The organism is Myxosarcina sp. GI1(2024) (assembly GCF_053543375.1).
Window position 1 is genome coordinate 29,734 of sequence record NZ_JBKGTY010000013.1, and the last position, 46,951, is coordinate 76,684.

Sequence of the window (46,951 nt, forward strand, 5' to 3'; positions counted from 1 at the left end):
TGAGCAGCTAACCTATGCACAATTAAATGCGAGAGCCAATCAACTGGCACATTATCTTCAGCAGTTAGGAGTCAAACCAGAAGTTAAGGTCGGAATTTGTGTCGAACGCTCTTTTGAGATGGTCATCGGACTGCTAGCCATTCTCAAAGCAGGTGGTGCTTATATTCCTTTAGATCCTAGTTATCCCGCAGAACGCACTGCATTTATCTTAGAACAAACTCAAGCCTCAGTATTACTGACTCTAACTTCATTAGTGGCGGAAATACCGCAACATCAAGCTCAAGTAGTTTGTTTAGATAGTGATTGGCAGAAGATTTCTCAACCAAGCCAGAATAATTTATTTTCTCAAGTCACTCCTGACAACCTTGCTTACGTTATCTATACCTCTGGTTCTACTGGCAAACCCAAAGGTGTAATGATTAAACACGCTAGCACTGTAGCAATGTTGAATTGGGCAAACAAAACCTTCAACATTGAAGCAAAGGCAGGAGTTTTGGCATCCACTTCGATTTGCTTTGATCTCTCAGTTTTTGAGCTGTTTGTACCTCTAAGTTGTGGAGGCAAAGCCATTTTAATTGAAAATGCTCTTCTCTTACCGACTTTGCCAACGACTTCAGAAGTAACTTTAATTAATACTGTTCCTAGTATCATTTCCCAGTTACTTGAAAATGACAGTATTCCCATTTCAGTCAAAACGGTAAATATAGCAGGAGAACCGCTTCAAAATCATCTGGTACAACAACTTTACCAGCAAGATAACATTCAACAGGTATTTAATCTGTATGGTCCTTCTGAAGATACGACTTATTCAACTTATTCCTGGATACAAAAGGGTGATAACAACAAACCACCCATTGGTAGTCCAATTGACAATACCCAAATTTATTTACTAGACCGAAATATACAGCCAGTTCCTGTAGGTGTAGCAGGGATGTTGTATATTAATGGTTCAGGTTTGGCTCGTGGTTATCTCAATCGACCTAAAATTACCGCCGATAAATTTATTCCCAACCCCTTCGCTGACTTACCAGGAAAAAGGTTGTATAAGACAGGAGACTTGGCACGCTATTTACCCAGTGGAGAAATAGAATACATTGGTCGCATTGATAACCAAGTAAAAGTCAGAGGATTCCGCATCGAACTGGGAGAAATTGAAGCACAAATAACTCAACACTCAGCCGTTCGGGAATCTGTGGTTGTGGTTAGAGAAGATATACCTGAAGAGAAAAGATTAATAGCCTATGTAGTTTCTGAACAGGAATCAACTCCTAAAGCTAGCGAATTGAGGAGCTTGTTATCAGAAAAACTACCTAACTATATGATACCTTCTGTTTTTATACCAATGATGACGCTACCATTAACACCTAATGGTAAAGTTGACCGTAAAGCTCTACCCGCACCAGACGGTTCTTATTTAAAGCTTGAGACAGCTTATATTAAACCAAGCAGCAATCTAGAAAAATCTATTGCCAATATTTGGCAGCAAGTTCTTAAGCTAGAAAAGGTTGGCATTCATGATAACTTCTTTGAGCTTGGCGCACATTCATTATTGTTAGTTCGGGTTCATAGCCAACTACATGAAATATTTCAAACAAACTTATCAGTACTAGATCTATTTAGATATCCAACTATCAGTTCTTTAGCTGAGTTTATCAATCGAGCAAATAACAATAAATCATCTTATTCCGAGCGAGCTGAAGCACGAACTCAACAGCTAAATGATGGCAAAGCTCGAATCAAACAATTTTTAAAAATGAGCAAGAGAGTTAAATAAAATGAATGATTCAGTATCTTTCGAGCGAACTGGTTTAGAAATAGCCATTATTGGCATGGTAGGGCGTTTTCCTGGTGCCAAAAATATTGAGGAGTTTTGGCGCAACTTGCAAGATGGTGTAGAGTCAATAACGTCCTTTACAGATGAAGAACTCAAATCTTCAGGAATAGATATTGATACCCTCAATAATCCTAATTATGTAAAAGCAGGGGCTATATTGGAAAACGTAGAATTATTTGATGCTTCATTCTTTGGTTTTAATCCCAGGGAAGCAGAAACTCTCGATCCTCAACAACGCCTTTTCTTGGAGTGTGCTTGGTCAGCCTTAGAAAATTCGGGTTACGATCCTGAGCAGTACAAAGGCTTGATTGGGGTCTATGCTGGAGCAGGTATGAACAGTTATATGTACAATCTGTACTCTAATCGAGGCATTAGAAACTCTGTTGATGATTATCAACTTTTTATTGCAAGTGATAAAGATTTTTTAACCACGCGGGTTTCTTACAAATTAGACATTGAAGGACCGTCTGTTGGAATTCAAACCGCTTGCTCGACTTCCTTGGTTGCAGTTCATTTAGCGTGTAGAAGTTTGTTGGGTGGTGAATGCGATATTGCTCTAGCTGGCGGTGTTTCAGTCAGTTCCTCCTCAGAGAAAGCAGGATATTTATATAAAGAAGGAGCAATTTTATCGCCCGATGGACACTGCCGTGCCTTTGATGCTAAGGCACAGGGAACTGTCGGTGGCAATGGCGTAGGTATTGTTGTGTTGAAGCGATTAGAAGAGGCGATCGCCGATGGCGATACCATTCATGCTGTTATCAAGGGGTCGGCTATTAATAATGATGGCGCTCTAAAAGTCAGCTACACAGCACCCCGTATCGATACTCAAGCAAAAGTAATTAAAAATGCTCAAACGCTCGCTGAAGTTGACCCAGAGACAATCTCATATATTGAAGCCCATGGAACGGGAACTTCTTTGGGTGATCCTATTGAAATCGCAGCACTAACTCAAGCTTTTAATGCAGATTCGCAAAACAAAAATTACTACGCTATTGGCTCAGTAAAAACGAATATTGGGCATTTGAACACCGCTGCTGGTGTTACGGGTCTAATCAAAACAGTCCTAGCCCTCAAACACCAACAAATACCGCCCAGCTTACATTTTGAGCAGCCCAATCCTCAGATTGACTTTGATAACAGTCCCTTCTACGTCAATACTCAACTTTCCCCGTGGGAGAAAAACGGCACTCCTCGTCGCGCTGGCGTTAGTTCTTTTGGCATTGGTGGCACCAATGCTCACGTAATTTTAGAAGAAGCTCCATTAAGTCAACCCTCTAGTTCGTCTCGTCCCTGGCAGTTATTATTGCTTTCTGCCAAAACCGAGTCGGCATTAGAAACTGCGACCAAAAATCTAGTTACTCATCTCAAGCAGCATTTAGACTTAAATTTAGCTGATGTTGCATATACCCTACAGGTTGGTCGTCGAGCTTTTGACCATCGTCGAATGCTTTTATGTCAGAATTCTGAAGATGCGATTTCAGTCCTAGAAAATCTAGACCCACAGAGAACATTTACCCATTTTCAAGAACCGTGCAATCGTCAGGTTACGTTCATGTTCCCTGGACAAGGTTCGCAGTACGTCAATATGGGTAAAGAATTATATGACACTGAATCAGCATTCAAAAACCATATAGATGAGTGCTGTGAAATACTTGAACCTCATCTCGAGCTTGACTTACGTACCATTTTATACCCCGATGACGAACATACAGAAGTTGCGACACAGCAACTGCAACAAACTCAAATAACTCAGCCTGCACTGTTTACTATAGAATATGCTTTAGCTCAGTTATGGATCTCATGGGGTATATCTCCCGTAGCAGCGATCGGTCATAGCATCGGGGAATATGTAGCTGCTTGCTTGGCTGGTGTTTTTTCACTAGAAGATGCTTTAAAGCTAGTGGCTATTCGTGGACGGCTGATGCAGCAACTGCCAAAAGGTGCGATGCTTTCCGTCGCACTTACCGAAGAGGCAATACAATCTTATCTAAACGAGGAGCTTTCTCTAGCTGTAACTAACGCACCGACAAACTGCGTCGTATCGGGTACAGAATCGGCAATAGAGGAATTACAACAAGAACTAGAACGTTCGGATGTAAATTGCAGACGTTTGCATACTTCCCATGCTTTTCATTCGGCGATGATGGATTCTATCTTGGAAGTATTTAAGGAAGAAGTTGAAAAAGTTAATCTAAATCCTCCCGAACTTCCTTTTATCTCTAACCTTACGGGAACCTGGATTACGACATCTGAAGCAACCGCTCCTGACTATTGGACAAAACATTTACGGCATACAGTGCGCTTTAATACGGGTATTGCTGAGTTAATCGAAGATTCAGAACGAGTATTATTAGAAGTAGGTCCAGGTAGAACCTTAAATACACTTGCCAAACAACAGACAAAAGATTCAATTATTTTAAGTTCCATGCGCCATCCGAAAGACGAACAGTCGGATGTGGTATTTTTACTGAATACTTTGGGGAGACTTTGGTTAGTAGGAGCGCAAGTAAATTGGGACAGTTTTTATGCAGAAGAACAACGACAACGTATTCCTTTGCCTACGTATCCCTTTGAACGCCAGCGTTATTGGATTGAGCCACAATCAGAAGATACCCTAGTTAAAACGACTTCAAAACCATTAACTAGAAAACCAAATATTGCTGATTGGTTTTATCTTCCTAGCTGGAAGCAAATTAACTTACTCGAACCCTTTGAAGCAAACAAAACAGAAGAGTCGCAACTGTGTTATCTAGTTTTTGTAGATTCATGTGATGTTGGGTTACAAATTGCTCGACAATTAGAACAAAAAGGTCGGGAAGTTATTACCGTAACTGCGGGAGAGAAATTTATCCAATTGAGCGATCGCGCTTATGCGATCGCTCCAGAACGAGAAGATGACTATCATCTTTTATTTCAAACATTAAGCGAAATAGATAAAGTACCACAAACTATTGCCCATTTTTGGAGTGTTACAACCCATATCCAAGCCTTAAATCAAAATACTGATTCTGAAGAGATACAATCGGTAATATCAAACTTCAAACAGTATCAAAATACTGGCTTTTACAGTACGCTATTCATCGCTAAAGCATTATCCAAACGAAATATCACCAACCCTCTGGAACTAATAGTCGTTACCAACAACGTTCACGATGCAAATGGAGAAGAAGAATTAATTCCCGAAAAAGGAACAGTTTTAGGAACGTGTAAAGTAATTCCCCAAGAGTATCCTAATCTTACTTGCCGAAACATTGATATCATTGTTTCTCAATCAAAGAATTCTCTGGAAACACAAGCGATCGATCAAATAATGGCAGAGCTAACAACTCAGCCATCTGACTTAGTTGTTGCCTATCGTGGTAGTCGTCGATGGGTACAAACCACTGAGCCAAAGCAATTAAAACCAGTTGAAGAAGCAACTAGACTTAAAAAAGAAGGAATTTATTTAATTGCAGGAAATTTGATCAGTAGTCTCGGTTTAGTTTTTGCAGAACACTTAGCTCAGTCATTACAAGCCAAGCTCATTTTTATTGGCAATACAGGGCTTCCTCAACGGTCTGAATGGTCTCAATGGCTAACAAATCATGCCGAACAAGATACTGTCAGTCAGTATATCAAGAAGCTGCTTGCCATAGAAGAGTCAGGCAGCGAGTTACTCATGATTGAAGCTGACCCTGCAAATCTCGAACAAATGCAGACAGGACTCGATCGAGCTTACAAATCTTTTGATAGGATTGACGGGGTATTTTATATCACACCTATGAGTGATGAAAAGTCGAGTTTCTCAATTCAAGAAATTGGTCGAGAAGAGAGCGAGTATCAATTTAACTCCAAAGTTTATGGACTTTATGTACTAGAAAAACTTTTACAAGACAAGAAATTAGATTTTTGTCTATTGCAGTCTTCTTTTTCATCTATTGTAGGAGGTCTTGGTCTGGTTGCTTATTCAGCAGCTAATCTGTTTATCGATCGCTTTCTTGTTAAGATAAATCAAAAAAGTAATGTTCCATGGTTTGGTATCAACTGGGATGCGGTAAGATACCAGCAAGAAGAAACAGAGAAGAATGCGCTCGGAAAAATAATAGCTAGCTTAGCAATGACTCCCAATGAGGTATGGGACGTATGTCAGCGTGTTTTAGCAACAGCTTCAGCAAATCAATTTATCATTTCGCCAGGAGATTTACAAGCTAGAATTAGCACCTGGCTCGAGCGCACGCCTTCACACGAGAGCAATAATTCTCAAAAAGATTTACTTTCGCAACACTCCAGACCGAATTTACAAACAGCTTACATAGCTCCTAGCAACGAAATCGAACAAAAAATAGCAGAAATCTGGCAAGAAATTCTTGGTATCGAACAGATTGGTGTTAACGATAATTTCTTTGAACTGGGAGGACACTCCTTGCTAGCTGTTCAAGTCACCTCCCGTTTGCGGAAGATTTTTGAAGTAGAATTACCTCTTCAAGCTATTCTTTTTGATGCTCCTACTGTAGCGGGAATTGCTAACGTAATTGCCAACAAGCAAATAAATAAAGAAGATGAAGAAATGCAAGAAACTGCTGCTTTATTAGAAGAAGTTAGAAATCTCTCATCAGAAGAAATTCAACAAGAACTAGCAACAGATTCTGAGTCGTTACAAGAAGGTACTACAAGTTGAAATAATTTTATTAGTTACCGAATTTTGCTAGTAGTGTTAACTGTTTATAAATTATTCAAATCACATTGCAAACTGAGTGATTTTTCCTTACAAATTATGGAGTTAAGACATGGAATTTAGTCTATTTTATTTTTCAGGAAATGGTTCGAGAAACAACGCAGATAAGTACAATTTATTGATAGAGAGTGCCAAATTTGCCGACCGAAATAATTTTTCAGCTATTTGGACTCCAGAAAGACACTTTCACCCGTTTGGAGGACTTTATCCCAACCCATCCTTGACTTCTATGGCATTGGCTATGATTACCAACCGAGTTCAACTACGGGCTGGTAGTGTTGTGATGCCACTTCATAACCCCGCACGAGTAGCTGAAGAATGGTCTATGGTTGACAATTTTTCTAATGGCAGAGTAGGTCTTGCTTTTGCATCAGGTTGGACGATAGATGACTTTGTACTTTCTCGCCAAAGCCATGCCAACCGCAAAGAAACCATGTGGCAGGGAATTGAGGAAGTTCAACAGCTTTGGCAAGGGCAAGAGATAGAACTCAAAGATGCTACTGGCAGAGCTTTTAACATTAGAACTTTTCCCCGACCGATACAATCGAAATTACCAACTTGGATTGTCTGTCAGTCTTCAGCAACCTATATCGAAGCTGGTAAACTTGGTGCTAATGTTCTGACTTCTCTACTGGGAGGAACTCTAGAAGAAGTTGCTCCACAAATATCCCTGTACCGCAAATCTTTAGAACAAAATGGTTACGATTCCAAAGTAGGAAAAGTAGCAATAATGATACACACATTCGTAGGAGAAAATTATGATGCGACGAAAGAAGCAGCGAGACAACCCTTTTATAACTATCTGAAAACCCATATTAATTTATTGGAAAGTTTAGCAAAAGATGCTGGAGTCGAAGTAGATTTAGAGAAATTTACCGAAGCAGATCTCAATAGTCTGTTACAGTTTGCCTATGAAGGCTGGCTAAATGGGAGAACCTTAATCGGATCCCAAAAAACATGTATGCAAATGGTCGAGCGTTTGAAAAAAGCTGGTGTCGATGAAGTGGCTTGCTTAATTGACTTTAATGATAATTTTGATGCTGTAATGGCAAGTTTACCTCATCTTAAAGACTTAAAAAATATGTGTAATCTAAAAAAAGAAGCAGCATTTTCGAGCTAAGTAGTTGCACAAAATTAAATTCCCGTTTGAGATCGGGAAAAGGTAAAAGGAGAAGGGGAAACGGGAAATCCCAATGTGTAATTAATTATGTTTAGGCACTTAGTTGCGATCGATCGAATTGTTTAATTTTAAATTTTAGTCGTTGTAGATATATTCTCATGGATAATTTTTCCGAACAGATAGCTGCTTTGTCTCCAGAGCAACGGATGATATTTGAGAAGCGTCGTAAGCAAAACAGAGTGAGTAAAGTAAGAACCCAAGAAATATCTGAAATAAAAATTACCAAAAGACAAGATTATTCCGAACTACCTTTATCTTTTGCCCAACAAAGACTATGGTTTTTTCAGCAATTGAACCCCGACAACAGTGCATACAATGTTTTCAATGCTTTGCGTCTTGAAGGTCAAATAAACATAGCACTGTTAGAAAAGGTATTTACTGAAATTGTCAGGAGACATGAAAGTTTACGAACAACTTTTACTACCAATTCGCAGGGACTACCGATTCAGATAATTGCTCCAAGTCAGCCATTTAAAATATTAATCGAAGATTTGCAAGGCGTTCCCGAACAAGAGAAAGAGGTTCAAAGGTTGGCTATTGAAGAAGCTCAAAAACCTTTTGACCTTACTAAACCATTATTAAGAATAACTCTTTTAAAGTTGGCAGAAACAGATCGTGTGCTGTTATTAACAATGCATCACATTATATCTGACCGTTGGTCTTTGGGTATATTTGTTCGAGAAATGAAAGTCCTTTACGAGGCTCTCTCAAAGCAATCTGGCTTTTACGAAAAATCTAGGCAAACATCACTTCCCGAACTACCAATTCAATATGCAGACTGGGCAGTCTGGCAACGACAGTATCTACAAGGAAAAGTATTGGAAGTTCAGACCAATTATTGGAAAAACCAGCTTGCTAATCTTCCTATTTTAAAACTTCCTACCGACCGACCTCGACCAGCTATTGCAACCTATAGAGGAGCCAAACAGTCTTTTGAATTATCTAAGACTCTCTCAGATGCCCTTAAAAGTTTAAGTGTAAATAAAGGGGTGACTTTATTTACCTTATTATTAACTGCATTTAAAGTTTTACTACATAAGTACACTAACCAAGACGATCTTGTAGTTGGAACCAGTATTGCTAACCGCAATCGAGTTGAAACTGAAGGATTAATTGGTTTTTTAGTTAACACTTTTGTACTTCATACTGATTTATCTGGAAATCCTACTTTTACTCAGTTGCTAAATCGAGTACGTGAAACCACTCTCAAGGCTTATGAACATCAAGATTTGCCATTCGATAAGCTGGTAGATATTTTGAAACCAGAGCGAGACCTTAGTGAATTGGTACCACTATTTCAGGTCAAATTCGATTTGCAACTAGCACATGTCGAACCAGTAGAGTTTTCAGATTTAACTGTGAGTCCCTTAAGCTTTGATAACGGTACCGCAAAGTATGAGCTGCGTTTTAACCTATCGGAAAGCGACAAAGGAATATCAGGATTAGTAGAATATAGTATTGATATTTTCGATAATAGTACTATTGCTCGCATGGTAGAACATTATCGAAATTTACTCGAAGCAATTGTAGCAAATCCCCAACAGCGTTTATCCGAGTTATCATTATTAACTGAATCAGAGCAACAACAGTTATTAGTCGAGTGGAATGATACAGATGCAGAATATCCTCAAGACCAGTGCATCCATCAACTATTTGAAGCACAAGTAGAAAAAACCCCCGATGCAATAGCAGTGGTCTTTGAAGAAGAAGCACTAACTTACTCAAAATTAAATGCTAGAGCCAATCAACTAGCACATTATCTTCAACAATTAGGAGTCAAATCAAAGATTAGAGTCGGAATTTGTGTCGAGCGCTCAATGGAGATGGTTATCGGACTATTAGCAATTCTTAAGTTAGGTAGCGCATATGTACCTTTAGAGCCTAGCTATCCTCAAGAACGCTTGAGTTATATGTTAGAAGACTCGCAACCAGGCATATTGCTAACACAAAAAAACTTGTTAGAAAATCTACCAAACCACAAAATTCGAGTAATTTGCATCGATAGTGACTGGGAGAAAATCGCCTTAGAAAGCGTAGCAAATCCTACATTCAATCTCAAAATAGATAACCTTGCTTACATAATTTACACTTCTGGTTCTACAGGCAAACCTAAAGGAGTTGCTGTAGAGCATCAACAACTTTTCAATTATATAAATGCTATTGAAGACAGATTGAACCTTTCAGTATCTACTAGATTTGCTATAGTTTCTACATTTGCTGCTGACTTGGGCAATACTGTTATCTTTCCTTCTCTATGTAATGGTGGATGCCTCCATGTTGTGTCATCAGAATATGCTTCCGACCCTGAGATTTTAGCAGACTATTTTCATCGTCATTCCATAGACTGTCTAAAGATTGTCCCTTCTCACCTAAGTGCCTTATTAACATCTTCTCATGCCGAAAAAATCTTACCTAAAAGGCGACTAATTCTTGGTGGTGAAGCATGCCCTTGGAAATTGATCGAACAAATACAGAAGTTAGCTCCTAAATGCTCTATTTTTAACCACTACGGACCAACAGAAGCTACTGTAGGTGTACTAACTTATCCAATTAAGCTCGATCAAACTATTAATTGTTCGGGGACTGTTCCTTTGGGTCGCCCAATTGCTAATACTCAAATTTATATTCTGGATTCTTTTCTACAACCAGTTCCTATTGGCGTACCTGGAGAATTACACATTGGAGGTGCAGGTGTAGCTAGATGTTACTTAAATCAAGCTGACCTTACAAATGAAAAATTTATTTCTAATCCCTTTGTAGATACAGAAGAGATCGATTTTGGTCAACGCCTTTACAAAACAGGTGATTTAGCTCGCTACTTACCTGACGGTAACATTGAATTAATTGGACGGATTGATAACCAAGTCAAGTTACGTGGTTTTCGGATTGAACTAGGTGAAATTGAAGCAGCGATCGCTCGACATCCAGCAGTACGAGAAACTGTAGTGGTAGTTCAAGAAGAATCAGCAGATTCTAGAAATTTAGTAGCCTATGTAGTAGCTCAAAATGAACAAACACCGACCATTTCTGAACTGCGTAGCTTTTTAGAGTCTAAGTTACCCAGCTACATGGTGCCAGCAGCTTTTGTCACCTTAGAAACATTACCGCTGACTCCCAATGGTAAAGTTGACCGCAAAGCACTACCTGCACCAAGTATATTGAGAACTGAAGCTGATTTTGTTCCTGCATCGACACCAATTGAGAATTTGCTAGCGGGCATTTGGGCAGAAATCCTTAATCTAGAAAAAGTAGGCATTAATCATAATTTCTTTGAGTTAGGAGGACATTCCCTGATTGCCACTCGCGTCATATCTCAAATTCGACAAGTATTTGAAACAGAACTGCCATTACGCAGTTTATTTGAACGCCCTACTATCGCAGGGCTAGCCCAAGAAATTGAACAAGCGATTAAAAGCGATTCAGGCATTAAAGTAACAAAGATCGAGCCAATTTCACGGACAGAAAAACTGCCTTTATCTTTTGCTCAGCAGAGACTGTGGTTTTTAGCTCAACTAGAGCCAGATAGCCCATTCTATAATAGACCTGCTGCGGTACGCCTCCAAGGACAACTCAACCTAAACGCACTAGAGCAAAGCTTCAATCGTATCGTTGCTCGCCATGAAACACTGCGAACTAGCTTCCAAACTACTGAAGGAGAAGCAAGAGCGGTTATTGACTCAGTTGAGACTTTCACCATTCCCTTAATCGACCTAAGTAGTTTAGCAGCATCAGAAAAACCAACACAAATCCAACAGCAGATTGAAACTGAAGCACGACATCCATTTGACATCAGCAGCGAGCGATTAATCAGAATCAAATTTCTCCGACTAGAGGCTCAAGAGCATATCGTACTACTGAGTATGCATCACATTATCTCCGATGGTTGGTCAATAGGTGTCTTAGTAAGAGAACTAGCCAGTCTCTATCGAGCCTTCAGTCAAGGACAACCCTCACCACTATCAGAACTACCAATACAGTATGTAGACTTTGCCGCCTGGCAGCGACAATGGCTACAAGGAGAAGTACTCGAAACTCAAAAAGCTTATTGGCTCAAACAGTTAGAAAACGCGCCAAAAGTTCTAGAACTACCGACAGACCACCCTCGACCAGCAGTGCAAACCTTTAGGGGTGCTAAATACTCGTTTAACTTATCTCCAGAATTATCCACGGCATTAAATAAATTAAGCCAGCAGCAAGGAAGTACTTTATTTATGACTCTGTTGGCAGGATTCCAAACACTGCTATGGCGTTATACCGCTCAATCAGATATCGTCGTCGGTTCCCCCATTGCCAATCGTAATCGAGCTGAAATAGAAGGCTTGATTGGATTTTTCGTTAACACTCTGGTGTTGCGAACTAACTTAGCTGGAAATCCTAGTTTTATCGAACTACTCCAGCGAGTGAGAGAAACTACACTAGGAGCATATGCCCATCAAGATTTGCCTTTTGAATTGCTCGTCGAACAACTACAGCCAGAGCGGGATTTAAGTCATACACCACTGTTCCAGGTGATGTTTATACTTCAAAACGCTCCCATGTCCGAGTTAGAGTTACCTGGATTGACTTTGACACCAGTAAAGAGTGAGAGTGAAACTGCCAAGTTCGATCTGAGCTTGTACATGAGCGAAACCGAGTCTGGGTTAAAAGGCAATTTTGAATACAATACGGATTTGTTCGAGCGAGCAACTATCGCGCGGATGGTCGGACATCTAGAGACATTGCTCGAAGCAATTGTGGCTAATCCACAGCAGCATTTATCAGATTTACCATTATTGAACGAATCCGAACAGCAGCAGTTGTTAGTCGAGTGGAATGATACAAAAATTGATTACCCTCAAGACCAGTGTATCCACAAACTATTTGAAGCTCAGGTAGAAAAAACACCAGATGCTATTGCAGTAGGTTTTAAAAATGAGCAGCTAACCTATGCACAATTAAATGCGAGAGCCAATCAACTGGCACATTATTTACAATCACTCGAAGTTGGATCGGGAGTGCTAGTAGGAATCTGTATCGAACCATCTATGGAGCAAGTGTTGAGCTTGCTAGCTGTTCTTAAAACCAATGGCGTATATGTACCGTTAGATCCAAACTATCCACAAGAACGACTGACGTTTATGCTGTCAGATTCTAATGTACGTATCTTGATAACTCAGCAGTCTCTGACCGAAAAGCTTTCTGTTCAAGAGGCTCATATCGTCTGTCTGGATAAAGATACCATTGCCAAACAAAGCGTTGCTAATTTAGATTGTCAAACAACATTAGACGATTTAGCATATGCCATCTATACATCGGGTTCTACTGGAAGACCAAAAGCCGTTCTCGGCAAAATTCGCGGCATTATCAATCGCCTGAATTGGATCTGGTCAACGCTACCATTTGCTGCGGATGAAGTTGCCGTTCAGAAAACATCAATCAACTTTGTCGATCATATTGCAGAAATATTTTCTCCATTGTTAAAAGGCGTTCCTCTGGTAATCGTTCCTGACGATATACGGAGCGACATTCCCCAGTTAATGAGCTTGTTAAGTGATAAAGGAATAACCAGAATTGTTTTGGTTCCATCATTACTAAAAGCAATGCTCGACAGTGCGCCCCAACAACTGTCACAACTTCGAGGTCTTAAATACGTCTTTTGTAGTGGTGAAGCCCTGCTATTATCATTAGCTGAGGAATTTCACCAGAAATTGAGTTCTGCCAGATTGTTCAATCTCTATGGCTCTTCAGAAGTTGCTGCTGATGTTACCTGTTTTGAGGTTAACTTTTGGGAAACACGCCAAAGAATACTGCAATACTTTAAACCAGAAGTTGTTCGTGATGCTTCTGAAGAGGATGTTCCTGAAGTTCACCAGAAACTTTTTACCAAGCCAGGTGTAAGTTCAGAAATGCTAGCTACAAAATTCCAACGGAGTGAGTTACCTTTACATCCGCTAACAGTTGACGATTACTACGATCGGTTTAATCAAGAGGTACTTCCATATGCTGTTGATACTGGTTCTCCTACATATATTGGGCATATGACATCTGCTCTGCCCGATTTTATGCACGATATGAGCAAGATGATCTCGCGCTTGAACCAAAATCTAGTCAAAATCGAGACTTCAAAGTCTTTGATATTTTTGGAACGAGAAGCGCTCGCTATGTTGCATCGTCTGGTATATGGATTTAAGAGCGAATTTTATGCGGAGAATATTCAGCAGAAAAATCGCAATCTGGGTATCGTAACAACTGGCGGTACAACGGCAAACATTAGTGCGCTGCTATGTGCGCGAAATTCAGGATTGTTAAGTAAAGAAAATTCTTGGGAATTATCAAAAGAAAGCCTTTACAAGATTCTGAGTAAGAAGGGATATGACGATATCGTTATCATCGGCTCTCGGCTAATGCATTATTCCTTTAATAAAGCAGCTTCAATGTTAGGTCTGGGTACAAATAACATTGTTTTTATTGACAGTGCTGATGACGATAAGTTAGATCTCGATCTACTCAAAGAAAAAATCTGCGAATGTAGGAAAAACAAGCTATACATCCTTAGTCTTGTGGGCATTGCTGGAACAACCGAAACTGGTGAAATCGATCCTTTATCTGAAATGGGGGATATCGCGCAGGAATTCGGTATTCATTTTCATGTCGATGGTGCTTGGGGTGGTGCAACTATGTTTTCCGACAAACATAAAGGAAAATTGAAAGGGATCGACAAAGCTGATTCGATAACTATTTGTGGTCATAAACAGCTATACCTACCTCAGGGGATCAGTGTTTGTCTGTTTAAAGATCCGCAGATGCTAAATTTTGTCGCCACCACAGCCCGTTACCAAGCTCAGAAGGATACATTTGATGTAGGACGATTCACGATTGAGGGTTCGCGCTCGGCGCTTTCGTTATGCTTACACGGGGCACTTCATATTATCGGTAAAAGAGGATATGAAATTCTAATAGATAATAGTATAGAAAAAGCCCAATATTTTTCCAGGCTTATTGAGCTATTAGAACCATTTGAGCTTTTAATGAAACCAGCGTTGAATATTGTCAATTATCGATATATTCCTGAAGATTTAAGAGCAAAAACACGACAAAAATCCTTGAGTGAGAATGATATCCAAAGAATAAATCAACTCAATACTCAGATACAAAAAGAACAATTTGAAGAAGGACTGACCTTTGTATCAAAGACTACTATTGTTGACAAGAACTACGAACAAGAAATAGTTGTATTTCGGACTGTTTTGTCCAACCCCAATACAACTACTACGGATCTACAAAGTGTTTTAGAGGATCAACTAAGACTTGCCAATCAAATTGAAGCAAAAAGCATACCAAGAATTAGTTCTGGTGATACAGAAGTTGCTGTAGTTCATAAAGAAGCAATACATTTGCGTTTGAAGGAAGATTCAGCACCAGATTTGCAAGAATATTTGCAGAAAAATACAATTCCAATTGGAAAACCGATTGACAACACGCAAATTTATATCTTGGACAAACATGGTAGTCTTCTTCCGCCAGGGGTCACGGGCGAGCTATATGTAGGGGGAGATGGACTAGCACAAGGATATTTAAATATGCCAGAGCTAACTCAAGAAAAGTTCATTCCCAATCCGTTTAATAATGGGAAAAATAACACAGCAGAAGCTCAAAGATTATATCGAACGGGAGATTTAGCCCGCTGGCTGCCAGATGGCAATATTGAATTTGTCGGACGTATTGACTATCAAGTGAAGATTCGCGGATTTCGCATTGAACTGGGAGAAATTGAAGCATTTATCAGTCAACATCCAGCAGTGCGAGAAGCTGTGGTATTAGTCAGGGAAGAAGCTAGTACTGATTCTAAGCGTTTGGTTACTTATGTAGTTTCTCAAAAAGAGCAAGCACTAACAATTACCGAACTACGGGAGTTTTTAGCGTCGAAGTTACCAAATTACATGATTCCAAATGCTTTGGTCACATTAAAGGTACTACCATTAACACCTAATGGCAAAGTTGACCGCAAAGCACTACCAATACCCAAACAAGTACGCCCCGAACTGGAAGCGGTTTATCTACCACCTCAAACTGAGGTAGAAAAAACTATCGCCAATATTTGGCAGGAATTTCTTCGTCTTGAAGAAATTGGTATTCATGATAATTTCTTTGAACTAGGTGGTCATTCATTGCTTTTGGTTCAAGTTTATAGTAAGTTGCAAAAAATATTTCAGCAACTTTCATTAGTCGATCTTTTTCAATATCCAACCATCAACTATTTAGCCAAATATTTAACTCAGTCACAAGATAAACAAGAATTTGTTCGAGAAAATACTCGTCAAAACAAAAGTCGCACAGCTTCAATAAATCGACGAAAACAAGCTCGGCAAAATTTCCGAACTGCAAAACATAAATAAACAGGACTTACGCACAGGCTATATGTTTAAGTAATTACGAGCGAAATGAAATAATCGCCAATCTTTGTTTTCATCACGAGTACCCAAGTCTTAATAAAGAATAAAGGGTATTCGGTCATATTATCAAATGCGCTGATTCTAGACTAGAAAAGCTCAAACAAACTTCACAAAAAGGAACTGTAAATGGAAAAGGAAAATAGTTTAATTAATAGCTTTAATGACAAAGATGAAATTGCTATTATCGGTATAGCAGGTCGTTTTCCCGATGCTAATGATATCGATATTTTTTGGCGAAACCTACAAAATGGAGTAGAATCTGTTCGCTTTTTTTCTGATGAAGAATTAGCATCTACAGGAGTAGATTCGCCACTATTGAACGACCCTCAATATGTAAAAGCAGGTACTACATTAAAAGATATAGAGCTATTTGATGCTTCATTTTTTGGCTTCACTCCCAGAGATGCAGAAATTACAGACCCGCAACACCGTATTTTCATAGAATGCGTTTGGGAAGCTCTAGAAAATGCTGGTTATGATTCGGAGACTTACACTGGTCAAATAGGTGTTTTTGCTGGTACTTCTGTCAGTAATTATTTATTATCAAATTTATATCCTAATCATGATTTTATAAAATCGGTCGATACTTTCCCAATTTTTATTGGCAATGATAAAGACCATTTACCCACACAAATTTCTTATAAGTTAAATCTTAAAGGACCAAGTGTAAATGTTCAGACCACATGTTCTACATCATTAGTTGCAGTCCACTTAGCCTGTCAAAGTTTATTAAATGGGGAAAGCGATATTACACTTGCGGGTGGTGTTTCGATACAAGTTCCACAAAAAACTGGTTATTTGTATACTGAAGGAGGGATTAATTCTCCTGACGGACATTGCCGTGCCTTTGATGCTCAAGCTCAAGGAACTATTTTCGGTAGCGGTTTGGGCGTTGTGGTCTTGAAGCGATTAGAGGAGGCTGTTGCTGATGGTGACTGTATTCATGCGGTAATCAAAGCTTCAGCTATCAATAATGATGGTTCTTTGAAGGTTGGATACACGGCTCCCAGTGTTGATGGTCAAAGAGAGGTGATTTTAGAAGCACTAGCTTTGGCTGAAGTTGAACCAGAAACCATTAATTACATCGAAACACATGGAACAGGAACCCCTTTAGGAGACCCGATTGAAATCACGGCTCTTACACAAGCGTTCCGTACGATTACAAATAAAAAAGGCTTTTGCGCTATTGGCTCAGTAAAAACGAATATTGGGCATTTGAACACCGCTGCTGGTGTTACGGGTCTAATCAAAACAGTCCTAGCCCTCAAACACCAACAAATACCGCCCAGCTTACATTTTGAGCAGCCCAATCCTCAGATTGACTTTGATAACAGTCCCTTCTACGTCAATACTCAACTTTCCCCGTGGGAGAAAAACGGCACTCCTCGTCGCGCTGGCGTTAGTTCTTTTGGCATTGGTGGCACCAATGCTCACGTAATTTTAGAAGAAGCTCCATTAAGTCAACCCTCTAGTTCGTCTCGTCCCTGGCAGTTATTATTGCTTTCTGCCAAAACCGAGTCGGCATTAGAAACTGCGACCAAAAATCTAGTTACTCATCTCAAGCAGCATTTAGACTTAAATTTAGCTGATGTTGCATATACCCTACAGGTTGGTCGTCGAGCTTTTGACCATCGTCGAATGCTTTTATGTCAGAATTCTGAAGATGCGATTTCAGTCCTAGAAAATCTAGACCCACAGAGAACATTTACCCATTTTCAAGAACCGTGCAATCGTCAGGTTACGTTCATGTTCCCTGGACAAGGTTCGCAGTACGTCAATATGGGTAAAGAATTATATGACACTGAATCAGCATTCAAAAACCATATAGATGAGTGCTGTGAAATACTTGAACCTCATCTCGAGCTTGACTTACGTACCATTTTATACCCCGATGACGAACATACAGAAGTTGCGACACAGCAACTGCAACAAACTCAAATAACTCAGCCTGCACTGTTTACTATAGAATATGCTTTAGCTCAGTTATGGATCTCATGGGGTATATCTCCCGTAGCAGCGATCGGTCATAGCATCGGGGAATATGTAGCTGCTTGCTTGGCTGGTGTTTTTTCACTAGAAGATGCTTTAAAGCTAGTGGCTATTCGTGGACGGCTGATGCAGCAACTGCCAAAAGGTGCGATGCTTTCCGTCGCACTTACCGAAGAGGCAATACAATCTTATCTAAACGAGGAGCTTTCTCTAGCTGTAACTAACGCACCGACAAACTGCGTCGTATCGGGTACAGAATCGGCAATAGAGGAATTACAACAAGAACTAGAACGTTCGGATGTAAATTGCAGACGTTTGCATACTTCCCATGCTTTTCATTCGGCGATGATGGATTCTATCTTGGAAGTATTTAAGGAAGAAGTTGAAAAAGTTAATCTAAATCCTCCCGAACTTCCTTTTATCTCTAACCTTACGGGAACCTGGATTACGACATCTGAAGCAACCGCTCCTGACTATTGGACAAAACATTTACGGCATACAGTGCGCTTTAATACGGGTATTGCTGAGTTAATCGAAGATTCAGAACGAGTATTATTAGAAGTAGGTCCAGGTAGAACCTTAAATACACTTGCCAAACAACAGACAAAAGATTCAATTATTTTAAGTTCCATGCGCCATCCGAAAGACGAACAGTCGGATGTGGTATTTTTACTGAATACTTTGGGGAGACTTTGGTTAGTAGGAGCGCAAGTAAATTGGGACAGTTTTTATGCAGAAGAACAACGACAACGTATTCCTTTGCCTACGTATCCCTTTGAACGCCAGCGTTATTGGATTGAGCCACAATCAGAAGATACCCTAGTTAAAACGACTTCAAAACCATTAACTAGAAAACCAAATATTGCTGATTGGTTTTATCTTCCTGTTTGGGAAAGAGATCTAACATTTGAAAATATTAACAATGAGACAACGCAAAAATATTGCTGGTTAATTTTTGTCGATCGTTGTGGTTTGGGTTCTGAAATTGCCAAACAATTAGAACGAGAAGGTCAAAATTTTATTACTGTAACCCGAGGAAAAAAGTTTACTAGACTGAACGAGAGTTCTACAGAAGGATTTTGGCAAGGCGCATATGCTATTAATCCAGAAAATAAAGATGACTATGATGCTTTGGTCCAAGAACTCGATCGACAGAGTTTAATTCCCGACCGAATTTTTCATATGTGGGGAATTACATCAAATTCTCAACAGCAGAGCAATAAAGCCTCAGAAATTTCGCAGTTTGAGAATCATCAGCCTTTAGGATTCTACAGTCTGCTATTCCTGACACAAGCAATACAAAAGCACAACATTACTACTCCTATTCAAATCGCGGTCGTCACCAACAATATGCAAGATGTGGTTGGTAATGAAAAAATTTATCCAGAAAAAGCACCTGTACTAGGATCCTGTAAGGTTATTTCCCAGGAGTATCCCAATCTCACTTGCCGTGCTATTGATGTTGTCATTCCTCAATTAGAAACAAAGCAAGTAGATAAATTAGTAAATAAATTGATAACAGAAGCAAAAATTTCGCCAAACAATTCAGTTATTGCTTATCGTGGAGGTAATCGATGGAAGCAAACATTTAAAGCCGTTGAGTTGGATGAAACGATTCAAGAGAAAACCAGATTAAGGCAAGAAGGGGTATATTTAATAGCGGGAGATTTAATAGATGGTCTAGGTTTACTTTTTGCCGAATATTTAGTTCAATCAATACAAGCTAAATTAGTCTTAATCGGAAATTCCAATCTACCTGAAAGGGAAGAATGGCAACAATGGCTAACAAATCACGATGAAGAAGATAGTGTTAGTTTTAGAATTAGAAAAATACAAGCTTTAGAGAAATTAGGTGTAGAATTTCTGATAATTAGGGCTGACTTAGCTAATGAAGACAAAATGTTGGCAGCAATAAACCAAGCATATAAACATTTTAGTGTAATTAATGGAGTATTTTCTGTACCAGAAATTACTGCTAAGTCAGGTATTTTAGCCCAAGATATATGTCAAGCTGACTGTGAGTTACAATTTAGATCGAAAGTATCGGAACTATTAGTATTAGACAAAGTTTTACAAGGGAAAGAAATTGATTTTTGTCTCGTACAATCCTCATTATCGACGATTTTGGGAGGATTAGGTCTAGTTGCTTATTCAGCAGCCTACCATTTTATCGATACCTTTGTTCTTCAACGAAACCAAAGCAGCTCTTTTCCTTGGTTTACTGTCAATCGACAAGCTTTCCACTCGACTTCGGAGAAAAAAAATTCATCAACAGAATTGGCAATGTCGCCTCAAGAAGTTTGGAAATCCTTTAAGCTAGTTTTATCTATGAGTTCAATAGGACAGGTGGTTGTCTCGACAGGAGATTTACAAACTAGGCTGGTGCAAGCATTAAGAAATAAATTTGTTCGAGAGCAAGTTAATCTCGATGTACGAGCAGATTCTTTAAAGTCCCATTCCCGACCTAGTTTACAAACAGCTTACATAGCTCCTAGCAACGAAATCGAACAAAAAATAGCAGAAATCTGGCAAGAAATTCTTGGTATCGAACAGATTGGTGTTAACGATAATTTCTTTGAACTGGGAGGACACTCCTTGCTAGCTGTTCAAGTCACCTCCCGTTTGCGGAAGATTTTTGAAGTAGAATTACCTCTTCAAGCTATTCTTTTTGATGCTCCTACTGTAGCGGGAATTGCTAACGTAATTGCCAACAAGCAAATAAATAAAGAAGATGAAGAAATGCAAGAAACTGCTGCTTTATTAGAAGAAGTTAGAAATCTCTCATCAGAAGAAATTCAACAAGAACTAGCAACAGATTCTGAGTCGTTACAAGAAGGTACTACAAGTTGAAATAATTTTATTAGTTACCGAATTTTGCTAGTAGTGTTAACTGTTTATAAATTATTCAAATCACATTGCAAACTGAGTGATTTTTCCTTACAAATTATGGAGTTAAGACATGGAATTTAGTCTATTTTATTTTTCAGGAAATGGTTCGAGAAACAACGCAGATAAGTACAATTTATTGATAGAGAGTGCCAAATTTGCCGACCGAAATAATTTTTCAGCTATTTGGACTCCAGAAAGACACTTTCACCCGTTTGGAGGACTTTATCCCAACCCATCCTTGACTTCTATGGCATTGGCTATGATTACCAACCGAGTTCAACTACGGGCTGGTAGTGTTGTGATGCCACTTCATAACCCCGCACGAGTAGCTGAAGAATGGTCTATGGTTGACAATTTTTCTAATGGCAGAGTAGGTCTTGCTTTTGCATCAGGTTGGACGATAGATGACTTTGTACTTTCTCGCCAAAGCCATGCCAACCGCAAAGAAACCATGTGGCAGGGAATTGAGGAAGTTCAACAGCTTTGGCAAGGGCAAGAGATAGAACTCAAAGATGCTACTGGCAGAGCTTTTAACATTAGAACTTTTCCCCGACCGATACAATCGAAATTACCAACTTGGATTGTCTGTCAGTCTTCAGCAACCTATATCGAAGCTGGTAAACTTGGTGCTAATGTTCTGACTTCTCTACTGGGAGGAACTCTAGAAGAAGTTGCTCCACAAATATCCCTGTACCGCAAATCTTTAGAACAAAATGGTTACGATTCCAAAGTAGGAAAAGTAGCAATAATGATACACACATTCGTAGGAGAAAATTATGATGCGACGAAAGAAGCAGCGAGACAACCCTTTTATAACTATCTGAAAACCCATATTAATTTATTGGAAAGTTTAGCAAAAGATGCTGGAGTCGAAGTAGATTTAGAGAAATTTACCGAAGCAGATCTCAATAGTCTGTTACAGTTTGCCTATGAAGGCTGGCTAAATGGGAGAACCTTAATCGGATCCCAAAAAACATGTATGCAAATGGTCGAGCGTTTGAAAAAAGCTGGTGTCGATGAAGTGGCTTGCTTAATTGACTTTAATGATAATTTTGATGCTGTAATGGCAAGTTTACCTCATCTTAAAGACTTAAAAAATATGTGTAATCTAAAAAAAGAAGCAGCATTTTCGAGCTAGTTGTTATCAATCAAATTGTTTAATTAATTTTTAGTTGTTGTAGATACATTCTCATGAATAATTTTTCCGAACAAATAGCTGCCTTGTCTCCAGAACAGCGGATGATATTTGAAAAGCGTCGTAAGCAAAAAAGATTAAATAAGGTAAAAATACAAGAAACATCTAAAGTAGAAATTACCAAAAGAAAGGATTTTTCTGGAATATTTTTATCTTTTGCTCAACAAAGATTATGGTTTTTCCAGCAGTTAAACCCTGACAACCTTGCCTATAATCTTATCAATGCTTTACGTTTTGAAGGTAATCTGAATATAGTGTTATTAGAAAAAGTATTTACTGAAATTGTCAGGAGACATGAAAGTTTACGAACAACTTTTACTACTAATTCAGAGGGATTACCAATTCAGGTAATTGCTCCAAGTCAGCCATTTAAAATATCCATCGAAGACTTGCAAGACTTTCCCGACCGAGATAAGAAACTTCAAAAATTGGCTATTAATGAAGCTCAAAAACCATTTGACCTTACCAAACCTCCATTGCGGATAACTCTTTTCAAGTTGACACAAACAGATTATGTGTTGTTATTAACAATGCATCACATTATATCCGATCGTTGGTCTTTGGGTATATTTGTTCGAGAAATGAAAGTACTTTATGAAGCTTTTTTAAACCAATCTATCTCCTACGAAAAACCTAGGCAAACACCACTGCCTAAATTACCAATTCAATATGCAGACTGGGCAGTCTGGCAACGACAGTATCTACAAGGAAAAGTATTGGAAGTTCAGACAAATTACTGGAAGAAGCAGCTTGCTAACCTTCCTATCTTAAAACTTCCTACCGATAGACTTCGACCAGCTATTGCAACATATAGAGGAGCGAGACAATCCTTTGAATTAACTAAAACTTTATTAGATTCCCTTAAAACTTTAAGTATAAAAGAAGGTGTTACTTTATTTACGTTATTACTAACAGTATTTAAAGTTTTACTATATAAGTATACCGATCAAGATGATGTTGTAGTTGGAAGCGATATTGCTAACCGTAATCGAGTAGAAACAGAAGGATTAATTGGTTTTCTAATTAACACTTTGGTTCTACGTACTGACTTATCTGAAAATCCAACTTTTGACCAATTACTAAGTCGAGTACGTCAAGTAAATCTTGAGGCTCGTGAGAATCAAGACTTATCATTTTATCAGCTGGTAGAGATTCTGAACCCAGAGCGAGATCTCAGCGAAATGGTACCACTATTTCAGGTCAAATTCGATCTGCAAATAGCACGAGTAGAACCATTAGAGCTTTCTAATTTAACCACTAGTAGCTTTATTTTGAATAAAGATACGACAAGGTTTGAGTTGCGATATAACCTATCAGAAACAGATCGAGGACTAAAAGTATTAGTAGAATATAGCACTGATATTTTCGATACTAGCACTATCATTAGAATGATAGGACATTATCGGAATTTGTTAGAGAGGGTTGTTGCTAATCCACAACAGCGTTTGTCAGATTTGTCATTACTAACTGAACCTGAACGACAGCAGTTGTTAGTTGAGTGGAATGATACAAAAGTTGAATACCCACAAGATAAGTACATTCATCAATTATTTGAATTGCAAGTAGAAAAAACTCCTGATGCAGTAGCAGTCGTTTTTGAAGAGGAAGCACTAACCTATCAACAGTTGAACCAAAGAGCCAATCAACTGGCGCATTATCTTCAAACATTGGGAGTCCAACCAGAAGTATTAGTAGGAATTTGTGTCGAACGCTCCGTGGAAATGGTTATCGGACTGCTAGCCATCCTTAAAGCAGGTGGGGCATATGTGCCAATCGACCCCAACTATCCCCAACAACGCCTGAATTATATGTTAGAAGTCTCTCAACCAGGAGTTCTGTTGATACAACGACATTTGTTAGAAAGTCTACCAGATTGCCAAGCACAAGTAGTTTGTCTCGATACGGACTGGGAACAAATTAGTGATAACGCCATAGAAAATCTTGCGTCCCATATCACAACCGATAACCTGGCATATGTTATCTACACCTCTGGTTCTACGGGTAAGCCCAAAGGTGCAATGAATACCCATCAAGGTATTTTAAATCGCTTACTGTGGATGCAAGATGCCTACCAATTAAATACCACAGATACTGTTTTACAAAAAACTTCCTTCAGTTCTGATGTATCTGTGTGGGAATTATTCTGGACATTGATGACGGGTGCGCGTTTGGTAGTCGCTCAACTAGAAAGACATCAAGATCCTAATTACCTAATCAATTTAATTTTGCACCAGCAAGTAACGACTTTACATTTTGTCCCGTCAATGTTGCAGATGTTTTTGGAGGCAGAAAGTGTAGAACAATGTCAATCTATTAAGCGAGTAATTGCTAGTGGGGAGGTGTTACCTGCCCAACTACAACAACAGTTTTTTGAACGGCTTGATGCTCAACTGTATAATCATTATGGACCAACAGAAGCAGCAACCGATGTCACTTATTGGCATTGTCAACCAGATAGTAACTTAACTAAAGTTCCTATTGGTCGTCCTATCGCCAATACACAGATATATATCTTAAATAGAGATTTACAGCCCGTTCCGATTGGAGTACCTGGAGAGTTATATATCGGTGGTGTAGGTTTGGCTAGAGGGTATTTAAATCGTCCCGAATTAACTCAAGAAAAGTTTATTGCCAATCCGTTTAAGAAAGAAACGCGACTATACAAAACAGGCGATTTGGCTCGTTATCACACTAATGGCGCAATTGAATATTTAGGCAGAATCGACCATCAAGTTAAAATCAGAGGCTTTCGCATCGAGTTAGAAGAAATTAAGGTGATTATAGCAAGTCACTCCTTAGTTAAAGATTGTGTCGTTATTCCTCATGAGGATATAACTGGGGAAAAAAGATTAGTTGCTTATTACGTTGTTAGAGAACAATTAGATATCAATCAACTGTGCAAATATCTTAAACCAAAATTACCAGAATATATGATTCCTTCTGCATGGATGGAATTAGAAATATTTCCTCTCACTCCTAATGGCAAATGCGATTACAAGGCATTACCTGTTCCAGATTGGACTAAGAATATCACAAGAAAAAGCTATATCGCGCCTCGTATTCCCACAGAAAAAATCCTAGCTAATATCTGGCAACAAGTGCTAGAGCTAGAACGAGTAGGAATTCACGATAACTTCTTTGAATTGGGAGGAAATTCACTCTTAGCCACACAAGTTGTTTATCGAGTCAATCATACTCTAAAAGTAAATTTAATGTTACGCAGCCTGTTAGAATTTCCAACTGTGGCAGAGTTAGCTGCTAGGATTGAAAAATTAAATGATCCTATCAAATAAATCGATCGCCAAGAAATGTTATCTCAGAAAGACCATTTTTTATCTCGATCTTTCTTATTTAGTACCAATTCAGCCTCACGATACCAAACCACTTTTATTGTACTTCCTTCAAAAACCCGAAATAAACTTAATCATCGATTAAACACGAACACATTAAAGGAGTTGTAATCATGGCAACAATGGGAAAATACTGCAAAGCTTATCCAATTCAACAACTACGTCAATTCAACAATTGGACTGAAAATCAAGAAAATACTAGAAAAGAGAAACAAGAAATTGATGGCAAGGAAGTAGAACATAATCGAGTTTTGACAGATGACGATTTTCTTGTAGATAAAGAAAATTACGTAGTTACAGATGGCATATATAAAGATGAAAATATTATTTTCGATACCGTAACGCCTGAATGGAAAGATTTTTGTACCAACACCCTTTCATTTGAGATCCCTAATTATGAATCTACTGAAGTAAAAACATCAACTAGTTCGGAAAAAGTAGATTCTTAAATAATTAACGTCGCTTCGCTCCTGAAGGCAGAAGTTGTATGGCAGAGGGCAGAAGATTAGGCTAACTTCTACCTTCATACCTTTGGTATAAGTACCCTTCTTCTTTAAGGAGGATGAGGAAAAGTGCGGGGTTTAAATCCCCTTCTTAACCAACGTGAGTTCGGCAGAAGCTTAAAGCCTTATTCTTTCGTAAGCTGAAACCATCATTGTTTAGTTACGAGACTAATAATTTCTGTTTTTATCGAACTCACGTTAACCAGTAAACTTCCGCCATCTGCCGTCTGCCATCTGCGTTCTTTTAATTGCTACCACTATCGAAAGGAAATAAATTACTCATGAATGAATTAGTACAAAGATTAGCCACAGGAAACCATCCCGTTGAAGCCAGTTTAAAACCCAATAAAACAGCCCAGGCTTTAAAAGAAAGTATCGATCGCGGTTACGTCCATATTAAATTTACCAATACTCAAGGAGGAACCGAACTCGGTGTCAGACTCGATCCCGAAGCATCTAATTTACAAGAGGCTGATTTTGAAAGTCAAACAGGAAAAGTTTGTTTAGTAGGCAATCTAACACTCAATTATGAAAAAGTTCGCTGTATTGCCGATCTCGATCTTAAATCTTTAGCAGGTCAAGGACATCTCGAATCGATTGAAGAAGTAACCCCAGCAGCGAGTAATAATTAATTGCTTTTTGGATAACTCAAAACTGTCAAGCTTTCAAACTACAACTAATTAACAAAATAGGAGAAAATCATGTATCAAGACGATAAAGAAGATAACAGAACTTATAAGGTTGTAGTCAATCATGAAGAACAATATTCGATATGGCTGGCTGACAAAGAAAATCCTTTAGGTTGGAAAGATGTAGGTAAAAGTGGTTTAAAACAAGAATGTTTAGACTATATCAAAGAAGTTTGGACGGACATGAGACCACTTAGTTTGAGAAAGAAAATGGCTGAAATGGTTGAGTAACTGATGTTACGCGCTCATCGATCTGTGGAGATTGGGGAAAGGTTAAAGCGATTGTCTTGAATGTCAAGTTTAATTTGTCATAATGGGCGATCGCTAGCTAAATAATTCAGCTATGCTGATGAGTCACCACAATGACAAAATTTTGTGACTTTGAAAACTCAAGTATGATTGGGAGAGCTAGCTGACGGTTTGAGATTGCCAAGATTGATTGTTCTTCATCATGGCATTTAAAACAACTAGAAGCTTGTGCATACAGGCTGTTATGGCACGGGGCTTACAAGCTCTTGAAGTAAATTCAAGAGACAGCCCCTCAACTTTTTTGAGTTTACCTTGTTGAATTAGACGCTCATAAAAAGTTTTAATAGGGGGATTAAAACGAATTGCTACCAAAGCTGCCATATAAAGCACACAACGAATCTTAGCCCTTCCGCCCCAAATTCTTCGTTTGCCACGAAATTTGCCGCTATCTTTATTCAAAGGAGCAACACCAACTAAATAAGAAATTGAGTTATGGGAAATTTTACCTAATTCTGGTAAAGATGAAATAAGAGTTACAGCTACGACTTCCCCAATTCCAGGTACGCTAGCTAACAAATCTAGTTGAGGAGAGAGAAATTGTAGTGACCCAGCTTTAACACGGTTTTAATTAACCAAGGGTAAGACGGTCTACTACTTTCTCTAAACTATCAGGATTCAAGATCCTAAATTCAAGATACAAGGGTAAGGGGAAAAGGCTTGTTATACAAAGCATTAACCTTTTCCCTTTCCCCTTTTCCTAACTCTACTAAGTCTCTTGTTAATGCACGAGAATTAGTATAATTTCCTATCTTCTACAGGTTGCAGTATGCGGATGGGGGTACAAACTCTCATCCGAACAAGTTTCCTTCTGCCTTCTATCGAGCGATGTTAATTTAATATGTGGTTTGAATATTATGACCTTTACAGAGACCACTAACCCATGGATTAATTACGTAAAACCAAATCCTTCGGCTTCTTTGCGCTTGTTTTGCTTTCCTTACGCAGGTGGTAATTCATATATTTATCGTCCGTGGCTCGATCGCCTGCCTAAAACCATCGAAATTTGCCCGATAGAACTACCTGGACGGGGATTTCAACTTAAATCTACTCCTCTTAGACAGATCGAGCCACTAGTAAAAGCGATCGCCACGGCGATTCTACCTTATTTAGATAAACCTTTTGCCTTCTTCGGTCACAGTATGGGAGGTTTAGTTAGCTTTGAGTTAGCTCATTTTATTCGTCGTGAATATAATTTAGAACCAGTTCATTTATTTATATCTGGTCGTCGCGCGCCTCAAACCAAAGATGAAAAGCCACCAATTCATAGTCTTCCTCAAGCAGAATTTATCCAAGAACTACGCCAACTAAAAGGTACTCCCGAAGCAGTATTAAACAATAATGAACTAATGGAATTGCTCGTACCAATTTTACGGGCAGATTTTGCTGTGTTAGAAAATTATCACTATACTCCTGAAGCCCTCTTAAATTGTCCGATTTCGGTTTTTGGCGGACTACAAGATCGAGAAGTTCAACTAGAACAACTCGAAGCCTGGAGAGAACAAACTGTAGGTTCTTTTTCTCTCAAGATGCTAACTGGAGATCATTTCTTTATCCATTCATCTCAGTCTTTACTTCCCGAATTGATTAAACAGATAGCTATTTACAGTTAGCTCGTAGCTAAAAGCTACGTAGTTCATAGCTTGTTGACCCAAGGGTTTAAGCTCCCTCTTCTATCTTTGAGAGATGAAGAGATTGATTAGTAGTCTCAATTCTTTAAGCAAAAATTTTATAAGTAACAGTTTATGTGCAGCAGAGTTTCAATTAAATCTCTCAAACCAGTTTTATTTCTTATTGGTTTACTTATAGCTTTATTTATTGGGCAAACAAGTATACACAGTACTGAAGGGGTGACAAGGGAGCTAGAAAGATTGCTGGATAATAAACATAGCTCGTAGACCCCTCTGGTAAAAAGGCAGCTTATTGAGATTGAGCCACATCAATTTGTTTATCCATTCCTTCATCAAGGTAAATGAAACCAGCCAGCTACTACCATATAAACCAAGCCAAAAGTAGCTGTTGCGAGTCAAAGATTGTTTAATTTTTCGATGGCGACCGATGTATTTAGACTGACCTCGAAGGCTAAGAGTATGTCCTTTGAACCTGACGGGGTGACAACCCTGTGAGAAGTCAGACAGTGTAGGGAACAGAGACAACCTATGGTAAAAAAGATTCGGTCAGTTATTGAGAATCCGACCGAACCCTAAAAAATGTTAAACCAATTGTACCGCAATCATCTTTCACGTTATCTGAGTGATGACCAACTAATTACTTTGGAAGTGCTGGTATACCTTATCCAGACCTACAAACAAGTAAAGATAGAAAGACTAGCTGCATACTTCCCTTTACCAATTAAATATGAGAGCCGTCGTCGCCGAATCCAAAGGTTTTTGAAGTCCTCAGCTTTATCAGTTTCGTTAGTCTGGTTTCCCATAGTCAAAGAAGTAGTTCAAAAGAAATTCTTGCCAGACCAGACAATTTATCTAGTCTTAGATAGAACTCAATGGCAAGATAAAAATCTGTTCATGGTTGGAGTAGTGATGGCGAAAAGAGCTTTGCCTATATACTGGCAGTTTCTAGAGAAGAAAGGAGCCAGTAACTTCGCTCAACAAAAAGCCATATTACGTCCAGTATTGAAGCTGTTTAAACAACACCAAATCGTTATTTTAGGAGACAGAGAATTCCAGAGTGTTGAACTAGCTAAGTGGCTGACCCAGCAGCAGGTCTACTTTGTGCTTCGACAGAGAAAGAGTACGAAGATAATGGTAACTCAATTAGGTTTTACTCCCTTAAAAGACCTAGACGTTAATCCAGGAGACCAACGGTTTTATCAAGAAACTAAAGTCACTCAACTGCATCAAGTTTCGGGGATTTATTTAGGGGTCTATTGGCGACGTATTTACCGAGGCATGGGGGCAAAGGAACCCTGGTATCTGCTGACAAATTTACCCAATTTACCTGAAGCTGTCAAAGCCTATAAAAAGCGCGTAGGGATTGAGGCGATGTTTAAAGATTGCAAGTCAGGTGGCTACAATCTCGAGGGGTCGCAAGCTCAGATTGAACGCCTTACTCGTCTAGTTTTGCTCATCGCCATTGCTTACACTCACTCGGTGTTCAAAGGACATACTCTTAGCCTTCGAGGTCAGTCTAAATACATCGGTCGCCATCGAAAAATTAAACAATCTTTGACTCGCAACAGCTACTTTTGGCTTGGTTTATATGGTAGTAGCTGGCTGGTTTCATTTACCTTGATGAAGGAATGGATAAACAAATTGATGTGGCTCAATCTCAATAAGCTGCCTTTTTACCAGAGGGGTCTACGAGCTATGTTTATTATCCAGCAATCTTTCTAGCTCCCTTGTCACCCCTTCAGCCTTTGAACACCGAGTGAGTGTAAGCAATGGCGATGAGCAAAACTAGACGAGTAAGGCGTTCAATCTGAGCTTGCGACCCCTCGAGATTGTAGCCACCTGACTTGCAATCTTTAAACATCGCCTCAATCCCTACGCGCTTTTTATAGGCTTTGACAGCTTCAGGTAAATTGGGTAAATTTGTCAGCAGATACCAGGGTTCCTTTGCCCCCATGCCTCGGTAAATACGTCGCCAATAGACCCCTAAATAAATCCCCGAAACTTGATGCAGTTGAGTGACTTTAGTTTCTTGATAAAACCGTTGGTCTCCTGGATTAACGTCTAGGTCTTTTAAGGGAGTAAAACCTAATTGAGTTACCATTATCTTCGTACTCTTTCTCTGTCGAAGCACAAAGTAGACCTGCTGCTGGGTCAGCCACTTAGCTAGTTCAACACTCTGGAATTCTCTGTCTCCTAAAATAACGATTTGGTGTTGTTTAAACAGCTTCAATACTGGACGTAATATGGCTTTTTGTTGAGCGAAGTTACTGGCTCCTTTCTTCTCTAGAAACTGCCAGTATATAGGCAAAGCTCTTTTCGCCATCACTACTCCAACCATGAACAGATTTTTATCTTGCCATTGAGTTCTATCTAAGACTAGATAAATTGTCTGGTCTGGCAAGAATTTCTTTTGAACTACTTCTTTGACTATGGGAAACCAGACTAACGAAACTGATAAAGCTGAGGACTTCAAAAACCTTTGGATTCGGCGACGACGGCTCTCATATTTAATTGGTAAAGGGAAGTATGCAGCTAGTCTTTCTATCTTTACTTGTTTGTAGGTCTGGATAAGGTATACCAGCACTTCCAAAGTAATTAGTTGGTCATCACTCAGATAACGTGAAAGATGATTGCGGTACAATTGGTTTAACATTTTTTAGGGTTCGGTCGGATTCTCAATAACTGACCGAATCTTTTTTACCATAGGTTGTCTCTGTTCCCTACACTGTCTGACTTCTCACAGGGTTGTCACCCCGTCAGATACACAGTACCTCAAAAAATACCGAAATACTCTGGGATGACTACGGCATACCTCATGTTTATGGAGTCGATGCTAAAGGTGCATTTAAAGCCTTTGGTTGGGCGCAAGCGCAGAGTCACGGCGATCTTATTTTGCGTCTTTACGGTCAGGCTAGAGGCAGGGCTGCCGAATATTGGGGAGAAAACTATCTAGAATCAGATAAGTGGGTAGTTACAATGGGCATTCCCGAACGGGCAAAAACATGGTACGAACAGCAAAATGTTGCTTTTCGTGGTTATTTAGATGTCTTTGCTGCTGGTATTAATGAATATGCCCAGGAACATCCCGAATTAATTGACGATGAAGTTGAAGTAGTCTTACCCATAACAGGAGAAGATGTTATCGCTCACGTCCAACGAGTAATTAATTTTACCTTCATAACAGATTCAGAAACCGTTTCCAACTTAGGTAATGAACTAGAACAACCACAACAATCTAAAGGTTCTAATGGTTGGGCGATCGCCCCTAGTCGTTCTGCGAGCGGTAATGCGATGCTACTAGCTAACCCCCATTTACCTTGGTCGGATTTATTCCTCTGGTACGAAGCACAAATTACCGCACCTGGAATCGATGCCTATGGTGCGACCCTAGTAGGCGTTCCCGTTCTGGCGATCGCTTTTAACAATAATTTGGGTTGGACGCACACGGTTAATACTTTTGATGGTTGGGATCTCTATGAATTAAGCCTTTCTGGTGAAGGATATCTATTTGATGGTGAAGTACACGACTTCGAGAGGCAAACTACCGAAATCCAGGTAAAACAAGAAGATGGCACGATGCGATCGCAAGAACTTACCAGACAAAATTCGATTCATGGACCACTAGTTAAACAGAAAGAGGGTAAAGCCTTAGCCCTAAGAGTTGTCGGTTTAGATCGTCCTAGAGTATTAGAACAATGGTGGGATATGGCAAAAGCCAAGAACTTCCAACAGTTTGAAAAGGTACTGCAACGCCTACAACTGTCGATGTTTACCATCATGTATGCTGACCGCGAGGGGCATATTATGCACTTGTTTAATGGACAGGTTCCGATTCGCGATCGGGGAGATTTTGCTTACTGGCGAGGCATTATTCCTGGAGATACTTCCGATACTTTATGGACAAAGATCCACCCCTATCGAGACCTACCCCGTATTGCCGATCCGACCAGTGGTTGGTTACAAAACGCCAACGATCCCCCCTGGACAACTACTTTTCCCAGGGCGATCGCTCCAGAAAACTATCCTCCTTACATCGCACCCCAATTTATGGACTTTCGACCGCAAAGTTCTGCTCTGATGCTTGCAGAAGATAGTAAAATTTCTCTAGAAGAAATGATTGCCTATAAACACTCAACTCGCATGGAAACGGCTGACCGTCTCCTGGACGATTTACTACCTGCATTGCGACAAGAAGGTAGTCCTCTAGCTTTAAAAGTAGCTGATGTACTAAGTAAATGGGATCGTCAAGCTAATGCTAATAGCAAAGGAGCAGTATTATTCGCTGCTTGGTTAGAAGAAAGCGACTTCGACACCTTGTTTAGTCAGCCCTGGCAAGAAAGCTCTCCTCTAAATACTCCCGATGGTTTAGCCAATCCCCAACAAGCTGTCGCAACACTTTTAGCTGTAGCTACAAAGATCGAACAAGATTACGGCGCGATCAATGTTCCCTGGGGTGAAGTATTTCGTTTGCAACATAGCCATGTCGATTTACCTGCAAATGGCGGTCCGGGAGAGCTTGGTATTTTTCGGGTGGTTGATTTTATCCCCCAGTCAAACTCCCAACGTTATCAGGCATTTAACGGTGATTCTTACGTCGCTGCCGTTGAGTTCTCTCAACCAGTTAAGGCTATGGCACTCACTACTTATGGCAATGCTACTCAACCAAACTCTACTCCTTCTGTAGAGCAATTAAAATTATTTGCTCAAAAACAGTTACGTCCCGTCTGGCATTTACGTCAAGATGTGGAAGCTCATTTAATTGAAAGTAAAGTCTTTCAAAAGAACTTAGCGTTAAAGTGAATATTGCTGCCAATCTCAACGATGAAGATTAGGTTCTGTTGACGTAAAGAGGCAAAGATGAGAAAGTACCTGAAGTTGCTGATTTTAGTCAAAAAATTCTTCATGAAATCTCGTGTTAAGTTGGACGATTCTGCTTGGCAGCAAATTTTCGTTGTTCTGAGCCACCAACAAGACATCCGTATCAAAGACCCCAAAGCTTGTCGTCGTTTTCTGAATGCGGTTCTCTGGATTACTCGCACAGGTGCTCAATGGCGTGAATTACCCAAACGTTTTGGCAACTGGAACAGCCTCTACAAACGATATCGGCGTTGGTGTCAGAAGGGAGTTTGGCATCGTCTCTTGCAAGAAATGTCCCACTCTGCTGACTTAGAAAGTTTAATTCCCGATAGCACCATGATTCGTGCTCATCCCTGTGCAGCAGGAGCAAAAGGGGGTCAGAAAAACACTCTTTAGGAGGTTCTTGTGGCGGATTTAGTACCAAGTTACATGGCGTTGAGCCGAGATAAAGGTAATCCTAAAATTTCTTGAAGTTGAAATGAAAACAATTGAATTCAAGCTATATTTAAACGCTCGACAGCAATCGCAAATTGACAATTGGCTAGAAATACTCAAAGTTGTTTGGAATCGAGCCTTAGCAATTTTAGAATGGAAGCAGTGGAGAGATCGCTATCAGAAGTGTATGAGTGTTCCTGACACTTGGGGGTTTGAGGTGCAACCCACTGCTATTAACTGCTACAAGCTGGGGAAAGATTATATTCTTTATACACCTATCGCAGCAGATTTTAGACTAAATAAATCCAAAGGCTGGGAAGTTGAGGGTAATACAGAAACACGATATTCGATCGATCTCGTAAAGTCTCACTGGATAAAAGAGCCTTTAATCTCGCGTTACTCGGCGATTGATCTGCAAAAACCGTTTGCACAAAAACGCTATCCGTGGCTAAAAGAACAAGATATACCAATGATTTTAGTTAATGACTACCTTGGTTTGGTAGTGATGGAAGCCTGGAAGTGCTACCAGCAGGGTAAAGCTCGAAAGCCAAAATATAAGAAGTACCAAGACAAGATTCGTACTTTAGCCTCCGAATCTTTTCGCGCTCAGGGAAGATGTGACTGGGAAAACAATCGAGTTAAACTTCCTAAATTAGGCTGGCTAAAAGTTAAAGGATTAAGCACTCGCATTACTCCTGGCGCAGATATTTCAACCTTTAAAATTGTTCGCAAAGCTTCTGGATACTATTTACAGCTAGGTTGGGTAGATGCGCCTCCCAGAAAAAAAAGAGCTAGACAAGTAGCGGGAAACCTAGAATTATCGTTGAGTCAGTACAAAGATAAAGGACAAAACTTTAGTACCCCCATTCCTTCTTATCTAGAAAAATCTTTCAAAAAATTATCCCAAGAACAACAAAAACTATCTCGCTGTCAATACGGCTCGAACCGTTGGCAGAAACAAAGCCAAAAAGTCAGTCAAATTCATGAGAAAATTAAAGCTCAAAGAGAGAGCTGGCAACACTGGCACTCTTCCAGAATTACAGATATCTATAGCGATCTCGCGATCTCCATAGTCCAAAACCTAAAAACAGTACCCAAACCAGACCCCAAACTCAATCGACAAACATCTCAAACCTACGACCCTAACGGAGCAGAAAAAATAGCCGAAATTAACCGCCATAAGTCCGACTCGGCTTTAGGAAACTTCAAAGTCAAAATCAAACAAAAATTGGTCGAAGGTGGTAATATTACAGAAACAAGCATCTCTGATAAGAAAAAAGCTAAACTCGCTAAGCAGACGAATAAAACTCAAGAAACAGCGGAGAGAGTCGGTCTTGCGAGTCAGTCAGCCCTAAAAAATAGTGCTTTGCATATTGCGGGAATCCCCCCCGCTATAGGAACGGTCGAGCGCAGTGGTTGCTCAAATCAGCTATCGCTCAAAGAAGAGATACCTGTAAATTTCCAGAACTTTGAAAAATCAATAGGTAAGCAGCTCTCACGAAACTCTAAAGGCAGAAAAAGCAAGCGGTCTTTGAACAAAAAGCGGAAACGTTTGCAAGATAGTTTAGAAGCTAACTTGGAGCAAAAGTTTTAAATACCAGCGTGCGAGACTGCTTTAACGATAATGGAGTATGGAACTGCTCAAAAAATTACTGTCGAACAGAGAACAATAAGTACGAGACTTCTTTTTAAAAAAAAGACAAAGTAATCTCGCACGATTGGTTAATTTAGTAGTAATGTAAGTTTTTACAGTGACAGCTAGAACAAAAAATCAAAATAGTACTCTTGTTCGGAAGAGGAACGGAATAATCCGAAAGCTCAGGTAACTGAGAAGTGAACACGTTCACACCTGACGGGCGAATCCGTCACATACTTCCTTCAATTTCTAAAACAGCAGTTTTTTCCGCTAATTTACCTAAACGCGATCGCCCAATCCAAATTTACCAATCTTCACCCTAAAGTACAAATTACCTACTCATTTTTATCAAAGATAATTACCATTACCAGTGTTTGACTAAAGTTAAACGAAAAAAGTAAATTAAGACAGATCGAACTTTTCTTCAATACTAACTCCTGGGTTATGTTCCCAGCGATCGCCTACATGGGCATAGATAGATGTAGTCCTGGGATCGGCGTGTCCTAGTAAATCTTGTACCTGTCTTAAATCCGCACCAGTTCTCAGTGCCAACGTACCAGCAGTATGTCTGAGACTGTGTGCCGTGAGAGTTCTACCAGGAGTATGTTTGAGGTTGGTAGCTACTAAAGTCTGATCGCAGATCTCCCTAATGCTGCGTCTAGATAATCTCCATCCTTTATTGTTGTTACTAAGCGAGACAAAAACATAATCTGTTGGTTTGATTTTTCGCCTCAAAACTTTCCTCCTCATCTGGAGATATTCATCTAGTTGGGTAGCTAAGTTCTCGGTCAGAGGAACAATTCTGCTAGCTCGTTTGGCAGATACCTGTAGTCCAGTTTTTATGCCCTGCCTGACAATATCTGCTACCTTTAGTTGGTGCATTTCTACCGTCCTGCAACCTTCCAAACTCATAATGCCAATTAGAGCGCGATCGCGCAACAAGCTTAGTTTGTCTTTATTCGTCTTAGCTCGCTCTAATTGAGATTGAAGATAGTCGAGTAGATATTTCAATTCCTCTGCCTCCAAAAAGGTAATCCGAGCGGCAGGATCTTTTCTATCTTTGGGAGCTTTAACTTTAGCTACGGGATTATTAGTAATTAATCCATGAGCTTGTGCTGCTTTGTAGAAGATTCTAATAATGTTAAGCTTGGTAGCGATCGTCGAGTTAGCGTATCCAGAGTTAACTAAATGTTGTCGGTATTCCCTGATATCTTCTGGTTCTGCCTCGGTGGGCGAGAGTAAATTATCTCGGCACCACTTCAAATACTGTGTGGTTTGGGACAGGTAGTTACGAATCGTATCGGAGGACGCTGCACCATCTCCTACTTCCATCATTAGGAATCGGGCAAAAATATCCTCTAGGTTAGTGGTTGAGGACAAGACTGACGGGGAAACCCCGTCAGCTTGATATGTCCGTTCCGTTTCGGGGACAACTATCGCTGGTTTTATCGATTGAAGCTCTTGTTTACTTTTTCTTTCTTCTGCTACGGGAACAATCTCAATTTTCATTTGACCAATAATCCGTGAACTTCAGCAATTTCTAAGATTGGAGCTACTAAATCTGGATGGTTTAGGTTTAATACTTCTACCCTTGCCGATTCAATTTTTACTTTTGCTCGTTCGTAAAGCATTATGGCATCCTCTCCGTTATGCGCCCCCGAAAATATTAATCCTTCAATTTCATCATATAGTTCGGGATGTTCGTAAAAATATTTTCCCCATGCTTGCGAAATATCTCTTTGGGTAATACTTGAAATAGCAGCTACAGTACCCGCTTCCATCGCTCCCGAACCTCTTATGTCCAGAAGTTTTATGTTGTTTGTCAGAGTCAAAAAAGCTATCTGCTGTGGTTCGATTGCGATCACCCCACCATCACCAAATATTTCTACCAGACAACAAGATAAAGTCCGTCCCGCATAAATAACACTTCTATCTCGATCGATCTTGTTAGAGTATTTTCGATGATGGTCGAATCTACTAATTGGTCCATAGTTTCTAAAGCTTATTGCAGTAGCACCGTATCGTGTCGGGTCGAATATCCTAATTAGTACCTCTCCACTTTTCAAAGTTACGTGAGTCGGACTAATCCCGCCTATTGGTGGAGGCATACGAACCACAACCATTACCAGCCCACACCTACTGCTCTTGCTTCAACTACTACCGCCTCTATTTCTCCCTGTTTTAGCATCTCAACTGGAGTCTTACCGTTCATAGCTAAATGAGGCTTACAGAACCAATTGAGTTTGGTAAAGTCAGAAACATCTAATGCTGCTAAGACTTCGGTCAAACCATCGATTACTCCGTCATCCCCTTCGGGATCGAATTGCCAAAGCGGATACTTATAAACCCCTTTGTCCTTGATTCCCAGTATTTTATTAGCCAATCTGCGATCGCGAACTGTCGATCTATTCTCACAGCCTAATAGCTCTGCTACTTTGGAAGACGTTATACTGTCAGCTAAAAGTTCTCGACGACGCTGATAGTAACGCTCTAAGTTGCCAAGCTGTAGCTCTAATAATCTACTCGGATTAGGTTCGACAAAATCCTTCCCTGCAATTTTTTTGGCTAGTTCTCTTTCTTGGGGAGAAACTACTTTAGGTGAAAGCGACTGCTGAATGCGGATCAAGTCTTCTGGTTCTGCTACCTCAAACAAGTTTTCTAGCTGTTTGAGTATTACCGTCACTGCCTCCTGCTTCGACTTGGGTATCTCTATCTTTTGAGTAATAGTGTTTTTCATCACCTCTGTTCCCCCTAAATTCATACCTCAATTATAGTTTATGTATGAGATGTATGTTTATTTGTTATTAACAATATGAAATGTTGTTTAACCCCCGATAAGTGTCCTAATCAGAAGTTGAAAGAAACATTAGAATAGCTGTAAATTCTACTAAATATAGCTTACAGGTAAATATAGTTTTTACGCTTTTAATTTGATACGCAATTGATACGCTATTATTCAACTTCTTACCAAAAAAAATATGTTATTATAATGATCGTTATAATAAGCGAGTTACTTCTATATCATGTATACGCTCAAATTAACGACGGTAGGTTCCTCAACAGGGGTAGTAATTCCTGTAGAAATGCTTCATAGTATGAAGTTAGAGAAAGGAGACTCTCTGTACGCAGTTGAGACACCTGAAGGATACGTGCTGAGTCCTTATAATCCAGAAGTAGAGAATCAGATAAAACAGGGTCGCGCTTTTATCAAGCAGAATCGAGAAGTTTTCAAAGCTTTAGCTGAGTGAGTGAGCCCATCTGGATCGATGCAAATGCGTTGCGTTTGTTACATAGAGAAACTCTAGCAGAATTCGGGGGACTTTCAGGGATGAGAGATGAAGGTTTATTCTTGTCTGCTTTAGCTCGTCCGCGAAATCTTTTTGTTTATGGAGAGGTGACAAATATTTCTCGGCTGGCTGCGGTATATGCTTATGGCATTGCCAAAAATCACCCTTTCAATGATGGCAACAAACGCGCTGCTTTTTTGGCTATTGGTATGTTCTTGGCGATTAATGGTTTCTTATTAAAAGTAGAGCCAACAGAAGCAGTAAACACCATGATAGCTTTAGCTGCGGGAGAGCTAGCAGAATTAGAGCTTGCCAGTTAGATTGAAAAATTTATCGTTAAAGCTTGAGTGTAATACAGTAAAGCCTGTTCGATCGAAACTAACATCAAACAGACTTCACTATATCAAATTCGCCAGCCAAATTAATTTGGAATAACGTTTACCGCACAAGGTCCTTTCCTGCCTTGTCCGACTTCGTATTTCACTTTCTGTCCTTCATTGAGAGTAGTATTGCGTTCGCCTTGAATTTCAGAGGCATGGACAAAAAGATCTTTGCCTCCGTCATCTTGAAGTATAAAACCAAAGCCTTTTTCGTTATTAAAGTACTTTACAGTACCAGTACTCATACAATTTTCTCTTTGCTAAATAAATAATCCAGTCGCTTGAAGTGTATCGTAAAAATAACCAACATGTTTTTTCAAAATGGTCAAACAAGGTAAATTTCTTAACTTTAAAGATATTATTGAACCTGATTAATGGGCAGAAAAGCTAATCCTAAATGTGTATACTGTGCCAAAAATTACCGCCGTGAAGATGAGGCCAAAGAAAAAAACGCTGAATGTTACGTCGAACATAACTGTCGTGTCAAACGCTATCGGCTGAGAAACAAGAGCCAGGTAAACGCCAAACGTCGCTCAGACGCTGCTAGGAAAAGAGGTATCGAAACGATTGAGCCAATACTACCCGAAGCCTATCGAGCCGAACTAGGAATATATGGCAAAGAAAACCAGTACGTTCACGCGATCGCGCTTCATATTTACCAGGGTAATAAGCTATCACATCAAATGCTACCCCAGCACGTCTGCGGATTGAGACAACCTGAATTAGAAGAATATATCCAAAAACTACTGGCTTATCTGGAAACCGAGTACGGGATCGATTGCTTTGGACTGATTTATTGGCTCAATCCTATTGATTGTCCCGAATGCAAAACCAATGTTATGTAGCAACGAGAATTTGAATTGAAGTATTGTGAACTACTCATTTGGCAGTATCATTCAACAAGTTAACCAAATCGATCGAGCTGGGTTGAGAGATGAAATCAAACTACGGCGAGCGGGTGAGTTGTTTTACCAGGGTAGTCTGAGTATTCTGGCACGAGTAGAGGCAGCTTTAGAAGATTCTCGACAACCAAAAATAGATCTAACCGACACCGAAATAGATAGTAGCTTTAGTCTATTTTTAGCTTCTTTGACACAACAAAGCATTAACACTAATTTCCTAAAGAAATATCTCCAACCCCCAGTCAGAGCAGAATACCAACGCGAATCGTCGGTCGCAATTCAAGCTCTAACATCTGGCGAAGCAATAGAAAAATATAGTAAGGAGCGAATAAGTTCGGAAGTTAGTTCCCTAGCTTATGACGAAAATATCAATGCCTGGATAGACAAAGTATTAGGATGTCTGAAAAATAATCCTCAAGTTAACACCTTGGCTCAGATTGTCAGAGCGACCGATTTATCTACGGCACAGGTTTTTATTGCTTTGTTATTTGGTAATTTTGAACTCGTACCATCGGAAGATTTTTACGAAGGCTTTGACATTAGAGTAAGGTCGACAACCTGTTAGTTATTTTTGATTTAGGCAGATATAACATCATAGCCTCTTGACAAACGACGTTTTTCAGCCTTGTAGTAAAGCTCTACTCCCGTCTCGTAATTAGGACATGCAGTAGAGATTGAGCGACCAAAATCTCTCTTTGTTGCCGAACCCCAGGTCTTTCTAAGTAGCCAATTTCCCCATAAGTCTTGACATAGTTCGATGATGTAGAATCTTGTGTCCTTTTGCCAAGAGGAATACAGATACTTTTCTAATTGATAGCTCAACACGGTAATTATTTGAATAATCTAGCTTATCGATATTAATACGACTGCATTTATCGCTTCATCAGATCTTTACTTTTTTTAAGATTTTTAAAAGCTAACGCCCAGGTGCGGACACAACTTTTTAATCGCTGAAGAGAATGAATGTAAATACTCAAACCTCAGAAATTACTACCGTCGAACAAGCGCTCGCTTTTCTCAGTCAATGTTATGATATTTCGGGAATTAGCAATGCGATTAAATATCTAGAACAGAGAGCATTAAGATATCAATTGCTATTTCCTTACAGCTATTATTTTCCCCAGCAATATAGTCAAAGCAAAGCTTCAGTTTATCCCAACTTGGAAGAAAATGAAGAATGGCTGAAGTATACCGAGCGAGAACTGGAATTTCTCCAGCACATCAATGATAATTTGTTTCCTTTAGGTTATTTAGACTACCTATTAGAAGAACAAACGTACCTTATCGAGCCGAGTCGAATTCTTATAACTCCTCTAGGAATGGAGCAGCTAGAAGATTATGAAATGTCTTACTGCGATCTGTCACTAGGTGATAAAGCTTTATTACCCATGTCTATCCTTGGCAGAGAAAACCTTGAGCATTGGCAAAATCATCTCGGTGCAGATTGTTACAGCGAATGGTTTAATGCCGAGTTTCCCTCTATGCCATTAATGAATGAGATCGCTCATCCTAATAGTATTAACTATAAAAAGTTGAGACGTTTATGCTTCAAAGCTGGTGCGCCTGTTTGCTATTTACCCATAACTCTCAAGTTACTAGAGCAAAATATGAACAATATTTGGCTCGATGAGGATGGAGGGTGGACACAGGGTAGGTCAGGAACGACCATTAATTAATTGGTCGATAGCAAATATTAACTACCTCCATAGAGAGCATTTAAAAGCTCAGAGAATTTTAGAAGTGGTCGGTTCTCTTATCGACTGGCTAGAAAACGATTTAACTACCAATTTTTTATACCTTGTCAAATTATGGAATCAATGCACGACTCGCCAATAATATCTGGGGACACTCTCAGTGAAATTATTTCTCAATGCTTGAGAAATTTAGAGCATTTAGATGCCGAACTCTTATTTGTCGATCGCAATTATATTCTTCATTACTTAGAAGGCGATCGGCATATTTACAAAAGCTTGACTTCAGATGTTTTACGCAATGCTTTTGCTAATGAGCCAACTGATACGGGATGGTTGCCTGAAAACGTTGTTCGGCATGGCAGTAGTGTACTGGAAGACTGGATTGTCAGTTTCTATCCCCAACGGCGATACGATTTACAGATACAGGACGAACAATTACACGTACCCCTACCGAGTTTCATTTTTGTCGGAATTTCCACAAGCTATTTTGTTTGGGCAATCAAGAAGGCGAAGTTTAACGCACGATCTTTTATCTATCACGCACCTCTCCCCAATGTAATGAATGACGGAAGAATTTGCTGGGGCAACCTTCATCTGCACCCAGCCAGTCTATCGAACATAGAGTCAACTTGGCAAAAATTTATTGGCAGTGTATTTAACCAAGATTATACCCAGGCGAAATCGCTAAAGTTTAACAGCATTATCGAGCGCTTGAAGCTTCTACATCGAAGAAGCAGAGTTTCTGCTCGCTGTCGGTATCCTGTTTCTGACCTAGTTCCAATTCACAAAAACTTAAATGTTAACAAAGCGGTAGAGACAGTTTTGAATAATAGAGAGTATAGTTAATACTGTCTCAATCTATTTCGGGCAGATTTAGTGCAGATCTCTGTAAGTACAGTTTAAGTTCGAGCTATGGATTTTGAGACAAACAGGAGACTCTAAAATATTCCTTTTATTTTAAAGGGGTATACCCTAACGTTAGGGTACAAAAAAAGATAGAAAAAAAGGCAATTGTTATAGTTAGGCTTAATGAAAGAAAAATTTATAATCACTAGTCTATCTTCAACGGGAACTGGAAAGACAACGCTTATGGTGCATCTAGCGTATTTGCTAGCTCAAAGCGGTTTATCTGTAGCTTTAATCGAACTTGACAATAGAAATTCTTTACACGATTGTTGTGGCTTACCCAAGCCTACTGCTGAATCTAGTACCGCTTCAATTCTCGCTGATGGCTTTGACGGGAACTATCCATTTTTACCATTGTGGTCGGACACCTTGAAGAATAAAGCCGTTGTATGTCAGGCTGAGAGAAATTCTTTAGAGTCGGTATCTAGACAGTTAACAGGCGATCCATTTGGAATGTTTCGTTTGCGAGAATGTTTGTCGCAATTTTCTTTACCTCATGATGTCATCTTAATTGATGCTCCAGGTCAGCAAGGTCAATTATCCTTAATGGCACTATGTGCAGCAACGCATTTAATCATTTGTGCTGAAATGACCCAGAAATGTATCTCTGACATTAACGCACTGTTTGAATGGTTATACAAATACAAAACCTATCTCAAATCATCACCAGAAATACTTGGCATATTACCAAGTAGATACGATCACAACGCAGCCATTCAGCGTAATACTCTAAATCAGTTTCCCTCATTCGCTGAAAAATTTAATACATTATGTTTCAGTCCTATTCGCCAATCCTCAAGATTTTTCAATGCTTATGCGATGGGTCTACCTATTTTTTTAGATTCACCAGGCTCGACACCCTGCTATGACTTTACCGAAGATGGTCATCTGTTCAAAAACATGAATCAATCCAAACTAAAGGGGCTCGATGGAAAAATGCTGCAAAAGCTACCAGCGATCGCACCTTATGTCATTAATACTATAAAAAATCAGTAGAGACAAACATGGCTAAAAGACAAATTAATTTGGAAGAGTCCTTTGGAAGTGCCCTGCAAGCTAAAGAAATACCTCTTCTCCAACAAGAAAATGAAAAACTCAAACAGCAGTTAGAGCAAGCTTATCGACAAAAAGGAATTGAAGATGTTCCTTTAACCCAAATAAATCCTAACCCCAGGCAACCTCGAAGTTCTTTTTACGTGGTCGAAGAACGTAAAGTAAGCATGGCTAAAGTGGGTCAGAAAGAGCCTATTGTGCTAGTAGAACCACCAAACATTGACGGCTATCTAATTTTTGATGGTGAATGTCGTTATTCAGCAGCTAAACAGTTAGGCTGGTCTACAATTAAAGCAATAATTATTGATTACAACGAAGAAACCTTTGATGATGATGTTTTTATTGCTGCAATCAGTAAGTCGAACATTAATACTCTCGACTTGGCTAACTCTTTGATCGGAAGGATTGAAGCTAAAACTGAAGGTTTAAGCAAGGAAAAAATTCCTACTATTCTCAATACTGCGGTCGTTCGACTTAAACGTCAGGGTAAGCAAAAAGCTCTAGGGGCAATACTCAAAAATGAGCAAAATGTCCCACAGCAGCTTGAAGAATTGGGTTTATCCGAATCAGAAAGAATCACCTGTCAAATTATCTTTGACTATGGATTTAACCCTCTTTCTGTCAATCAAAATTATTTTCCCATGTTAAAAATAGCAGATGATATTAAAGAAGCTATACGAAATCGGGGTTTAAAAGATGCGTTGGCAAAAGCGGTCGATAAAATAAAAGCAAAGAAACTAAACATAGCCGAACAAAAGGCTCGGAAGATACGACGTAAATTAATTGATGAAATTCTCAAGCAAGAGCTTTCTCTAAGTCAAACTAACAAGAAAATTAAAGAAATTATTGCTCAATATCAACCAAGCCATCCTAAATTGCCAGGACTAACTAAAGAAGTTGAAAAATGTATTAAATCTCTAGAAAGCATACAAATATCCAATCTAGATGAATTCAATCGACAAAATTTGATTGATATTATGCAAAAAAGTTTGGCGCAACTACAACAATAAAAAGAAAAAAATCTCTGTTTTTTTCTTTCGATCGAATAGTTTGCTTTGCCCTATCGGGAATTGGTTTAGAAGCAGTTTTTGAGGTATCGATGTCCCAACATGGATCTTTTTCTAAGGCTTCAATTAAACTTTTAAACCATTTATGACATTTACTCATATGCCCCTCGATTACTCCATTCTTCAGGCTAAAGCGGTCGTACTTCCTTGATACGAACGGCTAGAATTTTATCTTATTGGATGTGGTGGTACTGGTAGTTGGCTCGCCCTCAGTCTCTGTCGGCTGGCTAGAACTCTAAACGAACAAGGCAAAACTACGACCTTAATATTTATCGATCCCGATATCGTAGAGCAGAAAAATGTCCTGCGCCAGAATTTCTGTGATGCTGAAATTAGGTTAAATAAAGCTCAGACTCTAGCATTGAGATACAGTCTCAGTTGGGGTGTTCAAATTGAAGCTTTACCAGCTTTATTTAACCCAGAAATAGTTGCCAGAGACTATTATCAGAGAGAACACAAGCTCAAAATTATAATTGGCTGTGTCGATAATGCGATCGCTCGTCAATCGATTGCTGATGCTCTATCTCAATATCAATCTTGGCACACCAGAGATGTCGCCACAGAACTTTGGTGGCTTGATTGTGGTAATCACTCTAATAGCGGACAGATATTAATCGGTTCTCATCTATCAACAGAGATCGATGTATACAAATTCCACGAGTTGGGTTGTATTAAATTGCCCGCACCTTGTCTACAGCACCCTGAATTATTAAAACCAAAACCAGAAGAGCTAGCGGTACTTAAACAAAAATCAAGCCCAAACAAAGCCCAAACTAGCTTTATAAGCTACGAATACGTCGCGATTTTGGTTCAACCATTGGACAAAACGATAAGATATACCTGTACGAAAAGCTTCTAATGCTTCAGGAAATGTCTCCAAAGGTTTGTTCGCCCAACGTCTTCTTAAACCTCCAGTAAGCTTATGCCAAAGGATAAAAGTATAGGCACAAAAAACTAGAATAAAATGTCTTTCCAAACTCTTCTTATCTCTAACTTGATACTCTTTTAATCCTAACCATCCCTTGGCTTCTCGATAGAAAACTTCTATCCAGTTTCTCTGAGCATAAGTTTGAACTATCCATTGCTCGGTTACTATTTCTCCCTCAACATTTGTGAGTAAGTAGTCAATATCTTCAGCATCTTCAAAGATTGGTGCACTCATGACGATAGCTATTTTTCTGATTCCTTCTAGCCTTGATATTTCTGCTTCTATTATTGCTACCCAGACGGTTCTAGGTTTTTCACCCTGGATTTGAATCTCCTTAAATTCCTCATCAGATAACCATTGAGCATATTCATCTACTCTGATTTTTTCTAATTGATTTGATGGAGTTTTAACCAAAATATTACGATTTTTAGCGATTCCTCCTATATACTTTAATTTCTTTTTTTCCAGTTCGAGTAAAACAGTTGTGTTGTTACCATAGGACGAATCTATTAATACTAGTCCTGGTCGATATCCCCTCTTCAAACTTTTATCGATTAATTCTAAGGCTAAGGTGGGTTTTTTCTTGAATTCTCTGTCTTTCTTTCCTTCGGGCAACGAATTACCATGTTGATATAGTTCTATGTCTAAAGGTAAGCTTTTTTGGCCATCATATAGATGAGTTGTTACTACAACATTGCCATTATCTGTTTTCCCAATTTCCCCAATATATTGACGACCTACTGCTGCGGTAAAGTTACCACTTTTTCTATGCCCAGAGTCATCAACAATTAGACTAAATCCCTTACTGATTCTCGTTTGATTACACTTGTTCATCACTTCTAAGCGACGTTCATTTATCTTGTTCGCTGACCAAGTTGCTTCAGTTAAGAAATGGTGTAATTTGTGGTATGTGACCTCTACTGCGTCTTTAGCCATTTGAGATACATTTTTTCGCTCACTTTCCCCTAATAATCCTCCTAAATAATGTCTGAATTCCCTTTTTTGCGCTTTAGTTCTCAGTAAATCATCAAACTTTTGACACCATCTATCGAAACAGGGAGGCATGGCTGCGGGAGTAGTTTCTTTCATAAAGT

General features: G+C 39.3%; 32 protein-coding genes and 1 pseudogene. 24 read left to right on the forward strand and 9 right to left on the reverse strand.

Annotated features, from left to right (window positions below):
* The 10 genes from ACLFKQ_RS27685 to ACLFKQ_RS27730 all read left to right on the forward strand — a co-directional run.
* Positions 1–1,774, forward strand: a 1,774-nt coding sequence (locus ACLFKQ_RS27685; protein ID WP_449002869.1) for a non-ribosomal peptide synthetase, incomplete at its 5' end; no start/stop codon positions are given.
* 1 nt (position 1,775) lies between these two features.
* Complete coding sequence (locus ACLFKQ_RS27690; RefSeq protein ID WP_449002870.1) at positions 1,776–6,491, forward strand: beta-ketoacyl synthase N-terminal-like domain-containing protein; 4,716 nt, start codon at positions 1,776–1,778, stop codon at positions 6,489–6,491.
* 109 nt (positions 6,492–6,600) lie between these two features.
* Positions 6,601–7,668 carry an LLM class flavin-dependent oxidoreductase gene (locus ACLFKQ_RS27695; protein ID WP_449002871.1) on the forward strand — a complete coding sequence of 356 codons (1,068 nt, stop codon included), beginning with the start codon at positions 6,601–6,603 and terminating at the stop codon, positions 7,666–7,668.
* Positions 7,669–7,826: 158 nt separating this feature from the next.
* Positions 7,827–16,103, forward strand: a complete 8,277-nt coding sequence (locus ACLFKQ_RS27700; RefSeq protein ID WP_449002872.1) for an amino acid adenylation domain-containing protein — start codon at positions 7,827–7,829, stop codon at positions 16,101–16,103.
* 183 nt (positions 16,104–16,286) lie between these two features.
* On the forward strand, positions 16,287–20,999 hold the full coding sequence (locus ACLFKQ_RS27705; RefSeq protein ID WP_449002873.1) for a beta-ketoacyl synthase N-terminal-like domain-containing protein: 4,713 nt from the start codon (positions 16,287–16,289) through the stop codon (positions 20,997–20,999).
* Between the two features lie 109 nt (positions 21,000–21,108).
* Positions 21,109–22,176: an LLM class flavin-dependent oxidoreductase gene (locus ACLFKQ_RS27710; RefSeq protein ID WP_449002871.1), complete on the forward strand. Its 1,068-nt coding sequence runs from the start codon at positions 21,109–21,111 to the stop codon at positions 22,174–22,176.
* 53 nt (positions 22,177–22,229) lie between these two features.
* A complete protein-coding gene (locus ACLFKQ_RS27715; RefSeq protein WP_449002874.1) occupies positions 22,230–25,526 on the forward strand; it encodes a non-ribosomal peptide synthetase in 3,297 nt (1,098 codons plus the stop codon).
* A 170-nt stretch (positions 25,527–25,696) separates the two neighbouring features.
* Entirely contained in the window at positions 25,697–26,032 is a 336-nt protein-coding gene (locus tag ACLFKQ_RS27720; protein WP_449002875.1) for a hypothetical protein, read from the forward strand.
* A 335-nt stretch (positions 26,033–26,367) separates the two neighbouring features.
* Complete coding sequence (locus tag ACLFKQ_RS27725) at positions 26,368–26,718, forward strand: MbtH domain protein (RefSeq protein WP_449002876.1); 351 nt, start codon at positions 26,368–26,370, stop codon at positions 26,716–26,718.
* 69 nt (positions 26,719–26,787) lie between these two features.
* Complete coding sequence (locus tag ACLFKQ_RS27730) at positions 26,788–27,006, forward strand: MbtH family protein (RefSeq protein WP_449002877.1); 219 nt, start codon at positions 26,788–26,790, stop codon at positions 27,004–27,006.
* Positions 27,007–27,183: 177 nt separating this feature from the next.
* Here ACLFKQ_RS27730 and ACLFKQ_RS27735 read toward each other — a convergent pair.
* Positions 27,184–27,603, reverse strand: a pseudogene (locus ACLFKQ_RS27735) (transposase); the annotation flags it as partial.
* A 335-nt stretch (positions 27,604–27,938) separates the two neighbouring features.
* Between ACLFKQ_RS27735 and ACLFKQ_RS27740 the strand changes: the two are divergent.
* The gene (locus ACLFKQ_RS27740; RefSeq protein ID WP_449002878.1) at positions 27,939–28,694 is read left to right on the forward strand and encodes a thioesterase II family protein; all 756 of its coding nucleotides are present in this window, start codon (positions 27,939–27,941) and stop codon (positions 28,692–28,694) included.
* A 249-nt stretch (positions 28,695–28,943) separates the two neighbouring features.
* Here ACLFKQ_RS27740 and ACLFKQ_RS27745 read toward each other — a convergent pair whose 3' ends face one another.
* Positions 28,944–29,237 carry a hypothetical protein gene (locus ACLFKQ_RS27745; protein ID WP_449002879.1) on the reverse strand — a complete coding sequence of 98 codons (294 nt, stop codon included), beginning with the start codon at positions 29,235–29,237 and terminating at the stop codon, positions 28,944–28,946.
* A 54-nt stretch (positions 29,238–29,291) separates the two neighbouring features.
* On the opposite strand from ACLFKQ_RS27745, the gene ACLFKQ_RS27750 reads away from it, so the two are divergent.
* Entirely contained in the window at positions 29,292–30,434 is a 1,143-nt protein-coding gene (locus tag ACLFKQ_RS27750) for an IS4 family transposase (RefSeq protein ID WP_448998311.1), read from the forward strand.
* Between the two features lie 16 nt (positions 30,435–30,450).
* Here ACLFKQ_RS27750 and ACLFKQ_RS27755 read toward each other — a convergent pair whose 3' ends face one another.
* Entirely contained in the window at positions 30,451–31,365 is a 915-nt protein-coding gene (locus tag ACLFKQ_RS27755) for an IS4 family transposase (protein WP_449002880.1), read from the reverse strand.
* 92 nt (positions 31,366–31,457) lie between these two features.
* Between ACLFKQ_RS27755 and ACLFKQ_RS27760 the strand changes: the two genes are divergently transcribed.
* The 3 genes from ACLFKQ_RS27760 (at position 31,458) to ACLFKQ_RS27770 (ending at position 35,598) form a co-directional block, all read left to right on the forward strand.
* Entirely contained in the window at positions 31,458–33,512 is a 2,055-nt protein-coding gene (locus tag ACLFKQ_RS27760; protein WP_449002881.1) for an acylase, read from the forward strand.
* A 57-nt stretch (positions 33,513–33,569) separates the two neighbouring features.
* Positions 33,570–33,965, forward strand: coding sequence for a transposase (locus ACLFKQ_RS27765; RefSeq protein ID WP_449001707.1), 396 nt, complete (start codon positions 33,570–33,572; stop codon positions 33,963–33,965).
* An 82-nt stretch (positions 33,966–34,047) separates the two neighbouring features.
* A complete protein-coding gene (locus ACLFKQ_RS27770) occupies positions 34,048–35,598 on the forward strand; it encodes a transposase (protein ID WP_449002882.1) in 1,551 nt (516 codons plus the stop codon).
* A gap of 444 nt (positions 35,599–36,042) precedes the next feature.
* Here ACLFKQ_RS27770 and ACLFKQ_RS27775 read toward each other — a convergent pair whose 3' ends face one another.
* From ACLFKQ_RS27775 to ACLFKQ_RS27785, 3 genes are read right to left on the reverse strand one after another with little or no spacing between them, the layout of a single operon-like run.
* Positions 36,043–37,149, reverse strand: coding sequence for a tyrosine-type recombinase/integrase (locus ACLFKQ_RS27775; protein WP_449002883.1), 1,107 nt, complete (start codon positions 37,147–37,149; stop codon positions 36,043–36,045).
* Positions 37,146–37,763 carry an RES family NAD+ phosphorylase gene (locus ACLFKQ_RS27780; protein ID WP_449002884.1) on the reverse strand — a complete coding sequence of 206 codons (618 nt, stop codon included), beginning with the start codon at positions 37,761–37,763 and terminating at the stop codon, positions 37,146–37,148. The genes ACLFKQ_RS27775 and ACLFKQ_RS27780 overlap by 4 nt, the downstream gene beginning before the upstream one ends.
* Entirely contained in the window at positions 37,763–38,401 is a 639-nt protein-coding gene (locus ACLFKQ_RS27785) for a hypothetical protein (protein WP_449002885.1), read from the reverse strand. The genes ACLFKQ_RS27780 and ACLFKQ_RS27785 overlap by 1 nt, the downstream gene beginning before the upstream one ends.
* 262 nt (positions 38,402–38,663) lie before the next feature.
* Here ACLFKQ_RS27785 and ACLFKQ_RS27790 point away from each other — a divergent pair, with 262 nt between their 5' ends.
* Both ACLFKQ_RS27790 and ACLFKQ_RS27795 read left to right on the forward strand, forming a co-directional pair.
* Positions 38,664–38,888, forward strand: a complete 225-nt coding sequence (locus ACLFKQ_RS27790) for an AbrB/MazE/SpoVT family DNA-binding domain-containing protein (RefSeq protein ID WP_449002886.1) — start codon at positions 38,664–38,666, stop codon at positions 38,886–38,888.
* Positions 38,885–39,247 carry a type II toxin-antitoxin system death-on-curing family toxin gene (locus tag ACLFKQ_RS27795; protein WP_449002887.1) on the forward strand — a complete coding sequence of 121 codons (363 nt, stop codon included), beginning with the start codon at positions 38,885–38,887 and terminating at the stop codon, positions 39,245–39,247. The genes ACLFKQ_RS27790 and ACLFKQ_RS27795 overlap by 4 nt, the downstream gene beginning before the upstream one ends.
* Before the next feature lie 101 nt (positions 39,248–39,348).
* On the opposite strand, the gene ACLFKQ_RS27800 is transcribed toward ACLFKQ_RS27795, so the two are convergent.
* Entirely contained in the window at positions 39,349–39,552 is a 204-nt protein-coding gene (locus ACLFKQ_RS27800; protein WP_449002888.1) for a cold-shock protein, read from the reverse strand.
* A 129-nt stretch (positions 39,553–39,681) separates the two neighbouring features.
* Here ACLFKQ_RS27800 and ACLFKQ_RS27805 point away from each other — a divergent pair, with 129 nt between their 5' ends.
* Positions 39,682–40,152, forward strand: coding sequence for a hypothetical protein (locus ACLFKQ_RS27805; protein WP_449002889.1), 471 nt, complete (start codon positions 39,682–39,684; stop codon positions 40,150–40,152).
* A gap of 25 nt (positions 40,153–40,177) precedes the next feature.
* A complete protein-coding gene (locus ACLFKQ_RS27810; RefSeq protein ID WP_449002890.1) occupies positions 40,178–40,774 on the forward strand; it encodes a hypothetical protein in 597 nt (198 codons plus the stop codon).
* 11 nt (positions 40,775–40,785) lie between these two features.
* Here ACLFKQ_RS27810 and ACLFKQ_RS27815 read toward each other — a convergent pair whose 3' ends face one another.
* The gene (locus ACLFKQ_RS27815) at positions 40,786–41,034 is read right to left on the reverse strand and encodes a WGR domain-containing protein (RefSeq protein ID WP_449002891.1); all 249 of its coding nucleotides are present in this window, start codon (positions 41,032–41,034) and stop codon (positions 40,786–40,788) included.
* Between the two features lie 134 nt (positions 41,035–41,168).
* Between ACLFKQ_RS27815 and ACLFKQ_RS27820 the strand changes: the two genes are divergently transcribed.
* From ACLFKQ_RS27820 to ACLFKQ_RS27840, 5 genes are all read left to right on the forward strand, one after another.
* Complete coding sequence (locus ACLFKQ_RS27820) at positions 41,169–41,885, forward strand: hypothetical protein (protein WP_449002892.1); 717 nt, start codon at positions 41,169–41,171, stop codon at positions 41,883–41,885.
* 132 nt (positions 41,886–42,017) lie between these two features.
* A complete protein-coding gene (locus tag ACLFKQ_RS27825) occupies positions 42,018–42,749 on the forward strand; it encodes a hypothetical protein (RefSeq protein WP_449002893.1) in 732 nt (243 codons plus the stop codon).
* Positions 42,750–42,932: 183 nt separating this feature from the next.
* Positions 42,933–43,805, forward strand: a complete 873-nt coding sequence (locus ACLFKQ_RS27830; protein ID WP_449002894.1) for a ParA family protein — start codon at positions 42,933–42,935, stop codon at positions 43,803–43,805.
* Between the two features lie 8 nt (positions 43,806–43,813).
* Positions 43,814–44,872 carry a ParB/RepB/Spo0J family partition protein gene (locus ACLFKQ_RS27835; RefSeq protein ID WP_449002895.1) on the forward strand — a complete coding sequence of 353 codons (1,059 nt, stop codon included), beginning with the start codon at positions 43,814–43,816 and terminating at the stop codon, positions 44,870–44,872.
* Positions 44,873–45,104: 232 nt separating this feature from the next.
* Complete coding sequence (locus ACLFKQ_RS27840; RefSeq protein ID WP_449002914.1) at positions 45,105–45,788, forward strand: ThiF family adenylyltransferase; 684 nt, start codon at positions 45,105–45,107, stop codon at positions 45,786–45,788.
* Here the strand turns inward: ACLFKQ_RS27840 and ACLFKQ_RS27845 are convergent.
* A complete protein-coding gene (locus tag ACLFKQ_RS27845) occupies positions 45,681–46,946 on the reverse strand; it encodes an IS701 family transposase (RefSeq protein WP_448999339.1) in 1,266 nt (421 codons plus the stop codon). The two genes, ACLFKQ_RS27840 and ACLFKQ_RS27845, sit on opposite strands and share 108 nt — an antisense overlap.
* Positions 46,947–46,951 lie beyond the last annotated feature (5 nt).

Coding starts and splice junctions, on each gene's coding strand:
- ACLFKQ_RS27690 (WP_449002870.1), top strand. CDS start 1,776: ATGAATGATTCAGTATCTTTCGAGCGAACTGGTTTAGAAATAGCCATT.
- ACLFKQ_RS27695 (WP_449002871.1), top strand. CDS start 6,601: ATGGAATTTAGTCTATTTTATTTTTCAGGAAATGGTTCGAGAAACAAC.
- ACLFKQ_RS27700 (WP_449002872.1), top strand. CDS start 7,827: ATGGATAATTTTTCCGAACAGATAGCTGCTTTGTCTCCAGAGCAACGG.
- ACLFKQ_RS27705 (WP_449002873.1), top strand. CDS start 16,287: ATGGAAAAGGAAAATAGTTTAATTAATAGCTTTAATGACAAAGATGAA.
- ACLFKQ_RS27710 (WP_449002871.1), top strand. CDS start 21,109: ATGGAATTTAGTCTATTTTATTTTTCAGGAAATGGTTCGAGAAACAAC.
- ACLFKQ_RS27715 (WP_449002874.1), top strand. CDS start 22,230: ATGAATAATTTTTCCGAACAAATAGCTGCCTTGTCTCCAGAACAGCGG.
- ACLFKQ_RS27720 (WP_449002875.1), top strand. CDS start 25,697: ATGGCAACAATGGGAAAATACTGCAAAGCTTATCCAATTCAACAACTA.
- ACLFKQ_RS27725 (WP_449002876.1), top strand. CDS start 26,368: ATGAATGAATTAGTACAAAGATTAGCCACAGGAAACCATCCCGTTGAA.
- ACLFKQ_RS27730 (WP_449002877.1), top strand. CDS start 26,788: ATGTATCAAGACGATAAAGAAGATAACAGAACTTATAAGGTTGTAGTC.
- ACLFKQ_RS27740 (WP_449002878.1), top strand. CDS start 27,939: ATGACCTTTACAGAGACCACTAACCCATGGATTAATTACGTAAAACCA.
- ACLFKQ_RS27750 (WP_448998311.1), top strand. CDS start 29,292: ATGTTAAACCAATTGTACCGCAATCATCTTTCACGTTATCTGAGTGAT.
- ACLFKQ_RS27755 (WP_449002880.1), bottom strand. CDS start 31,365: ATGTTAAACCAATTGTACCGCAATCATCTTTCACGTTATCTGAGTGAT.
- ACLFKQ_RS27765 (WP_449001707.1), top strand. CDS start 33,570: ATGAGAAAGTACCTGAAGTTGCTGATTTTAGTCAAAAAATTCTTCATG.
- ACLFKQ_RS27770 (WP_449002882.1), top strand. CDS start 34,048: ATGAAAACAATTGAATTCAAGCTATATTTAAACGCTCGACAGCAATCG.
- ACLFKQ_RS27775 (WP_449002883.1), bottom strand. CDS start 37,149: ATGAAAATTGAGATTGTTCCCGTAGCAGAAGAAAGAAAAAGTAAACAA.
- ACLFKQ_RS27780 (WP_449002884.1), bottom strand. CDS start 37,763: ATGGTTGTGGTTCGTATGCCTCCACCAATAGGCGGGATTAGTCCGACT.
- ACLFKQ_RS27785 (WP_449002885.1), bottom strand. CDS start 38,401: ATGAATTTAGGGGGAACAGAGGTGATGAAAAACACTATTACTCAAAAG.
- ACLFKQ_RS27790 (WP_449002886.1), top strand. CDS start 38,664: ATGTATACGCTCAAATTAACGACGGTAGGTTCCTCAACAGGGGTAGTA.
- ACLFKQ_RS27800 (WP_449002888.1), bottom strand. CDS start 39,552: ATGAGTACTGGTACTGTAAAGTACTTTAATAACGAAAAAGGCTTTGGT.
- ACLFKQ_RS27805 (WP_449002889.1), top strand. CDS start 39,682: ATGGGCAGAAAAGCTAATCCTAAATGTGTATACTGTGCCAAAAATTAC.
- ACLFKQ_RS27820 (WP_449002892.1), top strand. CDS start 41,169: ATGAATGTAAATACTCAAACCTCAGAAATTACTACCGTCGAACAAGCG.
- ACLFKQ_RS27825 (WP_449002893.1), top strand. CDS start 42,018: ATGGAATCAATGCACGACTCGCCAATAATATCTGGGGACACTCTCAGT.
- ACLFKQ_RS27830 (WP_449002894.1), top strand. CDS start 42,933: ATGAAAGAAAAATTTATAATCACTAGTCTATCTTCAACGGGAACTGGA.
- ACLFKQ_RS27835 (WP_449002895.1), top strand. CDS start 43,814: ATGGCTAAAAGACAAATTAATTTGGAAGAGTCCTTTGGAAGTGCCCTG.
- ACLFKQ_RS27845 (WP_448999339.1), bottom strand. CDS start 46,946: ATGAAAGAAACTACTCCCGCAGCCATGCCTCCCTGTTTCGATAGATGG.